General features: G+C 43.1%; 40 protein-coding genes and 1 pseudogene (1 of these 41 running past the window's edge). 22 read left to right on the top strand and 19 right to left on the bottom strand.

Annotated features, from left to right (window positions below; all coding sequences use genetic code 11):
- The 7 genes from DXD68_RS19725 to DXD68_RS19695 all read left to right on the top strand — a co-directional run.
- Nucleotides 1-1464: the 3' portion of a prolyl oligopeptidase family serine peptidase gene (locus DXD68_RS19725; RefSeq protein ID WP_122363205.1), read on the top strand. Its footprint begins 1224 nt before the window's first position; only the last 1464 of its 2688 coding nucleotides appear in the window; the start codon falls outside the window, past its left edge; the stop codon is at nucleotides 1462-1464.
- Nucleotides 1465-1536: 72 nt separating this feature from the next.
- Nucleotides 1537-1758, top strand: coding sequence for a hypothetical protein (locus DXD68_RS19720; protein WP_147383015.1), 222 nt, complete (start codon nucleotides 1537-1539; stop codon nucleotides 1756-1758).
- Nucleotides 1755-2087, top strand: coding sequence for a type II toxin-antitoxin system PemK/MazF family toxin (locus DXD68_RS19715; RefSeq protein ID WP_122363203.1), 333 nt, complete (start codon nucleotides 1755-1757; stop codon nucleotides 2085-2087). The genes DXD68_RS19720 and DXD68_RS19715 overlap by 4 nt, the downstream gene beginning before the upstream one ends.
- Before the next feature lie 48 nt (nucleotides 2088-2135).
- Nucleotides 2136-3752: a hypothetical protein gene (locus DXD68_RS19710; protein ID WP_122363202.1), complete on the top strand. Its 1617-nt coding sequence runs from the start codon at nucleotides 2136-2138 to the stop codon at nucleotides 3750-3752.
- Nucleotides 3753-3919: 167 nt separating this feature from the next.
- On the top strand, nucleotides 3920-5125 hold the full coding sequence (locus tag DXD68_RS19705) for a 6-bladed beta-propeller (protein WP_122363201.1): 1206 nt from the start codon (nucleotides 3920-3922) through the stop codon (nucleotides 5123-5125).
- Between the two features lie 5 nt (nucleotides 5126-5130).
- Nucleotides 5131-6444, top strand: coding sequence for a DUF4933 domain-containing protein (locus DXD68_RS19700; RefSeq protein ID WP_122363200.1), 1314 nt, complete (start codon nucleotides 5131-5133; stop codon nucleotides 6442-6444).
- 134 nt (nucleotides 6445-6578) lie between these two features.
- Nucleotides 6579-7889 (top strand): DUF4933 domain-containing protein, encoded by a 1311-nt coding sequence (locus tag DXD68_RS19695; protein WP_122363199.1) that lies wholly within the window; start codon nucleotides 6579-6581, stop codon nucleotides 7887-7889.
- 41 nt (nucleotides 7890-7930) lie between these two features.
- On the opposite strand, the gene DXD68_RS19690 is transcribed toward DXD68_RS19695, so the two are convergent.
- On the bottom strand, nucleotides 7931-8749 hold the full coding sequence (locus tag DXD68_RS19690) for a response regulator (RefSeq protein WP_122363275.1): 819 nt from the start codon (nucleotides 8747-8749) through the stop codon (nucleotides 7931-7933).
- Nucleotides 8750-8952: 203 nt separating this feature from the next.
- Between DXD68_RS19690 and DXD68_RS19685 the strand changes: the two genes are divergently transcribed.
- Together DXD68_RS19685 and DXD68_RS19680 are read left to right on the top strand one after the other, a co-directional pair.
- The gene (locus DXD68_RS19685; protein WP_122363198.1) at nucleotides 8953-11352 is read left to right on the top strand and encodes an ABC transporter permease; all 2400 of its coding nucleotides are present in this window, start codon (nucleotides 8953-8955) and stop codon (nucleotides 11350-11352) included.
- Nucleotides 11353-11371: 19 nt separating this feature from the next.
- The gene (locus tag DXD68_RS19680) at nucleotides 11372-13780 is read left to right on the top strand and encodes an ABC transporter permease (protein ID WP_199715773.1); all 2409 of its coding nucleotides are present in this window, start codon (nucleotides 11372-11374) and stop codon (nucleotides 13778-13780) included.
- 229 nt (nucleotides 13781-14009) lie between these two features.
- Here the strand turns inward: DXD68_RS19680 and fsa are convergent, their stop codons facing one another.
- The gene (fsa, locus tag DXD68_RS19675; RefSeq protein WP_122363197.1) at nucleotides 14010-14666 is read right to left on the bottom strand and encodes a fructose-6-phosphate aldolase; all 657 of its coding nucleotides are present in this window, start codon (nucleotides 14664-14666) and stop codon (nucleotides 14010-14012) included.
- Nucleotides 14667-15084: 418 nt separating this feature from the next.
- Here fsa and DXD68_RS19670 point away from each other — a divergent pair, with 418 nt between their 5' ends.
- The 4 genes from DXD68_RS19670 to DXD68_RS19655 all read left to right on the top strand — a co-directional run bounded on the left by DXD68_RS19670 (nucleotide 15085) and on the right by DXD68_RS19655 (nucleotide 21896).
- Nucleotides 15085-15606, top strand: coding sequence for an RNA polymerase sigma-70 factor (locus DXD68_RS19670; protein WP_122363196.1), 522 nt, complete (start codon nucleotides 15085-15087; stop codon nucleotides 15604-15606).
- 53 nt (nucleotides 15607-15659) lie between these two features.
- The gene (locus DXD68_RS19665) at nucleotides 15660-16832 is read left to right on the top strand and encodes a FecR family protein (protein WP_122363195.1); all 1173 of its coding nucleotides are present in this window, start codon (nucleotides 15660-15662) and stop codon (nucleotides 16830-16832) included.
- A 275-nt stretch (nucleotides 16833-17107) separates the two neighbouring features.
- The gene (locus DXD68_RS19660; RefSeq protein ID WP_233577247.1) at nucleotides 17108-20218 is read left to right on the top strand and encodes a TonB-dependent receptor; all 3111 of its coding nucleotides are present in this window, start codon (nucleotides 17108-17110) and stop codon (nucleotides 20216-20218) included.
- Between the two features lie 25 nt (nucleotides 20219-20243).
- Nucleotides 20244-21896 (top strand): RagB/SusD family nutrient uptake outer membrane protein, encoded by a 1653-nt coding sequence (locus DXD68_RS19655; protein WP_122363193.1) that lies wholly within the window; start codon nucleotides 20244-20246, stop codon nucleotides 21894-21896.
- Nucleotides 21897-21955: 59 nt separating this feature from the next.
- On the opposite strand, the gene DXD68_RS19650 is transcribed toward DXD68_RS19655, so the two are convergent.
- From DXD68_RS19650 to DXD68_RS19640, 3 genes are read right to left on the bottom strand one after another with little or no spacing between them, the layout of a single operon-like run.
- Nucleotides 21956-23221, bottom strand: a complete 1266-nt coding sequence (locus tag DXD68_RS19650; RefSeq protein ID WP_122363192.1) for an LVIVD repeat-containing protein — start codon at nucleotides 23219-23221, stop codon at nucleotides 21956-21958.
- Between the two features lie 39 nt (nucleotides 23222-23260).
- A complete protein-coding gene (locus tag DXD68_RS19645; protein WP_233577246.1) occupies nucleotides 23261-24535 on the bottom strand; it encodes an outer membrane beta-barrel protein in 1275 nt (424 codons plus the stop codon).
- The gene (locus DXD68_RS19640) at nucleotides 24519-25067 is read right to left on the bottom strand and encodes an RNA polymerase sigma factor (protein ID WP_122363191.1); all 549 of its coding nucleotides are present in this window, start codon (nucleotides 25065-25067) and stop codon (nucleotides 24519-24521) included. Before DXD68_RS19640 ends, DXD68_RS19645 begins: the two co-directional genes overlap by 17 nt.
- A gap of 192 nt (nucleotides 25068-25259) precedes the next feature.
- On the opposite strand from DXD68_RS19640, the gene DXD68_RS19635 reads away from it, so the two are divergent.
- A complete protein-coding gene (locus DXD68_RS19635; protein WP_122363190.1) occupies nucleotides 25260-26084 on the top strand; it encodes a hypothetical protein in 825 nt (274 codons plus the stop codon).
- A gap of 1 nt (nucleotide 26085) precedes the next feature.
- Here the strand turns inward: DXD68_RS19635 and DXD68_RS19630 are convergent, their stop codons facing one another.
- The gene (locus DXD68_RS19630; RefSeq protein ID WP_122363189.1) at nucleotides 26086-26829 is read right to left on the bottom strand and encodes an SDR family NAD(P)-dependent oxidoreductase; all 744 of its coding nucleotides are present in this window, start codon (nucleotides 26827-26829) and stop codon (nucleotides 26086-26088) included.
- Between the two features lie 115 nt (nucleotides 26830-26944).
- Here DXD68_RS19630 and DXD68_RS19625 point away from each other — a divergent pair, with 115 nt between their 5' ends.
- From DXD68_RS19625 to DXD68_RS19595, 7 genes are all read left to right on the top strand, one after another.
- Nucleotides 26945-27832, top strand: a complete 888-nt coding sequence (locus tag DXD68_RS19625) for an AraC family transcriptional regulator (protein WP_122363188.1) — start codon at nucleotides 26945-26947, stop codon at nucleotides 27830-27832.
- 63 nt (nucleotides 27833-27895) lie between these two features.
- Nucleotides 27896-28930, top strand: coding sequence for an endonuclease/exonuclease/phosphatase family protein (locus DXD68_RS19620; protein WP_122363187.1), 1035 nt, complete (start codon nucleotides 27896-27898; stop codon nucleotides 28928-28930).
- Nucleotides 28931-29457: 527 nt separating this feature from the next.
- Nucleotides 29458-32523 (top strand): SusC/RagA family TonB-linked outer membrane protein, encoded by a 3066-nt coding sequence (locus tag DXD68_RS19615; RefSeq protein ID WP_122363186.1) that lies wholly within the window; start codon nucleotides 29458-29460, stop codon nucleotides 32521-32523.
- Between the two features lie 22 nt (nucleotides 32524-32545).
- Entirely contained in the window at nucleotides 32546-34201 is a 1656-nt protein-coding gene (locus DXD68_RS19610) for a RagB/SusD family nutrient uptake outer membrane protein (protein ID WP_158585913.1), read from the top strand.
- Nucleotides 34202-34266: 65 nt separating this feature from the next.
- On the top strand, nucleotides 34267-36057 hold the full coding sequence (locus DXD68_RS19605; RefSeq protein WP_122363184.1) for an aryl-sulfate sulfotransferase: 1791 nt from the start codon (nucleotides 34267-34269) through the stop codon (nucleotides 36055-36057).
- Between the two features lie 24 nt (nucleotides 36058-36081).
- The gene (locus tag DXD68_RS19600) at nucleotides 36082-37260 is read left to right on the top strand and encodes a glycosidase (RefSeq protein ID WP_122363183.1); all 1179 of its coding nucleotides are present in this window, start codon (nucleotides 36082-36084) and stop codon (nucleotides 37258-37260) included.
- A gap of 42 nt (nucleotides 37261-37302) precedes the next feature.
- The gene (locus DXD68_RS19595) at nucleotides 37303-38202 is read left to right on the top strand and encodes an endonuclease/exonuclease/phosphatase family protein (protein WP_122363182.1); all 900 of its coding nucleotides are present in this window, start codon (nucleotides 37303-37305) and stop codon (nucleotides 38200-38202) included.
- On the opposite strand, the gene DXD68_RS19590 is transcribed toward DXD68_RS19595, so the two are convergent.
- Nucleotides 38174-39196, bottom strand: coding sequence for a DUF4249 domain-containing protein (locus DXD68_RS19590; protein WP_122363181.1), 1023 nt, complete (start codon nucleotides 39194-39196; stop codon nucleotides 38174-38176). The two genes, DXD68_RS19595 and DXD68_RS19590, sit on opposite strands and share 29 nt — an antisense overlap.
- A gap of 4 nt (nucleotides 39197-39200) precedes the next feature.
- Nucleotides 39201-41948, bottom strand: a complete 2748-nt coding sequence (locus tag DXD68_RS19585) for a TonB-dependent receptor (RefSeq protein WP_122363180.1) — start codon at nucleotides 41946-41948, stop codon at nucleotides 39201-39203.
- 198 nt (nucleotides 41949-42146) lie between these two features.
- On the opposite strand from DXD68_RS19585, the gene DXD68_RS19580 reads away from it, so the two are divergent.
- Nucleotides 42147-42590 carry a cold-shock protein gene (locus DXD68_RS19580; protein WP_122363179.1) on the top strand — a complete coding sequence of 148 codons (444 nt, stop codon included), beginning with the start codon at nucleotides 42147-42149 and terminating at the stop codon, nucleotides 42588-42590.
- Nucleotides 42591-42598: 8 nt separating this feature from the next.
- On the opposite strand, the gene DXD68_RS19575 is transcribed toward DXD68_RS19580, so the two are convergent.
- The 11 genes and pseudogenes from DXD68_RS19575 to DXD68_RS24585 all read right to left on the bottom strand — a co-directional run.
- Complete coding sequence (locus DXD68_RS19575; RefSeq protein WP_122363178.1) at nucleotides 42599-43645, bottom strand: DUF4249 domain-containing protein; 1047 nt, start codon at nucleotides 43643-43645, stop codon at nucleotides 42599-42601.
- 5 nt (nucleotides 43646-43650) lie between these two features.
- A complete protein-coding gene (locus tag DXD68_RS19570; RefSeq protein WP_122363177.1) occupies nucleotides 43651-46347 on the bottom strand; it encodes a TonB-dependent receptor in 2697 nt (898 codons plus the stop codon).
- A gap of 7 nt (nucleotides 46348-46354) precedes the next feature.
- Nucleotides 46355-47200 (bottom strand): FecR family protein, encoded by an 846-nt coding sequence (locus DXD68_RS19565; RefSeq protein WP_122363176.1) that lies wholly within the window; start codon nucleotides 47198-47200, stop codon nucleotides 46355-46357.
- 5 nt (nucleotides 47201-47205) lie between these two features.
- Nucleotides 47206-47952 carry a porin family protein gene (locus DXD68_RS19560; protein ID WP_122363175.1) on the bottom strand — a complete coding sequence of 249 codons (747 nt, stop codon included), beginning with the start codon at nucleotides 47950-47952 and terminating at the stop codon, nucleotides 47206-47208.
- A gap of 50 nt (nucleotides 47953-48002) precedes the next feature.
- Nucleotides 48003-48809, bottom strand: a complete 807-nt coding sequence (locus DXD68_RS19555) for a porin family protein (protein WP_233577245.1) — start codon at nucleotides 48807-48809, stop codon at nucleotides 48003-48005.
- Nucleotides 48810-48914: 105 nt separating this feature from the next.
- Nucleotides 48915-49433 carry an RNA polymerase sigma-70 factor gene (locus DXD68_RS19550; protein WP_122363173.1) on the bottom strand — a complete coding sequence of 173 codons (519 nt, stop codon included), beginning with the start codon at nucleotides 49431-49433 and terminating at the stop codon, nucleotides 48915-48917.
- Nucleotides 49434-49582: 149 nt separating this feature from the next.
- Nucleotides 49583-50638, bottom strand: coding sequence for a tryptophan--tRNA ligase (gene trpS / locus DXD68_RS19545; RefSeq protein ID WP_122363172.1), 1056 nt, complete (start codon nucleotides 50636-50638; stop codon nucleotides 49583-49585).
- A gap of 45 nt (nucleotides 50639-50683) precedes the next feature.
- Nucleotides 50684-52129 carry a sulfatase-like hydrolase/transferase gene (locus DXD68_RS19540; protein ID WP_122363171.1) on the bottom strand — a complete coding sequence of 482 codons (1446 nt, stop codon included), beginning with the start codon at nucleotides 52127-52129 and terminating at the stop codon, nucleotides 50684-50686.
- 209 nt (nucleotides 52130-52338) lie between these two features.
- Nucleotides 52339-54888: a glycosyl hydrolase family 95 catalytic domain-containing protein gene (locus tag DXD68_RS19535; RefSeq protein ID WP_410510733.1), complete on the bottom strand. Its 2550-nt coding sequence runs from the start codon at nucleotides 54886-54888 to the stop codon at nucleotides 52339-52341.
- A gap of 92 nt (nucleotides 54889-54980) precedes the next feature.
- Nucleotides 54981-57209: an alpha-L-fucosidase gene (locus DXD68_RS19530; protein WP_122363169.1), complete on the bottom strand. Its 2229-nt coding sequence runs from the start codon at nucleotides 57207-57209 to the stop codon at nucleotides 54981-54983.
- A 198-nt stretch (nucleotides 57210-57407) separates the two neighbouring features.
- Nucleotides 57408-57671, bottom strand: a pseudogene (locus DXD68_RS24585) (arylsulfatase); the annotation flags it as partial.

The raw sequence follows: 57671 nt of genomic DNA, 5'->3' as shown, positions 1-57671 counted from the left end.
AATATGCGCCTTTCTCCGAAAGGAACTTATGCCTACTGGTACTGTGTGCAAGACAGTTCCTGGTATACGTATTCGATGGAAAACGGAAAAGAATACCGCCTCACCACTCCCGCTACATTTGCAGCATGGGATGAAGACAACGATGTTCCGGACTATCCATCTCCGCACGGCCTTGCTGGATGGACAACCGATGATCGCAATATCTTGCTATATGACCGTTACGATATCTGGAAATTCGATCCTTCGGCACAAGTGCCGGCAATCAACCTTACCGTCAACGGACGGAAAGAGCAATTGTCTTACCGTTTGATACAATTGGATAAAGAACAAAAATTTATCGATACGAAAAAGCCGCAGTTATTACTGGCTTTCAACGAAAAAACAAAAGGTTCGGGCTATTACCATGTAACCCTTTCAGCACCAGCTGCACCTAAGACATTACTGGCCGGTAACTTTATGCTGAAAACTCCGGTCAAGGCTAAAAATGCAGATGCGGTAATTTACACGTCAGAGACATTCGAACAATACCCGGATGTACGGTTATCCGATCTGAGCTTCAAGAAGTCTGTCCAACTGACACATGGAGGAGAACAACAGGAACAACTGAACTGGGGTACGGCAGAACTCGTTTCCTGGATTTCATTGGATGGTGTTCCACTGGAAGGCGTTGTCTATAAACCGGCTGATTTCGATCCGGCAAAGAAATATCCGGTAATCGTCAATTTCTACGAACGTAATTCGGAAACGCTTTACGCCTATCATATGCCGGAACCTCATCGTTCCACAATCGATTATCATTTCTATACCAGTAACGGGTACATCATCTTCAATCCGGATGTACGTTATGTAGACGGTTATCCGGGAGAAAGCTGTTTCAACTGTGTTATGCCGGGAATCACGTCATTGATTGCCAAAGGCTATGTTAATGAAAAAGGAATCGGTGCACAGGGACATAGCTGGGGAGGATACCAGGTCGCTTACCTGGCTACCCGCACGAACCTGTTCTCAGCCATAGAGTCAGGTGCTCCCGTTGTGAATATGTTCAGTGCATACGGCGGAATACGCTGGGGATCAGGTCTGAACCGTTCTTTCCAGTATGAACACGGACAGAGTCGTATTGGTGGAACTTTATGGAATGCTCCGCTGCAATATATGGAGAATTCACCTTTGTTTACCATGGATAAGGTAGAAACTCCTATCCTGATCATGCATAATGACAATGATGGCCATGTGCCCTGGTATCAGGGAATCGAATATTTTGTAGCCTTGAAGCGCCTGCAAAAACCGGTTTGGTTGCTGAATTATACCGGTGAAATCCATTGGCCGATGCGATTGGCAAACCGTATCGACTTCCAGAAACGTATGTTCCAGTTCTTCCAGCATTACCTGAACAAGCAGCCGATGCCGCAATGGATGAGCGAAGGTATCCCTGCCGTCGATCAGGAGTTTAAATTAGGATACTAATAAATGCAAGTCTTTTATATTACAAAGATATAATGATTCAGAAATTCTTTATATCTTTGTAATTATAGATATATGAACGAAATGAAAGCAACTGGAAACATATTAAGTATACGGGTAGATATTCCCCAATCGGAATTTTCTATATTTGAGTTTCTGGCCCAAAAGATGGGATGGAAAATTCGTTCTGAAAAGGAAGACACAGAAAAAAAAGAACTGGAAGAAGAAAAAAAACAGTTTTTTGCTAACTCAAAACGATCGATGGCAAAACAGATCGAAAAATATTTATCAGAATGAAAATTCATCAAAGAGATATTGTAGAAGTTAATTATCTTTTCCCTGATGGGACAACTAAACCCCACATGGCTATCGTTATTTCAAATGATGAACTTCAGGAAACTGAAGATTTTTTCTATATTGCAATGATTTCTTCTAAGAATTATAATCCCCAATATACGTATTCTTTAGACAACGATATGTTAACGAAACCCTTATTAAAAAAGAGTTATGTCATATGTCAGTTGATCGGAGGATATACAGAACGAGATGTCGTAAGGATATGTAGTCGCATAAAAAATAGTGCATTTCAAGAAGTTATAGAAAAAATTAAACATACTATATTTTAACTGCACATTTACCCTTCGCTTTTTTGCTTCAAATAACCGAAATATATCATGAGAAAGAACTTTCTGCCGTTCATTATCATACTATTTTTCTCTGCTTGCACAGGCAGAGATACAAACTATTGGTTAGAACAGGCAGAAAGTTATCTGAACATGAAACCGGACAGTACATTGATCTTATTGCATAAGATCAAAAATCCTGATCGCCTCGCCGACTATCCGAAGGCAAAATACAACCTGTATCACACTGTTGCTGAAATACAGAAAGGAAGTAAAAACCGTACAGACTCTCTGATATCGGAAACTATTGATATTTTCATTGCCAATAATGATTCCATCAACACTTCCAAAGCTTGTTTTTGGGCAGGACTTATTAATATGCAGGCAAATGACTATACGCGTGCCGACTCATTTTTTGTCCGGGGTATTCCATTTGCTCCCAATGCCTCATTACGAACCAGGTTATATGAATATAGCGGCATTTCTTGCCTGAATAATAATAAACCGGAACAGGCATTGCAACAACATGTACGATCTTTACAAGATACGGCTCTCATTTCAACACCGGAGAAGGCTAGTGTATTGGCAGAGATCGGACAGGCTTACCGATACACCGGACAAACGGACAGTGCTCTTATTTATTACCGGAAAGCGATCGATAAATCCCTGGAAGCCAACTCAAACGAACAAACAGCCTTTTTTTACGAAAAGATAAGTGATATAGAGAAAGAAAAAGGGGATATTAAAAATGCTACCGCCGCCCTGAAATCTGCCATAGAATTTAGCAACAGACGTACGAGCTACCCATACCATATGCTCGCACAGGCACAAATATACATAGCTGCCGGAGAAACAGACTCTGCCGGAATGTATCTGAAAAATGCCATACAAAGCACCAATCCTTATATCGCCACCCGTGCTTACCAGCTACAAGCCAACCTATATGAACAAGGTAATAAAAGCGAACAGACATACTATACCTGGAAAAATTATTCACAAAGCTTCAATAACATCTCCGGTGAAGTCCATTCTGAAATAATGAAACAACGGTATCAGGAAGAACTATTGAAAAATGAAAATAATGAGTTGAAACTCAAAAAGAAACAACAAGACATTTACCTCCTCTCCTTATGCCTGATATTGATCACAGCTTGTACCCTTTGGTATATTATCTATAGCCGTTTACGGAAAAAGAAAATAATCAGTGAACAGCAGCTCAAAGAACAGAAATTGAAAAATCAGGTTGCCCAGCTTGAAAGAGAACGGGAATTGATATCCCTGCGTGAAAGGGCTACAGCTTTACGTGAACAACTGTTCCGTCGTCTTTCTGCTTCTCAAAAGATTCCATCCCTTGCCGGCAAAACAAAAGAGAATACGGAAGACAGTAAATCGAGATTGACTGCAGATGAAATAGATGAACTGATCCAAACCGTCAATGAAATATGGTCGGGTTTTGCCGAACGCCTGAAAACAACTTACCCTCTGCTTAGAACAAAAGATATCGCTTTCTGCTGTTTACTGAAAAGCGGTATCAGCACAAAAGACCTGGCATCCATCTATTATATCACACCTTCCGCGATCAGTCAGAAAAAGGCACGAATGAAACGGGAAAAATTCGGAATAGAAGATGAAGACCGAACACTGGATGAGATTTTGAATGCTTTCTAACAGAAGAGAACAAAAATGTCAATGCTTTTCATCTACGACAAAATAGTAAATACCTATTTATCAAGAAGATAAGACCAGGTATAGCTTTTAAAATGTCAACACGCTTTCTCCTCTTTTATCAATATTAAAGGATATATTTGCCCAACATCATTCAAAAAAACAACATTATGGAGAAGTTTGGAAATCTTATTATCAGTTCACTTTGTCTGTTATTAGCCGGATCCTGTCAAAACAGTAATCACACGTCATTCAGCAATGGACTGGATAATTCGCCTGTTGTCGGTACCTTTGTACAAGTCGGAGACGATCAGGTTCTTTCATGCGATCAGAAATTATTGACAGATTCCATACGCTTACCTCTCAGTTTCCTGACAGAGAAGGCAGAAATCATTCATCTGGACAATCGTGATGAAGCATTGGTCAGCGACAGTCGTCTGCTTATTTCCGATAATTACATACTGATATGGAATAAGAAACAGAACCCGTTCAAACTCTTCGACCGGAAAGGCAAATTCCTTACTACAATCGGAGCTTACGGACAAGGTCCCAATGAATATCTGAATGTATATGATGCCCAGCTGGATGAAAAGAACAACCGTATCTACATCCTACCCTGGCAAAGTGCTCAGATATTGGTTTATGACCTGGAAGGTACCCCTTTACCTCCCATCCCTCTTTGCCTGAGAGCACCGAAAGGAACCTTTCACGTGAATACGCAGGAATCTACCGTTGCCGTCGTCTTACTCCCTTTCCCTGGAACACCGGCTGTAGCCTGGACACAGGATTTTCAGGGCAACAGAATCAATTTTATAGAGCCCGGACATCTCCAGGCACCACAGGATTACAGCAATGAAGTGACCACATACAATAATATAGACGGTATTTTCGATGTCAATATCCTTTGCATCATCCCTACACGTGAAGACAGTCTGTACCACTACGATTTCCAAAGCAACCGTTTACGCCCCTGCTTCACTCTGAATTTCCATGAGGATCCTATCCCCTGGCATGGTTATGTTGAGCTTCCCAATCATTATATGGGAGATGCCTCTTACCCGGTGCAAGAATCAGCCAACAATTTTGTTTCTTCACCTCCCAGATATTACCTTGTTGATAAAAAGACCGGAAAAGGAGCTTTCTTCCGTTTGTATAACGACTTTTTAGGTGATACAGAAGTAGACTGGCCCATCTATTCTTTCTGTAACGGTTACTTTTACAAAAACATGGAACCGGCAAATCTGAAAAACATGCTGGAAAAAGCATTAAAATCCAACCGGTTGACGGAAGAGAAGAAACAAGAGCTGACTGTATTGGCAGAATCCCTTCATGAGAACGATAATAACATTGTCATATTGGCGAAATTAAAACATTGATACAAATGAAAAACATCTCATACGGTCTATTCTTCATTTTGTTGATTCTCATCTCCGGTTGTAAACAAAAGGGTGAGGATAATAGCTCTTCATCTGCAGAAAAGAGTTCGCATCAGCCGACCGGTCCTCAATATACAGCCAACTACGACCGGACAAAACCGACTGAGACAATAGATGTCGAATCAACGATATCGACATCTTCTGAAGTGCGATTAAGCGAAGTGGCTTCCTCTATTGAATATTTCCAGGTAGGTGACGATAAATATCCGGTAACCGATGTGATCGCCGTCGATGGAGGTTTCATCGCACTGAACAAGCCGAAGTTGTATCTTTACCGACAAGGAAAGAAACGGAAACGGGTAGGGTTAAAGACAAAATACAGCGATTGGAAAGATTCTAATTCCCCCGGGAATAGCCTGTTTTATGACAAAACAACAACTAAGCTATACGTACAATTAAAAAAACTGAATCCGGAAACCGGGTATTCAGACAAGTTCATTGTAGAGCTACCTCCTCTGGACAGCGTGTTAGCCAGGACACATTATTTATATGCGGATTCATTGCCCAACCGTTATTTCCTGCAAAACTGGGGAGAAATATTCACGCCGGAAATGTATATCCGAAGGTTCAATTATCCGGGAACCGGTTTCGATTACGGGGTAACCACATTCAATCTTAAAAATGATACTCTTTGTCATTTTTACGCGGGAATTGACTCAATCGGGACAATCAAGGATGATAACTTTTATAACTTTACAGGGCTTTACAGCACATCTTATTTATATGATAACAAGCCGACTTTTTCCGCTACCTATTGCGACACAGTCTACCGTCTGTCGGATCACCGGACGATTACTCCGGTCTATAATATCCATTTAGGGAAATACAAAGCATCAGCCAACTATGTTATCAATAAAGGAGATAAACGAAACAAAGTATGGATAAACGAACTGAGAGAGAACCCGAAAGGCGTATTCCTGAAAGTTCACCGGGAGGGTAAAAGCAATAAATCCGGCTGGCTGGATAATAAAGACAAAGAAAACCGGGATTTCCCATCCGAAGATTATCTGATGGTTTATCTGAAAAATAAACGTCAGACCAAAGCATTACCGTTGACAAGCCAGGGTATAACAAACGATTTGGACGACGGCCTGCCTTTCTGGCCCGACGGACAGACAGACGAGTACATGTACATGATCCGGTCTGCTAAAGACTTGAAACAACAGGTCAAACTGACGGGCTCCCCTAAACAGAACATATTAAAGAATTTCCTCAGTGATCTACCGGACAATCAGAACGTGATGATAGTAGTAAAATAGTAATAATTTAGCATAAGCTTCTTTATTTCCCTCTATTACTATTTTTTCGTAAATATATGATTATTTCGTATTCGAATGATTGCTTTAGAAATAAATAATATATACTTTTGAAGCGATCAATAATAAACGATACCATGAAAAAGCATCTTACTATCCTCTGTCTGGCAGGCATCAGTATTTTATGTTGTTGCAAAGGCAACAGTGAGAAAAAGCTCCGTCCGGTTACACCGCCTAAATATGAAGGGAAAGTCGACTACTCCGTTGCTCCGATCAGCATAGACCTGGAGGAAGCGATCAATAAGGATAAAGAGCCCCTGAAATTGAGTCAGATTGCTTCTGAAATCGAATATTACATTGTCGGTGACGGAAATTACACGATTACACAAGCTATTGCCATACCGGACAGTAATGCATTCCTCACGTTCAACAATCCTCGCCTTTACTACCGGAAAAAGGGAAAGCCGAGCAAACGCTACGGATTTAAAGCCCTGGCATACAAATGGAACAATGACATGAACGGACATAACCTGTTTTATGATAAGAAAACATCCCGCATGTATTGTGCAATGAGTGGTAAAGATATTGAAACCCGTGGAACCGACAAACCTTATCATCCGCAGATTGTCGAACTGCCTCCACTGGATACGATGCTGACTATCAACAGATACGTTTTTCCGGAAACGATAGAAAAGAAATATACCATCAACTTGCAGAGCGACAAGCTGCTGGGCTTCTCTTCCTCCGGATATATGTTAAGCCATTATGAAGCATCGAGCGGTCTCCCAAACTGTCTGTTGACTTTCAGCCTAGAAGGGGAAACACTCGGTAAATTCAAGTTGAAGGAGCCTTCCTCCCTTCCAAGAACGGAAACAGACAATATCCCATTCTTCCAGACCTCCTACTGGAATGAAGCGCAGGACAAGATGACTTTCATGATCCCTTTTTGTGATACGGTCTATCAGTTAAGTGATCCGCAGACAGTTGTCCCGTTATACGATATTCATTTTGGAGAAGCCGGCGTTCTGTCAGACTATGCGGCAGAAACAGGTGTAAAAGACGGGAAAATGTGGTTACGCACATTATATGAAAATCCTAAAGGATTGTTTATGGGTGTATATCAGAAAAAAGGGCCGAAGTTGGTCAACTGGCTAGGCTGGGAATATGAATATAAACCGACACTGAGCTATCAGGCTGTTTATCTGAAAGAAGAGGGTAAAACGTTTGTACTTCCGCGCAGAGGCCAAGGTTTTGTCGACGACCTGAACGAAGGACTTACTTTTTGGCCGGACGGACAAACAGACGATTGCCTCTATATGATCCGCACCTTGACGGAAATGCGCATGAATGTGGTCCGGACCGGTTCTCCCAAACAACAAAAACTACTGGAGTTACTTGATAACCCCAAAATACAGGAAAATCAGTACGTAATGATTGTCGTAAGATAATAACAGGCAAAGTTTTGCCATTACAGTGAAAAACCGTCCGGTCAGTAAGATAGGTTGTACTTCCTCATCTTGTTGTAAAGTGTTTGCCGGCTTATATTCAGTTGTTGTGCGCAAAGGGTGAGGTTTCCTTTCTTATCAGCCAGCACTTCACTGATAAACTGCTTCTCCATCTCCTCCAATGTGACCGGATGGGAAGCCGTGACAGACGGATCTTCCAAATAGAAATCATCACTATCCAGCAAAGAAGCATTCGAAAGAAGTACGGCTCGTTCTATGGTTTGCTGCAAAAGAGACAGATCGCCGCTGAGGATGACAGCTGATAATTTCCGCAACGCATCGGGAGTGATAGCGGGGAAAGGCTTGGCATATGCCGTTGCATATTTTCGCAAAAGGGAGTTGACAAGCAAAGTAACGACGGAATCAGTTTCTTCCGAGAGAAATTCGGATTCCTTTCGAGAGGGATTTTGTTTTCTTTCGGAACGAACTTTCCAGGCAGCAACCAAAGTGGAGAGTAGTTTATCATTATCCCAGGGTTTCACGATAAAATCCGTCGCCCCTTTTTTCAGTGAAGCGACAGCCAGTTCGATATCACCGAAAGCAGTGATCAAGACGACTTCAGGTGGTTCAGGACGCTCACGAATACGGTCCAACCAGAACAACCCTTCTCCTCCGCTCTGCTTTCCTGTCCCGAAGTTCATATCCAGTAACACCACATCGACATCATTATCCCGTAGCAAGGCCGGCAATAAAGTCGGCACAGAAGCACAGACAACCGTCTTAAACTCACGCGAAAGAATAACCCGCAACGTTTTAAGCACTGCCTCATTATCGTCTACTACTATAATCTTACCGTTTATCATACCGACAAAGATACATTTAACCTTCAAATATGTAAAAGTTACCGGATAATACTTTTGCCGGCTACGATCCATTGTCAAATATTTAGACAATTTTACCGTGAACTCTGATTATTTCCGTTTATTCCTTGCCCCGCAAAAAGAAAGGGAATAGATTTGAAATGCCATTCTGAAAGGAACAGCATGAAATACACAATATAAAATCTATGAAAGCAGTCGCATTAAAACTTGTATTTCGCAGTTGGTGGCGGAATAAGACATTCTCCATCATTTCTATTGCCAGCCTGGCGATAGGCATTGCCTGTACGAACCTGTTAACCGTCTTTACCATTCACGAGTATGGCATAGAAAACGGGAATCCCAATAAAGAACGTATTTGGATGCTTAACCAGGATTCGCCGATGGCATCCGGAGAAAAGATACAGTATGCCGACAGATCTATCCCGCCCATACTTAAAGAGAAGTACACGGAAGTAGAAAGCATCCTGCAAATGGCAGCAGAATCACCTAAATATATTTCTATCGATCATGTCAAGTATGCACCAATCCACCTTCTATCCGTAGATTCATCCCTACCGGATTTTTTCTCTTACAAAGTGTTGAACGGAAACCTGAAAGAGGCATTAACGCAACCGAATAAGTTAGCCCTCACGGAACAGACAGCCCGGAAACTTTTCGGGAAAACCAATCCGATCGGTAAAATCATTTATTTCAATCTTCCGGATAAAGCCACTAGTACAGAAAGCAGTACAAACAATGAATATGCTTATCAGGTGGCAGCCGTCATAGCCGACAGGGAACAGTCTTTTCTGAATGTGGAAGCTATCACTAAACTATCCGATTCTTTTTATGGTGGTCCCTGTTTGTTACTCATGAACAAAGCCATCGACAGGGAAACTTTTGAAGCCCAATTAAAGAAAGATAAAATTCCTACTTTACAAGGAGATATAGGGAACTATTATCTGCAAACTTTACAGGAAAGCTATTTCCAAACGTCAGAACAACAGACACTACGTTTCATCAATTACCGGCAGCCGACATTACTCTATGTGGGGTTAATTTCTGCCATCCTGATCCTATTGATCGCCTGTTTCAATTATATCAATCTCAACTTCTCCCGCCTGCTTCAACAAGTGCGGATGATTCATACGCAAAAGCTGATGGGTGCCAGCCGGCAGGAGATCAACCGGCAGCTTTTCCTGGATACGTTCCTGACAGTCATCATTGCCTTCTTTTGTTCTTTACTGATTACACATGACTTGCTTCCGGTATTCAACTCGATAGTAAACAGCCGGTTACACACTTCCTTCTTCTTCAACTGGCAGACATTACCCGTTATCTGCGGCTTTATCCTATTATTATCCATTGTTCCGGCGGCCTATATGGGACGGAAAATATCCGGATTATCCGGTGCCGGCTACCGTGAGTTTTTTACCGGAAACAAGAAAAGAAAGATCGTGACTTCTTTATCCATAGTACAATACGTTATCTCCATCGGACTCATCATCGCGACATTGACGGTAAACGACCAGCTCCATTTTATCCGCCAGGGAGGCGATAACTACAAGAACCTGATCGAGATAGGCGACTGGATGGAAGACGGTTCGTACATACGTCCTTTTGCCCGCGAACTGAAAAAACACCCGGAAATAACCCAGGTATCGATTGCCGGAGGTTCTATCCTGAACAGCTGGATACAACAGGTTGTCCTTACCGATGAAAACGGCAACGAAAAATACACCTCGCAAATCAACTATTTCGGTGAATCCGATTTTCTGGATGCATTGCAACTGAAATTGAAAAGAGGACTTCCTCCCGACAAGGCGGTAGAGAAATATGCACGTCCGGTCTACGTCAACGAAAAATTTGTCGAGCTATTGGTCACAAAAGGCGAAGACCCCATCGGTAAACCGTTAAATTCCATCGACAAAGATCTCAACAAAAGCTATACCGATACTGACAACCTGCCGGTCTCCACCATTGCCGGTATTGTCGATAATCTATATACCAATACACTCGAACAGGAAGTGAACCCGTTCACCATCCAGATCAACAACAGTCCGGACAATGCCTTCAATTATATCTACATACGCCTCAACGGAAATCAGGAAAAGGCTCTCGCCACCGTACGGGAAGTATGGAACAAGGTTAATCCGGGCCAATATTTCACCTATCGGGATGTGTACAGAACTTTCCTGCAACGGAATGAGAAAACAACCGAACTCTCCCGGCTATTGTTGATGTATTCCGTTATCAGTATCTTCCTGACTTGCTTCGGCCTGTTCGGAATGGCACTCTATGCAACCGAACAGCGTACCAAAGAGATCGGCGTACGGAAAGTGAACGGAGCAACCAGCCCGCAGATCATGCTGTTGCTCAACCGTCAGTTTATCACCTGGATAGGTTCCGCTTTCATCATTGCCATCCCTATCACCTGGTTACTCTTGAACCGTTGGCTGGAAAATTTTGTCTACCGTACGGATATAAGTCTCGGCATCTATCTGATAAGCGGGCTTTTTGTCCTGTTCATCACCTTATTGACGGTCTGTTGGCACAGCTACAAGGCGGCCTCGGCCAATCCGGTGAAAGTATTAAGAAGTGAATAAACTAAATATCAATCAGAATATGAAAGCAGTTGCATTTAAACTCGTCCTGCGAAGCTGGTGGCGAAACAAGACCTTCTCCATCATTTCCATCATCAGTCTGGCAATCGGCATTGCCTGTACGAATATGCTGGCTGCTTTTGTCATCCATGAATACAACCTGGAAGCGGATAATCCGAACCGCAGTCATATCTACATGATGGACCAGGATTCCCCTTTGCAACCGGGCGAGCGGGTTTGCTTCACTGTCGGCAGTATTCCTGTCGAAATAAAGGAGAAATATCCGGAAGTAATCGACTATCTGCGATTAAATAATATCGGAATGGATTATATAAAGGTAGACAACAACCATTTCGACCCTATCACAATTGTGACAACAGATTCGTCTTTTCCCCGTTTCTTCCCTTACAAAGTAGTAACGGGAGATTTGAACGAAGCACTGACACAACCGAACAAGATTGCGCTGACAGAAGCCTGTGCCCAAAAATACTTTGGCAGCAAGAACCCAATCGGCCAAATAATCACCACAGGCCAGAACAGCACGACCACGATACACAAAGAAGACGGCACCATTGAAACGGAAGCCAACGAAACGAGCTATCAGATTGCAGCCGTCCTCCAATCGCACGACCAGTCTTACCTCAAATTCGAAGCATTAACCGGAAACGGAGGTACAACCAACGGCGGATTATGCCTCCTGATGACCACCCGCCCCATCGACACAGACAAGTTTGCCGAACAGATAAATAAAGACGGACTGCATACGTTTGTCCCGGATGGGAAATACCAGTTTTATACCTTACAGGAAAGCTATTTCCGAAAATACACGCAGGAGGGTTTCACATTCCTCAACAGCCGCCAAAAGACATTGCTTTATGTGGGAATGATTTCAGCCGTTCTAATCCTGCTGATCGCCTGCTTCAATTATATCAATCTCAATTTCTCCCGCCTATTGCAACAGGTGCGGATGATTCATACCGAGAAACTGATGGGTGCGACGAAAAAGGATATCAACCAACAGCTATTCCTCGATACATTCCTGACCGTTATTACGGCCTTCCTCTTATCACTGTTGATTACGCACGACTTAACTCCGGTATTCAACTCTATCGTCTCCGGAAATATACATATCTCCTTCTTCTTCAACAAGCAGGCCTTTCCGGTTATTATCCTGTTTATCTTCCTCTTATCCATGATTCCTTCCATTTATATAAGCCGGAAGATAAGTAAGTTGTCCGCCTCCGGCTACCGTGAGTTTTTCACTGGAAATAAAAGAAGAAAGATTGTTACCGCTCTTTCCATCGCACAATATACCGTATCCATCGGATTGATCATCGCGACGTTCACGGTAAACAGCCAGCTTCGTTTTACACAAAAAGGCGGAGAAGGTTATCGCGACTTGATAGAGGTAGGCAACTGGGGAACAGACAATTCTTACTTACCGGCATTTGTGCACGAAATCAAAAAGTTACCCGGAGTAGAAAATGTTACACTCAGCGGCGGTCCTTTACTAAACATGGGACTTACTACCGTGAATGTCAAGAATCCCGACGGCAGCGAAAGCATTTATATGAAAGCGCAGTATATGGGAGGACGTGACTTTCTGAAAACATTCAAAATCAATCTTATAGAGGGAATAGAACCGGATAGGGCACTCGTACAATATCAAACTCCGATTTACATCACCCAAAAATATGCAGACCTTCAGGTTCCTCCCGGAGAAGACCCGGTTGGTCAGCTACTAAGCAAATACGACAAGGATAATGAACAATATGGAAAGAGCAGTGATTCTCCCCAACCGGTTATTGCCGGCATTACCGAAAATATATTTGCCAATTCGCTTGAAGAAGATGTTTTCCCCAGCATTATTTACATTGGCCAGGATGACGACAAAAGATATTCCTTTGCAGAAATCAAAGTGGGGAAAGAACGTCAGCAAATCATCGCTGCCATCGGAAAGATATGGGAAGAGATGAATCCGGGACAACACTTCACTTACCAGGATGTCTTTAAGGAGTTTATGCAACGCAACAGCCGGACAACCGAGCTGGCGGAATTAATGATCATGTATTCGCTGATCAGTATCTTCCTGACTTGTTTCGGCCTGTTCGGTATGGCTCTATACGCCACGGAACAGCGCAAGAAAGAAATTGGTATACGGAAAGTGAACGGAGCCAGTACGCTAAAGGTCATGTACCTGTTAAACAAACAGTTTGTTGGCTGGATCGGAATAGCTTTCGTTATAGCCATTCCTATTAGCTGGCTTTTTCTTAATCGCTGGCTGGAAAACTTTGTATATCATACCGATATATCGGTCTTCCATTTTCTATTGAGTGGGATTATCGTCCTATTCATCACGTTATTGACCGTCAGTTGGCATACCTACAAGGCTGCCTCCGGCAATCCGGTGGATTCGCTGAAAGCGGAGTAAGTACTGACCACCGGCTACGCGCAACTCACGTCTCAAAGCTCCAAGAATCTGATTGTAAACAACTTACGCAACACCACCAATCAGAGTGCTTAAATCTCGTTTTAAACGAGCGAAAATTCATTTTAAACGAAGCTAAAGTCCGTTTTAAACGAAAAAAAACTCGTTTTAAACGAAATTCGGGTTCGTTTAAAACGAGTTTTTAGGGAATATTGAAAAAACATCCTCTCTATTATCCGTTCACTTTCTTATAATCAGCCAGGAAAGTAGCCAGACCACTATCGGTAAGCGGGTGTTTCAACAAACCTTTGATTGCTGACAACGGGCAGGTTGCTACATCGGCTCCTGCCTCGATGCACTGGATAATATGCTGTGTACTACGGATGGAAGCAGCAAGAACCTGAGTTTCGTATGCATAATATGAAAACATGTCGACAATACCTTTCACCAGTTCGATACCGTCACTCGATATATCATCCAAACGTCCTACGAACGGTGAAACATAAGTAGCTCCGGCCTTTGCAGCCAAAAGAGCCTGCCCGCGGGAAAAGACCAATGTACAATTAGTGCGGATTCCCTCGTCGGAAAAATGTTTGATCGCCTTGATCCCGGCTTCTATGCAAGGAACTTTCACCACAATATGCGGATTCAAAGCTGCAAGTTCTTTGCCTTCTTTGATCATCCCTTCAAAATCGGTCGATATCACTTCTGCGCTCACATCCCCATCCACGATCTCGCAGATCTTCAGATAATGTGCCCGCTGGTTTTCTACTCCCTTTATCCCCTCTTTAGCCATCAGGGACGGATTGGTCGTCACACCATCCAATACACCCAAATCATTCGCTTCCCGAATCTGATCCAGGTTCGCCGTGTCAATAAAAAATTTCATATCTTATGTCTTTTTAATGTCTCTATTAGAATAACATATCCTCTATGATATAGTTTATTTTCAGGCAGTTTATTTGTCAATAAAAAAGGAATATACTCGTATTCACTGCAGATATAAAAGACACTTTCATGCAAATCTATTTGCATTAGTCCTATAAGAACTACAGCTCAGCAAATGCAAATATAGTCTATTTTTGAAATAATAGGTTAAATGAGATGAAATAATACCATTATATTCCATTTGTTACGTTAAACTATGTATGTAAACATGAGATTATATTTGGAATAATCTTTCCTGATATCCGGATATGTAACTGATTATCAATAGTTATGTATTTATAAAAAAACATGAGTTCTTATAGAACTAATATAAAAACAAATATATTCAATAACTATTATCCGGGAACAAATAACCTCCTATGTTAAAATCGGACGAACAGATTTTCGAAAAATTATTCCGGGAATATTATTCTCACTTGTGTAATTACGCAGGCAAATATATTATTGATTCTCAGATACGGGAAGATATTGTTCAGACATTTTTCATCTCCATTTGGGAAAAAAGGAATCTATCCGTCACCGTTGAAACATTCCTGCCGTACGCCTACCGTTCGATAAAAAACAGTTGTATCAATTATTACAAAGCTGAAATCGTTAAAGAGGACTTTTTGGCTACTCTAACAGAAGAGTGGAAAGAACAATTCAGTGAAGAAGATGATTTCATCTATCAAAAAGAAGTACAGCAGGCTTTGCTGAAACTGCCAGCCAAATGCCGTGAGATATTTCTACTGAAATGTGTTACAGGTCTGCGATATAAAGAAATTGCAGAAGTTTCGAACATATCGATAAATACGGTTAAATATCATATAGGAGAAGCTTTCCGGATCATGCGCGAAGAGTTGAAACACCTGCCATTTTTATTTTTTCTGATTTTTTTCTGATTTTACCTACCCATTTTTTCTTTCCCGATTGTAAATATATAAAAAGGAAGAAAATGACATCTGAAAAAATATATCAAATAATTCTATCGTCCCTGGCTGATGAGGCCACGGAAGAAGAACGCCGTATCTTCACAGATTGGCTGAATGCCTCTGATGAAAATAAAGCAGAATATGAAAAAATAAAACACTTATACAAAAGATGTTCTTATACTCCAAAAGAAAAAATATTCAATACAGATCAAGCCTGGCAACAAGTCCGGACACAAACGATCAATAAAAAGAAAGTATTTAATATCCCTGTATTGATCCGCTATGCAGCAATGGTTGCAGTTGTTGTATCAATCGGTTTGCTGTTTTTTACCAATCATCCCCAGACACCAGCCATCAGCGAAGTAAATATGGAAGAATTCGACCAACCGACCCTACTTTTAGAAAATGGAGAAAAAATAGCCCTAACGGAAGAATCATTCTCGATGGAAGAAAAACATGTAGTGATTAAAAACGATGCTAAAAACGAACTGGTCTACGAATCGCAGAAGGATACAGGGATAATTACTACAAAAAATAATCATTTGGTTATTCCAAAAGGGAAAACATATCAGTTATTGTTGGCAGACGGCACTCGCATATGGTTAAATTCCGAAACTGAACTAACTTACCCAGTGCGATTTTCTGGTGACAAAAGAGAAGTGACTCTCATCGGAGAAGCTTATTTTCACGTTGCTCCCAACAAAGAAAAACCATTTATCGTACATGCAAATGGAATGGATGTAAGAGTACTGGGTACCTCTTTCAACGTATCCTGCTATTCGTCCGACAACACTTTTACGACAACTCTGATAGAAGGTTCCGTCGCTGTAAAAACTGATAAAAACAAAACAGAAACAATCGCTCCGTCTGAACAATTCACATACGATAAAAGAAATGCACAGACTTCTACTCAAATAGTAAATACAGAGCTTTTTACATCATGGATGAACGGAGAATATATATTTAAAGATACAACATTGGAAGAAATTGTCAGAAAGCTCCAGCGTTGGTATGACTTTTCCGTCCGGTATGAAGATGAAAGTCTGAAAAACAACCGTTATTCGCTTACTGCTGATAGAAATACGAATCTTGACCAATTACTGGAAGTGATCAGCTATACTTCTACGGTCAAACTTGAGAGAATAGGCCACATTATTAACATTAAAAGGATAAAGGAGGAAGAGAAAATGAAGTAATAGTACCATGAAAATCAACAGAGGCAGTATGGATCAGATACTACCTCCGCAACAGATCAAAAAACAAAAATCATTTTTAGTTGTAACCTGTTAATTACAAATTTATGGAAAAAAAAGCATCGGAAGACATTTGTCTGGCACAAAAAGTCTTAAAACGATCATTGTTTATTATTTTACTTAACTGCTTCCTGTTAGCAGTTTCATTCAATGCTTTCGCATTTGAATCCGTTTTTATACAAAATTACACCTTGAATCTATCTTTCAAAAATGCAAGGATGGAACAAATTCTGGATGCAATCTCGGAACAATCCGGAATCAAGATTGCTTACAGTACTGCTGAATTAGCCACAAGCAAAAGTGTGTCCGTAAACATCAAAACTTCTGACATAAAAGAAGCATTATTGGCTGTACTTGGTGACGGTTACACATTCAAGCAGATCGACAATTACATTGCTATTGCAAAAAAAACGAAAGAAGAAATGCAATCGGCCATCGCCAGTCAGGCAGATGACAGATCCTGGACAATCCAAGGTCAGGTATTGGAAAATTCAGAACCACCTTTCCCTTTGGCAGGCGTTAATATTTCCATCAAAGGCACTAAACTGGGAACGATCAGTGACCAGAATGGATATTTCTCCGTCAAAGCGAAACGAGGAGATGTACTTATCTTCAATTTCTTAGGATTTAAAGAATATGAATATGTTGTATCACGTGCAATCAGTAACCTGAGTGTCTCTTTAAGTGAAGATGTTGAAACATTAGATGAAATTGTCGTTACCGGTTTCTCAGAAGAAAAGAAATTAAATACCATTTCATCCGTTGCATCCCTGGATATTGATAAAAACCTGTCGACAAAGCCGATCACCTCACTTTCTCAGTCATTACAAGGAGGCATTACAGGTTTGAGTGTTACACAAAGTTCAGGTCTGCCGGGTGCCGATGCGGCAACCATTAAAATTCGCGGTATATCTTCTTTGACTTCAGACAGTGATCCGTTGGTGTTGGTAGATGGTATCCCTATGGATATGAATAATCTGGACCCTAATACGATCGAAAGCGTCACCGTTTTAAAGGACGCGGCGGCGGCAGCCATCTACGGAGCACGTGCTGCAAATGGGGTAATCGTAGTAAAAACAAAACGTGGTACTCCCGGTAAGGTAAATGTTTCCTATAACGGCTATTTCGGTATTCAGAAAGCCACTTATTTACCTGAATTCATCGACGGAGCCGGATACATGGAAATGTTGAATGCAGCCAATATCAATATCGGAGGCGATCCTATTTATTCACAGGAGGATATCGATAATACCCGCAAAGGTGTAGATCCTGTTAAATATCCGAATGTAGACTGGGCCGATTTTCTATTTAAAGACGGTTCCGTACAAAGCCATTCCGTATCTGTATCAGGAGGTAGTAACCTGGCACGTTTCGCTTTAACTGCCAATTACCTGCAAAATGAAGGTTTAATTGAAAAAGCAAAATCCGACCGTATCAATATACGTGCCAATACATCCGTCAGCCTACTCGATAACCTGTCTGTCAACATGGACTTCAACTCATATCGTACTAACCGACAGGAGCCGATGTACCGGGACGGAAATTATACATCTTCCATTATCGGATACATGTATGGAACGCCTCCCAATACGGTAGCTCGTTATCCAATGAAAGAAGGAAGCGATATCGTTTTCTACGGAAACCGCCCGGAACAGCGTAACCCGGCAGCATTAATAGACCGTGGTGGAGAATTCAAAGCTCTTGAAGATAATGTCAGCATCAATATTGCTCCACGCTGGGAAGTCATCCCTAATTTAGTTTTAAAAGGACAATATTCATATCGCGTAAGTAGTGGTGCCACCAACCGCCAACGGGCAGCTTACAACTTCTTCGATTATACTTCCGGAGCTTTACTGGAAACCTGGAGTTCTATCAATTCTGCCAGTAAAGATCGTTCCAGTTATTATTATATAGGTGCTACAGCTGAATATACATTAGAAAAAAACAAACACCGCTTATTTGCCATAGGCGGATACAATCAGGAATTAACAAATGACGGAGACTGGGACCAATGGTCTATGGTGTCTGTATTTGCCAAAGCTAATTATACATTCGACCGGAGGTTTCTGCTGGAAGGAACTGTTCGTCGCGATGGCTCTTCCCGTTTCGGTCCAGGCAACAAATTCGGAATATTCCCTTCCGTGGCTGCTGGATGGAATGTACACGAAGAGAAATTTATGAAAAAAGCCAAATGGTTGAATGAGTTTAAGCTGAGAGCTTCCTACGGTTTATTGGGTAATGAAAATATCGGTTTATACAAATACCAGGCATTGATAAATTCGTCAAACGGAAATGAAACGACTTATGGAAACCCGGATATTACATGGGAAAAAGTGAATATGCTGAATGTAGGAGCTGATATACGAATATTGAAAGATCTCAGTCTGACATTCGATTATTATAATAAGATCACAACAGACCTGATCATTGAACCGCCCATTTCATATATCGGAGGTATTGAAAAAGTACCGATGAACTCAGGTCAATTAAGAAACCGTGGTTGGGAATTAGATCTTAATTACAACAAACAGTTAACTAAAGATTTCGGTTTCAACATTCACGGTGGCTTATCACAAAATAAAAACAAGATCGAAGAACTGCTAGGAGGTCCTTATGACAATAGTAATACTATAAATACCGTTGGCCACGCACTAAATAGTTTTTATGTCTATCCGACATCAGGATTATTACAAGAAAGCGACTTTACCAAAGATGACAATGGTAATTGGATACCTAAAGAAGGAGTAATAATTTATGACGGACAACAGCCGGGAGATATACATTATATAGATACGAACAAAGATGGTAAAATAACGACTGAAGACCGTGTCATTCGTGGGGACGAACAACCTAAACTAAATTATTTCGCGAACCTGACACTCAACTATAAAAAGTGGTCATTAGAAGTCTTATTTCAGGGTGTTTCCGGTGTAGATGCTTATTATTCAGAGCCATATTCATTCGGATTAAGTACTTCTTCCGACGGACAGACACCTCTTGCCGTACAAACGGATTATTGGACACCGGATAATACCGATGCCCGCTATCCCCGTATTGCCCCGAACTCTACTTATGGAAATAATAACCATCGTTCAGATTTCTGGCATTTCGATGCAAGTTACTGCCGCGTAAAATATATTCAGCTAGGATACTTGTTCGATCAAATGGGATTAAAGAAAATTGGCATATCCAACATTCGTGTATATGTCAATGCCCAAAATCCTTTCACTTTTGCGAAAGAGAAGTTGGTAGACCCGGAGAGCCGTGGCCAGAAAAGTTCGTATCCATTGGTTAAAACCTATTCTATGGGAGTTAGTCTGAATTTCTAATAATAAACCTAATAAATAAAAGATCATGAAAATAAATAATAAAATAGCGACATGGGTATTTACTTCGTTGTTACTCCTATTTTGCAGTTGTTCTGATTTTCTGACAAGAGATCATCCTACAGGGGTTACAGACGATGAATTCTGGAAAACCATGAACGAATGTGAGAGTGCATTAGGTCAGTGTAAAGCATGGCCGAACGGATCTTACTTTACAAGTAATACTGTCACCAATGTCGCATGGATTCATATGGAAGGTATGACGGATAATCAATATTTCCGGTCTAATTTTCAAACGGAAGTAGTCAATCTCGCCAATGGTTCCGCAACCCCAACAACCGGAGGATATATAAGTAAACTATGGGACAAATATTACGAATATATTCGTCGCTGCAACCGTTTTCTTGAGCATGTCGGTGATGCTTATTTCACACTGGAATATGAACGTGAAAGAATGATTGCGGATGTTCGTGTATGGCGTGCCTGGTATCATATGCAATTACTTTTATGGTACGGTCGCCATGACGGTATACCTATCCTTGAGAAGTCGTTAACTCCAAACGAAAATTTTATAGCCCGTAATAGTGTACAGGAATGTCTCGACTTTTTGAACAAAGAATTCGACGCAGTGATTAGTATTACCGATGACAATGTATGCCCTTTTATTTGGGATGAAGGACGCCGCGCCCGCATGTCCCGATCATCAGCTCTTGCTTTGAAAATGGATCTGAATTTACAATTCAAACAATACGATATTGCAAAGGCTGCTGCTAAACAACTGATCGACTCAGGTGTATTTGAATTATATTATACAGAATCTACAGATAATGCTCCGGAGAAAAACTATCGTGATTTATTCAACTATGTAGGAAAACAGAATAAAGAGCGTATCATTTTCACCTCAAACGGTCTGAATCAATATTGGTTCCGTTGTATCAGCATGTCTTTAGGGGGGCAGGGAACCTGCGGTGTTTTAAAATCATTCGTTGACGAATTTGAGACAATAGACGGAAAAACAATCCAGTCATTGCCGGCCAACGAACGTACTGAATACGAAAAAAATCCGCTCTTCAAGCAACGTGATCCCCGCTTACATGCTACAGTGATGATGCCCGGAGATAGCACATCTTTTGCCAATTACACCTACACTCCGTTTGATGTGAACAGTAGTGATTACTACACAAAAACAGGAGCCCCGGCTTCCGGTTATATGTTGAAAAAGTTTGCCAGCGAACAAGACCGTGCCAGTGGACGCGGTAGTCTGGACTTCATGTTATACCGTTATGCAGAAGTATTATTGACGTATGTCGAATGTCTGGTTGAAAGTGGAGATTGGCAAAATCCGGAGGTAGAAAAATACATCAATATGATCCGTAACCGTGCCGGAATGCCCAACATGGACAAAACGATTTATAATACGCAAGAAAAAGTTCGTGAGTTATATCGCCGTGAACGTCGTGTAGAGTTAGGTTTCGAAGGCAAACGTTACGATGACATCCGCCGTTGGGATATCGGAGCTAAAACAATGTCAGGCCCTATCCAAGGTGCATGGAATCCAAATAGTAATGCATTCGTTACTATCGAGGAACGCAACTGTACATTCCCCAAAAATGATTCCTGGCCTCTCCCTCAGGCAGAAGTTACTTCCAATCCGAACATCAGCCAACCGACAGGCTGGTAAAAATAAAAGCGGAAACCCTGTTAGAGGGTTTCCGCTTTCTTTCTTCATTTCTACTCTTTTCACTTCTTCACCGCCAGCTTACTCAGCAACCTGATCTCTTTCAAATTGGAATAATCATACTGGTAAATACCGTCTTCAGCCATCATCATCAAGACATTGTCGTGTGGAATCACATCATAGCCCTCCATACCCGAGTAATGGGCCAGGCGGTTAGCCATCAGGGTTTGCGGATCGGCTGCATCATAAATCTTCAGACCATCGTCACACAGGAAAAGTGTACCGTTGTCGATCCCCAACCCTTTGGGTTTTGTCATTGTATACGCAACGATCGGCTGCGGACTTTTTACATTGCTGACATCCAAAATGATCAGCTCGTTGGAGTTCTGTCCGCAATTATTGCCGGAATGAACCGTCACATAAGCAATATCATCTTCCACTACTACCGGATCACAACCATATATATGAGCCATAGCAGACTGGTATTCAGGCTTTACCGGATCTTCAACAGAATAGATCAGCATTCCGGTAGGCGTTCCCATGAACATATAGTCCTTATAACTGAAAATAGTCTCGACATTCCAGCCGACCGGAACAGTTTCTGCAGCAACCACCGGTTCCGCGCCGGAAAGATCGAAGATATCCATCTGATTATTCAATACGACATACAGATAATCCTTATAAAGTCCAAAACGGGACATCGAACCGTTCACACCTGTAGAAGAACTGCCACTGCTATTTCCGGGGCTTGTCGCCATATCATTACAATAGAGTTCATCTTTATAATATTCATAGGTTTTCGTCACCTTTTCCTGCGTCCAGCCAACAACAATCCCCTTAGCCCCTCCGGCCTCAGAAAAAACTTCAGAATCGATTATGCCTTCTTCAATCGGCGGATAACTCTGAGGAAACACATTTTCCAGCCGGCTCTTCAACGCCGGTACTGCCGGATTACTGATATCAAACCATACCAGGTCGACATACGAATCGGCATACAACAAATCATTACGGATAGCCAGGTCGGCATTTCCCAACAATTCAATAAAACCGACCACAGCCGGTGACGAAGGATTCCGGTTATCGATAATATGGATTCCCTTTCCAGGCTCCGACATATACAGATAACCGTCATAGAAACAGATCTTTCCCTGCTGCGTAATTTCTTCCGGTTGCGTAGTTACTTTCACAGAGGAACGAAAGATATCGGACGACATGTATACAGGCTTATTCACGGTATAAGTAACTGTCTCCCTTACTTTCATATCATCGTTACATCCGCACAGCAGACAGATCAACAACACACAAAACCAACTCACTCGTTTTTTCATATTCAATAAATTTAGAGGATTAATATGCTAATTTTTTATTTAAAAATCAAAACGGACACCGGCACCGAGTCCGACAATCACAGAATGTTCCGTGCGGATACTCACCGGCTGATCATTATCAAAGTAATGGGAAATACGTGGTTCGAAATAAAAATTCCAATCCTTGTAAAAACGATAGGAAACACCGGCAGAAACATTCAACGACCACTGCAAACCGCTTATGCCTCTTTTGTCTACCAGGTTATTCATCTCCATCTGCCAAAAACGTGACTCCGTCTGTTTCGCCCTCAACCCTTTTTCCATCATGACACCACCTGTCAGATAGATTTTCCAGCGTGAATTTTGCCAAAGAGATACCACCAGATTGACCGGGATACCCAGATAATGAAGTTCCAGATGCGACTTATACTGAACCTCATCCCATTTGGACAGATTAGAAGCCAGATAAGTATATACCAGTCCGGTTTCCAAACCAATATACCGGTTAAAATCCCGGCGAATCGTCAGTCCGAAAGATAAAGGAAGCGCCACATCCACATTACTATATTCTGAAGGAGATAATACCCCTGAAGCATTAAGTGCAGCAGGCCGGGCTGGTGAAGAGTAAATTATACCTCCGTCAGAGACATTATTACTAGGATCCTGCACCATATCATAATCAGTCCCCAAGCCTAACGAGACATGCCCTCCGGTTCCGAATCCGGCATTTACAGACCATTTTCCTGCCACTTTCTTATTCTTACCGGCAGAAGAATATGCGTGTTTTTCCGACTTATAGCTGTACAAATCCGGGGAAGCCGCTTTCTTTCTGTCTTCAGCCGGCTGAACTGTTTTTTCCGGTTCTTCTGTATTCACAACATCTGCTGCATTCACCATATCCTCAGTACCTTCAGATACTTCCGGTATCTCTTTTTCCTGCATCTGAGGGGACTTCTCCGGAATAACGGCAGCAATTAGTTTCTTCGCCGGAACAGGTCGCTCCACTGGTAAAACTGTTTTTTCCGTATCATCTTGCGGAGTTGCCGGATGTACCTCCTCTTCATCATAAGTGACAGCCACCGGTAATTCCGGACCTCCATCGGGAGCTTCTCCTGCCCGAAAAGGCGAAAACAAAAACAAGATTGCAATAACAGCGGCAGCCACAGAACTTCCCGCCCACCACAGCCATGTCTGTCTGCGGGGCTTCATACGAGGCTCGATTTCTTCCCAGCAAAAGTCATCCACAGGTAACCGGTGGTCTTCCAGTTTCCGCTTCATGAATTCGCTGAAATCATCCAATTGTTCCCTATGATCCGTATCACTGCGCATTTTCATGCTTGATTAATGATTGAACACTTTTCTGTAACACTTTCCGCGCCCGAATAAACTGCGTCCGCGAGGTTACTTCACTTATATGCAGCATTTCTGCTATTTCACTATGAGAATATCCTTCTATAGCATAGAGGTTGAATACCGTCCGATAACCATTTGGCAAACGGGCAATACAAGCGTGCAGGTCATCGGCTGACAAACGTTCTAAAGCCGATACATCCACCTCATCCGCCAGCTCCCCGCAGTCATCGAAATTAACACTTAACCGGATCGCATCATTTTTTCTCAGATATTCAAGAGCTGTTGTGACGAACACCCTGCGAACCCAACCGGGAAACGCACCGCTTCCCGCATAGCTCCCTATTTTTGTGAATATCTTGATAAAACCATCCTGCAACAAGTCGCGGGCTGTTTCCCTGTTATTGACATATCGCATGCACACACTCATCATGGCAGGAGCATACAGCTCGTATAACTCCTTACGAGCCCATGACTCCCCGCGTTTGCATCCGGCAATTAACAGTTGTTCGTCCATAGGTAATATTACTCTCTATCTCTATGATGAAAATGGTCCTTCCAATGTTGCAAGCAGACAGAGAATTTTGAAAATATTTTTTACAAGACTTAAATATAAGCCATTTTCCACTATTTTAAGTAAAATCAAGAAGAATAAATAGCTTATTTTAAGCAAATAATCTATCTTAGCGACAATAAAATGATGTTGTGTATGAAGCGGGGATATTTTATAATAATAGCACTATTGACGTGTGTATCGTACGGGCATGCGCAGTCAGTATTTGACTTTGTTTTGAATCGTGAAGGGAAAATTACAGCCGTCCCTAAGTTTAGAACGCTCGATTTCAATATTCCGGAGTACTCTTACAAAACTTATACTCCTTCCAGACTCACCGAATTGGAGAAGAAACTCAGGGAGTTCACCCCCGATTTTCCTCAAATCCAGGACGAGCGTCCGATGGATATGCAAGTGTTGTCTCTTGCTTACCGTCCTTTCTTTAATGTGTTTGCTCCGATGATACGGCGTGTATCGCCGATGGCATTCGATTTCCAGGAGTTTTCATTCACTCCAATCAGCGAGACCACCGGTGTGCTGACAGTCGGTGAACAATATACCTGGCCCGGTGCAGGAGGTCTGACCCAGATCAGTTCATCGTTGGTATGGCAGCAGGATCGCTGGACATTGACAGGAGGAGCCTTTGCCGGACGCTATTTCACACCATTCAATCCCAGCCCCGACTTTATGGGGGGATTCAATGCGACTGCCAGTTATGAGGCAACCGATTGGCTGACTCTCAGAAGTTGGGCACAATATACCTTTTACGAGAAAAAAGAACGAAACAATCCGCAAATGTTGCTGAATCCGTTTTATAATCATACGAGCGTAGGTGGTGCTTTCGAATTCAAAGTGAAAGATGATATCGGCATCGGTATCGGTGTAAACTTCGAATACAATCCGTGGAACAAGCGGATGGATCCCCAGTTCCTCATCTACCCTGCATTAAAAAACAAAAATATAAGAATCGGGTTCAATTGATTTATTCTTCGTAGATCATCTTTTTTGTCATTCCCCCGTCGATAACGATGTTCTGCCCGTTGATGAAATCATTTTCAGGGGCAGCCAGGAAAAGACAGGCGCTTGCAATGTCGGAAGGACGGCCTACACGGCCGGAAGGATGTTGTTTGTGGTCGGTCGGTTTCAACAAACGGTAGTCTTCGTTTTGTATCCAACCGGGACTGATACAGTTTACTGTAATATTATAATCACTGAACGAAAGCGCCAAGGCATGCGTCAGGGAAACAATTCCACCTTTGGAAGCGGCATATCCCTCCGAGCCCGGTTCACTCTGCAGATAACGGGAAGAAGCAATATTGATGATCCGTCCGTAACGTTTCTTTCCTTCCTCATTGTTCCGGTGAATAGCCAGTGCACGTGAAGTTATAAACACCGGCCGCAGGTTTGTTGATAGTATCCTGTCGAACTGTTCAATACTTGTATCGACCAATGGGGAAAACTCACTGATCCCCACATTGTTAACAATCACATCCACATCTCCCCACATGTTGATAAGTCTGTTGATAACTTCTTGAAGAGCTACCGAATCACTGGCATCGGTTTGAAAATACTGAACAAAAGTAGGCAATAAATCACAAAGACGCAAGGCTGCCTTCTCATCCGTATCACAAAAAGCGACCCGCGCTCCCACATTACAAAATGCAGTAACAATAGCAGCACCAATACCCTTAGCACCACCCGTGACAAATACTCTCTTACCGTCCATACTCTGTTTTGTGTCTGATTATCTGCCGCAAAGATAACAAAAGACTCTTGTAAAACTGTTGTAACAGGAATAAATAAAAACTTTGATTATATTTGCAAACAGAAATATAAAAAGTATGATTGGAACCGAATTATTTAAAGAAGTATCTCCGTTATCTTCGAAAGACTGTTTCATCGTAATAGAGCGCCTTAAATCAACATTCAATTTTCCCATTCATGTACATCCTGAATATGAATTGAATTTTATTGAACATGCGAAAGGAGCCCAACGTATTGTAGGAGACTCCGTTGAAACGATCAGTGACGACGAACTAGTATTAGTAACTAACCCGACATTGGAACATGCCTGGGTCAATCACGAATGCAAATCACAAGCTATCCATGAAATAACCATCCAGTTCCACCGCTCGTCCCTTCCGGAAGAGCTGTTGGAAAGGAACCAGTTTCAAAGTATAAAAACCCTCTTCGAACGTGCTCAGAAAGGGGTTGCTTTCGGCACACAGGCTATAGACAAAGTACGTCCGTTACTGAAAACCATCACCTGCGAGACAGATGGTTTCTACTCAGTCATGAAACTGCTTATGATTTTGCATGAATTGTCTTTATCGGAAGATATCCGGGAACTGGCCAGTCATTCTTTCATTCGTCAGGAAAGAGCTCATGATGAAGATTTACGTATTCGAAAAGTAATCGACTACCTGAATAAAAACTATGACAAACAAGTACGCCTGTCTGATGTAGCTGAACTGATCAATATGAGTGAACCTTCTTTCTGCCGGTATATCAAACAACGTACTTCCAAAAGCTTTGTCGATTTCCTGACAGATATACGCCTGGGATTTGCCATCCGGGCTCTTATCGATTCACCGCAATCGGTCGCAGAGATCGGATACGCATGCGGCTTCAATAACCTGTCAAATTTTAATCGTATATTCAAAAAGAAAAAAGGAATGCCGCCGACAGAGTTCAGAGAGAACTATAGAAAAAAGAAGGTGATTGTTTAGTTCCGCTTAAAAAATTGGCTAATTTCGCAGGACTAAAAAAATCTCATAAAAAACACAGCTATCATGAAAAATGGGTTATTTACAACACTATTGTTGTTAATTATCATCAGTTGTTCTGCTTGTCAGAAAACTGAAACATTCAAAGTCCTCCAATTTAATATCTGGCAGGAAGGGACCGTAGTAGAAAATGGGTTTGATGCAGTAGCCGATGAAATTGTCCGCAGCGACGCAGACTTTGTGACGTTGAGCGAAGTCAGAAACTATCACAATACCCGCTTTTGTGACAGAATCGTTGAAGCCCTGAAGAAACGCGGACAAACTTATTATTCTTTCTATACGGAAGATTCCGGTTTATTAAGCCGCTATCCGATTAGCGACAGTAGTACGGTTTACCCTTTAAATGATGACAGAGGCAGCATCTACCGTTTAGTCACAAAGAAAGGTAATCAGGAATTTGCCGTTTACACAGCACACCTTGATTATCGTAACTGTGCTTATTATGATGCCCGCGGATACGACGGTAATAACTGGGATAAAATAGAACCGGTCAGCAACCTGGATTCTTTATTGATCCTGAATCGTGCATCCGTCAGAGATGACGCTATTGCCCGCTTTGTAAATGAAGCAGAAAAAGACAAAGCTGCCGGACGTATTGTTATTCTTGGAGGCGATTTTAATGAGCCTTCACACCTGGACTGGACAGAAGCGACCAAAGATATGCGTGACCATTACGGTCTTGTCGTTCCCTGGGATGTATCCGTTATGCTCGAAAAAGCCGGCTTCAAAGATTCTTATCGCGAAAAATATCCCGATCCGGTTACCCATCCGGGATTTACCTGTCCGGCAGACTGTCCGGATATCGCATTGAAAAAACTGGTCTGGTCACCTGAAGCGGACGATCGGGATCGTATCGACTTCATTATGTATACACCTCACAACGGGTTGAGTCTGACAGATGTAACGATTATCGGACCTAAGGGGGATATCCTTCGCGGAGAACGTGTTACAGAAGAAACAGCCGATCCGATCATTCTTCCGGCAGGAATCTGGCCAACCGACCATAAAGCAGTTTTAGCAACATTCCAATTAGTCAAATAACAGAATTATTAATCTGTTAACAGAATTCAGCCTCCTCATCTGATATGCATATATCAAATGGGGAGATTTCATTTTTGACAAAGTTTCATCAGTCAAACAATATTTCTATCCATTTGATACGTTAAAAAACATTACCCGCAGAGGTAATTCTATTTACACGGTATACTAATTCCAATTTCATGCTACACTAATATCATTTTGACAATTCTATTTTTGTAAATGGGAATGATAATCAATGAGAAAGTCTTCCATCACAAAGTGCCCAAAATTAACACATGTTATAAAACACAATACAAATTTATCACAAACTAATAAGATTTTGACATTCCACTCACTTCAATCGCCCCCTCTGATGAAATATTATCATACTATTTTCGACGAAAAAGACTCTCTATAGAGCTTGTATACCTCTCAATAATTGATCAAGATTCATTATATGTCGCAAAAATTCTACTTGATTTCCCCTCCTCCGACACCTTACCTTTGCATCAGATGAAAATACACAAATTAATCTTTAAACAAACATTATGAACAGAAAACTAGCTTTCTCATTATTGCTAGGTGCTTTCACACTCTCAAGTTGGGCACAACAAGCAATGACCGTAAAAGGTACGGTAAAAGACTCGGAGAACAATCCGGTCATCGGAGCAACAGTTGTTATTAAAGGAACCACACAAGGTACAACAACCGATATTGATGGTAACTACTCTATCAGTGTGTCCCCTGGGCAAGTTCTTGAATTCTCTTTTGTCGGTATGCAAGCTTCTACTGTAGCTGTTAACAACCAGAATGTCATTAATGTTACAATGGCAGAAGGCGAACAACTGGATGAAGTTGTAGTTATCGGTTACGGTACAGTAAAGAAAAAAGATTTAACAGGTGCTGTAGCCTCTGTTTCAGGAAAAGAGTTACAGGCAGGTTTGGCACGTAATGCCTCTTCCGCATTACAGGGACGTATTGCAGGTGTAACAGTTTCCGCCGCGAATGGTCAACCGGGTGAAGGAATGAACATCAATATCCGCGGTGTCAATTCTTTGAGCAAATCTTCTCCATTATATGTAATTGACGGTGTATATGGTGATATCAATATGGTAGAACCATCCGACATCCAGTCAATCGATGTATTGAAAGACGCATCTGCAGCTGCTATTTACGGTTCACGTGCTGCAAACGGTGTTGTATTGATCACGACAAAAGGCGGACACAAGGAAATGCCGACCCGCGTAGATGTAAATGCTTATACCGGTGTACAGAAAATGATGCGCAAAATAGATGTACTCGACGGAAATCAATTCCGCGATTACTGCAAATTGAATAACATAGCACAAGACCAGCCGTTACTTACCGGTTGGAACGGAAAAGGAACTGACTGGCAGGATGAATTATATCGCACGGCTGCTGTAAACAAAGTATCAATGAATATCTCAGGCGGTAACAAAACATCTACGTTCAATGTTTCTGCCAGTTACTTGAATCAGGAAGGTATCGTAAAGACTACCGGTTATGAAGCCTGGAACTTACGTGCTAAAAATGACTTCTCATTCTTCAACAACCACCTTCGTGTAGGTAGCACGATCATGATGAAAATATGGGATCAGGATTATGACGATATCAGCTTTAACTCTGCATTACGTGCGGTTCCGGTTATGTCGGTATATGATGACGGCACCAACGAAAGCAATCAGGATTATAGAGGGCATTGGGGTACTGTTCCAGCTTGGGCACGCCAGATTGACAACCCAGTCGGTTATGTAGAAGCTTACGATCGTCAAAAACATGGTATAGACCTGTTGGTCAATGCTTTCGCTGAAGTCGACTTAGGATTGAAAGGCCTGAAATATAAATTTAATGTCGGTATAGACAAAACAACACGAAGAAGCTATGACTTCATTGAACCATATTATTTCAGTTCTTCCAGCAAAAACATGGATAACAGTTTAGCAGAAGGTACTACATGGGGTGACAGATGGCTACTTGAAAATACATTGCATTACGATAATACATTCGGAAAACATACTGTCTCCGGATTGTTAGGTTACTCTGCTCAAAAAGATAACTCCCGTGGTTTCAATGCAAAACGTACCGGTATGCCTGACGGAATCAGAGTGATTGGAGCCGGTTTGGCAAGTTCCAGTACAGCCGGTGGTAGTCAAACAACCAGTACATTGGTTTCTTTATTCGCCCGTGCAATGTATAGCTACGATTCACGTTACATAATTTCAGCCTCTATTCGCCGGGATGGTTCTTCCCGTTTTGTCGACGGTCACCGTTACGGTACTTTCCCATCGGCATCAGTAGGCTGGAATATCATGAACGAACCGTTCTTCGAGTCAGCAAAGAATACTGTAAACGAATTAAAGCTACGTGCCAGCTACGGTGTTTTAGGTAACATAAACGGTATCGACGAATATCAGACACAAAGTACTATTAAAGACGGCTTCAACTATGTACAAGGAGGAAACTGGTGGGTAGGCCAAATCACTAATTCAGAATGGGTAACTCCGCCGGAAACAACCTGGGAAAAAACAAAGACAACCAATATCGGTGTGGATGCATCATTCCTGAACAGCCGTTTTAGTGTAACTGCCGATTACTTTATTCAGAAAACAGATGGCCTGTTGATGAGTGTTAATCAAGCACCCAGCGGTGGTATGAGCAGCGCACCCGTTATGAACGCAGCTTTACTTGAAAATAAAGGTTTTGAACTTTCATTAAACCACCGTAACACAGTAGGCGAATTCTATTATTCAGTAGGTCTGAACCTTTCTCACATCAAAAATAACCTGAAAGAGATCCAAACTGTTACAAAACAGGAAATTTCAGGTTTCAACCCAAATGGCGGAGGTACAATTACCTGGGCTAAGGAAGGTAAGCCTATCGGGTCATTCTACCTGATCAAAACAGACGGAATTTTCCAGAGTGAAGAAGAAATCCGCAACTATACCAATGCGGAAGGTACAATTATCCAGCCGAAGGCTAAACCGGGCGATATTAAATTTATCGATTATAACGGTGACGGACAGATCAACGCCAGCGACCAGCAGTATTGTGGAAATCCGTTCCCAAAATTGAATATGGGTTTAAGCCTTACCGGAGCTTATAAAGGCATTGACCTTAGCTTGTTCTTTGATGGAACTTTTGGTAACAAAGTATTTAACTCCATGCGTTACGGAACTTCTTATATGCAAAACGGTACAACCAACGTTTCTACAGATGTATTAAACGAGTGGCGTGAAGATAACCGTAATACTGATATGCCACGTTACACTGCAGACGATGAAAACAAGAACAACCAGGCTATCTCCGATCGTTGGTTGGAAAACGGCTCTTTCTTCCGTCTGAAAACATTGGAACTGGGCTATACACTGCCGAAAATGTGGACAGAAAAGATCAAATTGCAGAATGTACGTATTTACACAGCAATGGAAAACCTCTTTATGGCAACGAAGTACAAAGGCTATAATCCTGACCTGGGCTCAAATGGCGGAGCAGGTACAGACAGTGAAGATACCAGTGTTATGAGCCGTGGTTGTGACCATGGTCGTTATCCGACCCCCCGTACGTTCACTTTTGGTTTGCAAGTTAATTTCTAACGATTAAAAAGAGATGTATTTTATGAAAACAACTAAGATAAAAAATTATTTATTGGCATTGGCTGCAAGTTCTGTTCTATGCTCATGCAACGAATCCAACTTTTTGAATGAAGTCAATCCTAACCGTCCCACAGACGCTACATACTGGCAGAGTGCTGATGACCTGGATGCCGCTATAGCAACTGTTTATAACCGAGTTCGCGCCAGTGTCTATGGCTATTACGGAGCATACAACTGTTTTCAGGCCCCTAACAATAGTTTAGCTGACGATATCTATACAACTGTCGGTGAAGAAAAGTTCACATGGGATTATGTTATATTCAATAACTCACCGGAAACAGACGGTAACCCTTGGGATTATTTATACACTGCAATACAACGCTCCAATGTACTCTTGAAAAATACAGGAGAAGACTGCCCCGTAAAAGATGAAATAAAGAATCCTATCCGTGGTGAAGCTTACTTCTTCAGAGGATTTAATTACTATCTGTTAGCGATTAACTATGGCAAGGCTATCATCCGTACGGAACCGGTCATTTCCACATTGGATATAGCAAAAGAAATGTCTTCTGCAGAAGAAGTTTGGGCACAGGCTGAAAACGATCTGAAAAAAGCGATCGAATTATTACCCGAAAGCCGTCCCGCTACTGAAAACGGACGTGTAACCAAAGGGGCTGCTATTGCTTTCCTTGGAAAGAGTTATCTGTTCCAGAAGAAATATGCAGATGCAAAAACAGAATTAGGAAAACTGATGCAGGCTCCTTATTCATACGATTTGATGGAAGATTATGCTGACAACTTCCGCGATGATACTGAATTTAATAAAGAATCTATCTTTGAATTGAACTACGACCAGTTCGGTGACGAATCCGGACGTTGGAACAGCGGTGAAGGTACAGATGCCAACATGGGTAATGTATTGGCCAACTTCTTTGGTCCGGACCTGCCTGCCAGTGGTGGTTGGTACAAAATGCAGCCTTCTGCAGCATTAGTAGATGAGTTCATAGCAGAAGAACGTCCTGCAGGATCTGATTCACGTTGGGACAAACGTATGTATACTACAATGTATTTCAAATATTCTGATTATAATGATACAAAAGCTGATGAAACATGGTACAATGATGTTGATTTCGACCCTATGTGGCAAGTTGCTTTAGGTAAAAAATTACTTGGAGGCAAACCTGATTATCCTACTATCGACGGAAAAGAAGGCCGTTTCCTTTTGAAAAAATACAGTGCATGGTGGAGTAAAAGTGGTTGCAGTTTCTATGGAGGTGAAACCACCTGGAGTTCCCGTAAAATGAACTATCGTGTTATGCGTTTTGCTGAAGTATTGCTAATGTATGCAGAAGCATGTGCTCAAACAAATGATATCGCAGGTGCTAATGCTGCACTGAAGCGGGTTCGTGACCGTGCCGGTCTAGCAGAAAAGACATTTGGAAGCCAGGCTGACTTGATGAAAGAAATTCAGCACCAGAATATGCTAGAATTAGTAGAAGAAAGTACACGTTGGTATTATCTGAAACATTGGTTCAATAACGATGAACTGAAAGCGTTCCTGGTTGACCAAAAAACACAGGGAGGCGCCAGCTTCACTGCTAAATACCGTTGGCTGCCTGTTCCTTTCCAGGAAATGAACAACAACAGTCTTTGTACTCAGACTGAAGGTTGGGAATAAATAATTAATAATACAAAAAAGGGAGAGAGTAAACCCTCTCCCTTTTTTCTTAAATCACCACTCCTATGAAACTCACTAAATACTTATTTACAGCTATAGTAATGCTCACTTGTCTTTCAGGATGTGACGAGGAAGAAACGATTATCAATACTAGTGGAGAGACTTCAAAAATACAAACATTTATTGAAGAGGGCAGTTTGTTAAAAGACATTGCCCACAATGATAACAATTACACGCTTACTTTTGAAACCGGGAGTATAGATATCCCAACCGACATCGTAGAGTCGGTCAACGAAAACTACGAGAAATGGAACACCGTTCTGACATTTAACAACAAGCAAGAAATTTCGATTCCTACTTTAGGGAAAAATATAAATAATGCGATTCAGACAGTCAAACTGAACCCATCCGGATATAATCCTTTGGCGGCTAATATATTTGCTGCCTTTCCGGTAAAAGGCCGTGCCAAAATTATCGTTCACGGTAAAGAAGGCAGCCACGGTACCATTGAATATCTTTTCAGTAATTATGGAGAAAACCAGAATCTGACCATTTTGGGATTATATCCGGATTATGAAAATACGATTAGCATTGTTATGACAGATAAAAACGGGAATGAACGCGCCCGCACACAGACGACAATAAAAACAAGCCCGTTGAATATCACAGCACTTCCAAGTTATATTAAAGTTAAGAAGGCTTTAATCGATAAAATGGAGCCGGGAATGGTCTTACTGAATGACCCGGGAGCAAGTGAAGCCGATACTTCATGCCCTTACATGCTGGATGCTGACGGAGAGATTCGTTGGGTATTGGACTGGCGCACCTCTCCGGATCTGTTACACATCGGAGCCCAATGCGGATTACACCGGTTGGAGAATGGTAATTATCTAGTTGGAGATGCAAACAATTACCAGGTAGCCGAAGTCAATATTCTGGGTGAAGTGGTCAGAAAATGGGATTTAAAAGCATTAGGATATAACTTTCATCATGAAGCGGTCATAGGAGAAAACGGCAAATTGTTAGTAGCCGTTACAAAAATGGATGCCACCTTAAATACAGGCCAGTCACGTATCTATGACCACGTTATTGAGATAAGCCCGAATGAAGGTACAATTACTCAGGCATGGGATCTGGCACAAATACTGGATTCAGCTCGTTATGCAGCAACAGATCCATCTTTGCCGGGAGCATCTTTCGGACAGACACAAGGTAACTGGGCGCATCACAATGCTGTACAATATTGGGGCGATGATATATTCGCATCTGCCCGCTTTCAGGGTGTTTTTAAATACCATAGAAATGGTGAATTAGCATGGATCATCAGTCCGCATAAAAACTGGCGTCCAGAATATAACAAGTATTTATTAAAGCCTTTAGATAAAAACGGTAATGAAATAACAGATCCACAAGTCATAAGCGGAGAAAAAAGCAGTCCGGATTTTGACTGGCCCTGGGGACAACATACACCTGTCATTATGCCGAATGGCCATATACTTGTTTTCGACAATGGTTACGCCCGCAATTATATATCAAAAGTATTCACCGAGCCTGGCCAATACAGTCGTATTGTCGAATATGAAGTTGACGAAACGAACAAGACAGTCAGACAGGTTTGGTCGTACGGAAGTGAACGGGAGGATTGTTATGCCGCTGCCATGTCGTCCGTACAATATTTACCGGAAACAAATCATGTTCTTTTCTGCCCGGGTATGGGAAACAAATTAAGCAATGGTACATATGGAGGACATATTATAGAAATTGATCCGCAAACAAATGAAATAGTTTTCGAGATGGAAATATGTACTAATTTCCATCGGGGTACTCGCCTTAGCCTTTACCCGGAAGGTATGTAACAGTCGAATGAAATTATATAAGCCATGAAAATTAGTTTTCAAAATAGAATTGAAGTTCTGCGTAATAAGCAGAAAGCTCTGTTGGAAAGGGAAAATCTGCTCGTAGTTGAAGATAATGGAATAATAACCCGCTATGCTTACCCAGTTGTAACAGCGAATCATATCCCATTAGAATGGAGATATGACCTAAATCCGGATACCAACCTATACTGTCTGGAGCGTATCGGGGTAAATGCCTGTATGAACTCCGGGGCGATAAAGTGGAAGGATAAGTATCTATTGATGGTCCGTGTAGAAGGTTGGGACCGTAAATCATTCTTTGCCATTGCCGAGAGTCCGAATGGGGTGGACAACTTCCGGTTCTGGGAACGGCCGGTCAACCTGCCGGACATAGACCCGGAGGAGACAAACGTATATGACATGCGCCTGACCGCCCACGAAGACGGTTGGATATACGGTATCTTTTGCAGCGAGCGCCATGATCCGGCTGCCGCTCCGGGTGACTTGTCATCAGCCGTGGCAAAAGCCGGAATTGTCCGCACAAAAGACTTGATTGACTGGGAAAGGCTACCGGACCTGAAATCAAAAAGCCAGCAGCGCAATGTAGTCCTTCATCCGGAATTTGTCGACGGGAAATATGCCCTCTACACTCGCCCGCAAGACGGCTTTATCGATGCCGGAAGCGGAGGCGGCATAGGCTGGAGCCTGATCGATGATATAACGAATGCATCTATTCTCTCTGAACAAATTATAGATAAACGCCACTATCATACTATCAAAGAGGTCAAGAATGGGGAAGGACCGCATCCTATCAAGACTCCGGCGGGCTGGTTGCATCTGGCCCACGGAGTCAGGGGATGTGCTGCCGGCTTGCGTTATGTGCTTTATCTGTACATGACGTCACTGGAAGATCCGACCAAAGTTATTGCACAGCCCGGAGGCTATTTCATGGCACCTGTCGGCGAAGAACGTACGGGGGATGTCTCCAACGTATTATTCTCCAACGGCTGGATTGCCGATGAAGACGGCAAGGTATTCATCTATTATGCATCTAGTGACACGCGGATGCATGTGGCAGTTTCAAATATACAGGTATTAGTCGATTATTGTTTGAATACCCCGCCCGATGGCCTCCGGTCTGCTGCTTCTGTAGCGCGGATCAATGAGTTGATTGACAAAAACAAACAATATAAGAGGGAATAAAACGTTCATACTTTATAAAGAAAGAATAAAACATACATTACCATGAAAATCTTCAAAGCGATCAGCCTGTTTTTCTTACTATTCACATTCTCTTTCAAGGGAATCGCCCAGGATACGAATCAGCAAACACTCAAAGTCATTTCTTACAATATCTGGAATGGATTTGAAAAGGATGCTGCTCGGAGAGCGCGTTTCGTCGATTGGATGAATGAGCAGAAACCGCAGATTGTGGCTTTGGAAGAACTCGTGGGATTTACAGAAAAAGACTTGTCGGAACTGGCAGCCTCTTACGGCCATCCGTATGTAGCCATCGTAAAGGAGGAAGGATATCCGGTAGGACTTACTTCCCGTCAACCGATCCGGGTGATCAAAAAGCAGGTCGAAGGCTTCTGGCACGGTATGTTGCATGCACAGACCTACGAGCTGGATATCATCGTTACCCACCTCAGCCCGTTCGAATGGGAATACCGGTTGAAAGAAGCGACTGCCATCACACAATATATTCGGGAAAACGAACTCAACGAGTGCCTGGTGATGGGTGATTTTAATGCTTATTCTCCTTTCGATGCCGACGAGGTTGAAACGCATACCGAGCTCAGAAAGAATATGCTGGGATGGGATAAGAAACACCCGGAATATGGAAATATGCGTGGTGAACAGTTCGATTACTCCGTCTTATCCCAATTCCTCTCCATCGGTTTTGCCGATCCTGTCAAGATGTTCGCCCCTGCCAACAAACGAATGTCATATCCCGCTGCCACTCTCTACGAATGGCAATGGGGCGATCCGCGTCTGAAAATGCTCGGTGAGCGCCTGGATTATATTCTGGTTTCTCCTTCCCTGGCTCCCCGATGCGTCCATGCATCCGTCCATAATGGAAAAGACCTGGAAGGAATTTCGGATCATTATCCGGTCAGTTTAATTTTTGAATTGCAACCGTAAGACTGTCCACACACACAGCTCCCAATATCCCGACGCCACCCTTGATATTATTGAACGCCCGGACCGGTTCTGCCAGTCCGACATCGGCCAGGTCATTATTCAAAGAACCTTCATACAAAGATATCAAAGCGGATAAATATCGATAATAAGGTTCAGATATGGCATATAGATACACTCTTGCGGAATCCGGCAGATCACTAGAGTCTCCATAATAATATGCATATGAACTTTCCTCCAAGGTCATTGTGTATTCTTTTCCATTTATCTGTTCATCCGAAAAAGGGCGACCATTATAACCCGATAACCAATCATTCCCCATCACCTTATCCAAAATAGAGATTTTATTTCCGAATAACGGCTCGGAAGCATAGTCGATATAAGCACGTTCCCACCTGTATTCTCCATTATAAACAGGAGGCTTAGTCCACCATTCTTCGTCATCATATTCCGGTATAGGTCTGGCTATCTGAAAATTGATCATATAGCAATTGACAGCATCAGGATCATCCTTGAAGGTCACCTTAAAGCGATTTTTTGTATCTTTGGAAGCATAGGGGTCATGCGCCTTAATTTTTTCTGCAGAAAAACTGAGCAGTGAAGGCCGGTCCGGAACGATCTCCTCGGCGACAACATCTTTAAAACCGTCTTTCGATGCTTCGATTCGGATCTTATCGCCTGAAACCGGATGATAAGAAGAAACATAATTACCTATAGAATAATATTCCGTTTCTTCTACATCCCAACTCATTGTTTCTACCAGACGGTCATTCACATATAAATCCACCTGGGCATCTTTAATAACGACATTCGGATTTTCATCCGTATAGAACCAGGTACGTGATAAAGAGGCTTTCAACTGTTCTCCCTGAGAGGCCACACTATTCAATACCAGCTTTGACTCCGGACGCAAATGCTCCAAATCAACCACTTTCGTACAGGAAGATGCCAACAGAACAAAATTCAGTAAGAAAAAATACTTTATACTCATTTTCATAACATCAGAATTTATATGTATAAGAAATAGATGGTATAATAGGCATTATACCAACAGTTTTAAATACCGGAACATATTTATATCCGTATGTACTATTCGAATCTTTCACTTCTTTATCGCTCTTATAGATCATGAACGGATTCATGCGTGAGTAGACATTGTAAATACTGATTGTCCAAATTCCCATACGCCCTTTCTTCTTCGGACGATAGATTTTCAATCCTAGGTCGAGACGGTGATAAGCCGGCAGCTGGTAATTATTGCGCCCTTCATAATAATCTATAGAGTTGTACAATAGATCATTTCCATATCCTCCCGTATAATCAAAACGTCCTCCTGTTTCCTGTTCTTCATAATTCTCAAGCGATAGTGTGACATGATTTCCTGAAGCATACGACCAGGCTGCAGATATTTCCACTTTCGGAGATATTTTATGCATTACTACAATATTCAGTTTATGCCGGTTATCGAAACGTGCCGGATAGCGTTCCCCCAGATTCAATTCATCAAACTTACGGTCGGCCCAGGAAAGACCATAACCGATCCATCCTGTCGTGCGCCCGGTTTCCTTGCGTACCATAAATTCAGTACCATAAGCACGTCCGTCGCCGGCAGTCAACTTATCTTCCCAATTCAGATAAGAAGGGGTAAAAGTATGTCCGTCACGATATTCCAGCAAATTATCCATTGTCTTATAATATCCTTCAACAGAAAAGCTGTAGGTTTTATTGAGATCATAATAAAAACCGGCAGAAACCTGATCACTGACTAACGGTTTCAATTTCCGTGTTACCGGCATCCAGGCATCAGTAGGCAAGCTGATGAAACTGTTACTGATCAAGTGTACATACTGGTTCATTCGTGAATAAGAAGCCTTGAAACTTAAATTGTCAGCCAGTAGCCAACGAAGAGACACACGGGGTTCAAGTCCGGTATATGTCTTTCCCTGCACATTGAATAGGCTGAAGCGCACCCCGGCATTTATGCGGACAGACGGTAACAAAGTCCAGTCATCTTCAGCAAAGACTCCGGCCTCATGTCCCCATAACAAATCGTTGGCGTACTCTTTATTAATTTCGGAAATAAAGCCTTGGCTTTTATCAAAGGAAGACGAATGATTGTATTCCGGGCGAAAACGATGTACCAGATAATCTCCTCCAAAACGGATATGATGTGAATGAACCGGTAGATAATCAAAAGAGGTACGTACTCCCAAGTCCATAATGCCGGTATTGGTAGTGTTTTCACTAAACCTTTCATAATAGTCGCTATCACCTTCTTTTCCTTCAAGATCATGATCAGTACTCCTCAATTTGGAATGATAGCGGGTAAAGACACCGGAAAACTTTCCGAACAAACGATTGTTGAACACATAGGTCCAACCGGTTGTTGCCATTATATTTCCCCAACGTAAGGAAACATCCGTATCATAATTATAACTGTCTTCCGGATGAGAGCTTGAAGGAAAATCGGAGCTTCCTCCCTTCAGCACGTCATTCCCGTTATACAAGCTGAAATACATACGGCTACGATCGTTAAATATATGATTCACTTTCAGGTTCAGATCATGAAAGGCATAACGTGCACGGGTACGGATGCCATTTTTCTTCGTAATCTTGTTAGCTATGGCAAGACCCGGAGCCGACAATACATCGAGCCAGGTACGGCGCAGAGATATATTAAAAGAGGTACGGTCTTTCACAATAGGTCCCTCGAAATTCAGATTACCGGAGATCAGGCCTAATGTGGCGCTCCCATGATATTCCTTCATATTCCCCTCTTTCATATGCACATCCACCACTGAAGAAAGCCTTCCGCCATAACGCGAAGGGAATCCCGATTTGAAGAAGTCCATGCCGCTGATGGCTTCCGGATTGAAAGCCGAGAAAATACCACCGATATGATTGATCTGATACACCGGATTACCGTCGATCAGAAACAGGTTCTCATCCACATTTCCGCCACGTACATACATACCGGCTGTTCCCTCCGTCCCTGACGATACACCGGGAGTCAACTGCAATGTCTTGATAATATCTGCCTCACCGAACATCACAGGTGTAGAGCGGATTGTCTGCTGGTTAATTTCCAACGCTCCCATCTGGGTACTTAATACAGACTGCTTACTGGTACTTTGTCCGGTCACAACCACCTCCTGCAAAGATGCTGAAGGTTCCAGTTCAATAGTCAGCACAGTGTCGCGTTCGAGACCAGTCAGATTATACAACCGACCGGTATAACCGATATAAGAGGCACGGATCGTAATATCCCCGCCGGGCAAGATCAGGCTAAAAAAACCGAAATTATTGGATGCCGTTCCTACACGGCTTCCGGATTCATAAACCGAGGCCCCGATCAGAGATTCGGCGGACCGTTTGTCTCGCACAAAACCACTGACCGTTACCTGCTTGGGTTTACGCTTCAGAACAACTATCCTTCCTGTCATCTTATACACCACCGGTAGATTGGCAAACAAACGTGTCAGACAATTCTCCAGTGCCTCATCATCCGCACGGAACGTAGTTTTCGGAAGCCCACTCAACAAAGACGATTCATAGGAAAAAGTTACTCCGGCCTGCTTCTGGATCTCATCCAGGATCTCCCGGACAGAAGCCTTCTGCATGTTCAACGTAACCTTCCGTGTTTCATCCACACCGTTTGTCTGGGCCTGAAGACCTGACAGAACGAAAATCATCATCATTACTACCAAGGTAACACGGGCAAACTGTTTTGCAGGGTATACTCTATTCATCTTGTTATTTGTTGATATCTACTAAATAGACAGTTTTTTTGTAAATACCCCTACTCATCCCCTCTTTTTTTCGTATCTTTGTGGAAGAGTTAGAGATAAATCATTATAGCACAGTTCTCCTTATTTATTTTAAGCAGGTCTCTCCTTTAATTATACTCCCGCTCCATTTTAGTATTCATCTTATAAAACAAAAGTTATATGGCTAGATCAATGACAGTTGATAAACGTGAAAATGAAAAAAAAAGACTCGCTAAACGAGCAGAAAAACAGAAAAAGAAAGAAGAAAAGAAATTAGCTCCCAAGGCTACCAGCTTTGAAGACATGATCGCCTATGTCGATGAAAACGGTGTGATCACCTCGACACCACCGGAAGAAAACACAAAAAAAGAGGAAATTAACCAGGAAGAGATTATGATATCGGTACCTAAAAAGGAAAAAGAAGAACCTGTCGTTCTCAAAGGGAAAGTAGACTTTTTCAATACTTCGAAAGGTTTTGGCTTTATCAAAGAACAGATAAGAGGTGACAGATACTTCTTCCATGTGAACAGCTTGCTTTCAAAAGTAGAGGAAGGCGATACCGTTACCTTCGACCTGGAACGTGGCCTGAAAGGCATGAATGCCATCAACATCACTTTGGAATAACTCTACTGCTACCACCACTCGTACGAAAGATCACCGAAAGGCATCGTTATGCGGCGAGTGGCAATCCGGTAGCCCGTTACAATACCAAATCCGCCGGCTACGTTCGAATACGTTTCAGTCGGTTCCAGCAAACCGTCCACATACGCATCTCCCAGTGAAATAGAGAAGTTACGGATCACTTTCAAATAATTGTGATAGGATTCCGAAACAGACATCAGATGGATATCATAATGTACTATCGCAGTTACCGTGTCCGTTTGCAGCGAACTCACAGGATAAAACGAGCTTGTCACCGTATATTCTTCTCCATCAAACATATCATCAGAGAATACACCCCGGCAATAAATGCCGTCGTTGATCTCTAAAGATGGGATTCCCGGCTGAAAGACAGGGTCGTCATATATCAGAGTGAAAGGGAAAGGATACGGAGCATCGAATTGATCACCGGAATCCTGCAGCGGTCTTCCGAAATTGTCGCAAAACGAACTTTCCCACATAATCTGATCTCCTTTATGATATTCGATCAGACGTTCTACTATCAACCGGTAATAATTTCGTTCAGAAGGCTTATCTTTAAATGTCACGTATAAGCGGAAATCGTATGATCCGGACGTTATAAAACGCCCTGTATCGATGGAAGCTATTTCCGTCTCCGCAGGAATAAACGTTTCTCCCCTCACCGGATCGAATCCCGGTGCCTCCGCTTCAAGTCTCACCTTATCACCGGTCTGCACATAACATCCCGGCAATTTGAACTGTCCCTTATATTCAAGGCTATCAGCCGGATTATCCGAGCGCGACATGGCTCCGCGAAACTGATCGTTCACGTATACATTGATCTTTACTCCTGTTTCCGGCAAATCATATTCGGGGACACTATCCATCAGAAACCAACTCTTCGACAGAAAAGCTGCAACTTCCTGATCAGGTGTTATGGAAGCGTTGAGCACCAGCACCGGAGAGACCGTATCGATCTTCAGTTCCACATCACGCGTACAAGCCATGCAGAACAGGAGCGACAACAGCGACAGCAGGGTAAACAATTCCTTTTTCATAACACTTAGAATTTATATGTATAGGAAACAGACGGTAAAAATAAGAAAAGAATGGATTGTTCCAAAAAGACTTCCTTCTTTCCTGTGTCATAATCCGTACGGTATTTTGTCCGGACTGAAAAGGGATTCGGATGACCATACGCATTACAAAGGCTCAAGTTCCAGACCCCCAATCGTCCTTTCTTTTTGTAACGATAGAAATTCAGTCCCAGATCAAGACGATGATAAGGGGATAGCTGGTAGTTATTACGTGAACTGGCGGCATAACCGATGTTATCATCCCCGATGATGAGAGACCCATTCTGCATATATCCATTATTCGTCTGTCCCCCACCTCCGTGGTAGAGTTGATCCTGGATCGTGATATGATTGCCGGAAGCAAACATCCAGGCAGCGGTCAACTCCACTTTACGCGACAGTTTATAAGTTGCCACCAAATCGATCTTATGACGGTTATCGTACTTGGATGGGAAACGGCGCCCTTTATTCACACTCTCGTCCGGAAAACGGCGATCGGACCACGACAGCGTATAACCGATCCAACCGGAAAGGCGGCCGGCTTTCTTCTGCGCCATAAACTCCACACCATACGCACGGCCATATCCAACGCCTACCCGCTCTTCCCAACGGGAATAATCCGTACCGACAGGAATGCGGTCTTTATAGTCGATCAGATGATTCATCCGCTTATAATATCCTTCTATGGAAAAATTATATTGCCTGTTCAATGTATAATAAAGGCCGGCTGTATATTGATGGGCATTCATCGGACGGATATTACGGGTAACAGGCACCCAGATATCCGTTGGCTGGCTGATATACGAGTTGGAAAGCAAATGGATATACTGGTTCATCTTGGTATAGGATAATTTGGCAGACAAACGACGGGCCAGCAAATAACGGGCAGACAAGCGGGGCTGCATGGAAAAATAGGTCTCCCCCTGCACATGGAAAACAGTTGCCCGCAGACCGACACTGGCTGTCAGACGTTCCATCACATGCATTTCCTCTTCTGCAAACAAAGACACTTCATGCCCGTGGATCAGCGAATTGGCATAGACAGTATTGGTTTCCTGCGATTTGACGGAATCTTTATACCAGCTCTTCATCGTATTCTGTTCCGGACGAAAGTTATGGAACAGATAATCTCCTCCGAACTTCAGACGGTGTTTTTCATGCAACCGGTAATCGAAAGAGGCACGCAGGCTGAGATCTTCCATCGCCGAACGGTAATGGCTTTCCTGACGGAATAGCTCCCGGTCCGTGCGGTTGGCAGAAAGCGTATAGCCTTCCTTATCCTGCCGTATATGCGAACGATAACGCGTATAGCCTGCCGTAAACGTAGCAAAGAGCTTGTTACTGAAGACATGGCTGATCCCAGCCGAACCGATCAGATTGCCCCAACGCCACTGGAAGTCTTGCCCCACACGTTCTTCTACATCTTTTTCCTCCCCGTTCAGATAGCTGTCGCTCCCCATATAGAAACTCATATAGCCACGCGTCCGGTCACTAAAGGAATGGTTCACTTTCGCATTCATATCAAAAAAATGGTAGCCGCCCTTGATCTTTTTCTCCTCCCCGTCATTGACCGCTTTCAACAACGGCCAGGTAATCAGTTCCATCCAGGTACGCCTCACAGACACATTGAAAGAGGATTTCCCTTTTATAATAGGGCCTTCCAAATTGCCACGCAACGCCAGCAGACCGACCGACAAATTACCATGATATTCATACCGGTCTCCGTCATTGGTCCGTACGTCTACTACAGACGAAAGCCTTCCCCCGTATTCGGCAGGAAAGCTTCCTTTATAAAATGTGGCATTTTTAACGGCGTCGGGATTGAAGGCGGAGAAGAAACCGAGCAGGTGGTTGGTGTGATACACCGGATTGCCATCCAGTAAAAAAAGGTTTCCGTCTGCATCACCTCCCCGGACATAGAGCCCGGTCATCCCTTCGGTCCCTACTGCAACGCCGGGAAGTCGTTGCAGGGTTTTCACCACATCTGTTTCTCCCAGCAGGGCAGGCATCGATTTGATGCGTTGCGCCGGGACATCCACGACCCCGGTCCGCGTGCTCAAGACTTCCGATCGGGGATTCAGTCCCTCCACGACCACCTCGCCCAATGCCTTTGTCGAGTGTAAAGGTATATCGATCAACGTATCACAAGTCAGATCGAAGGTTATCTCCTTCACTTCGAATCCGACAAAAGAGGCGCGCAGAATAACTTTTCCGGGAGGGAGCGTGATACTGTAAAAACCGTAATTATTGGTGGTCGTCCCACTCTTGGTCACACGCTCAATGACCGTGGCATTGATCAGACTCTCATACGAAACCGAATCGCGGACAAAGCCGCTGATCGTATACAACCGGGGCTTCCGCTTCAGGATCACGATCTGCCCTGTCAGCCGGTAGGTAACGGGCAAGGCGAAGAACAAGCGTTTCAGACAATAAGAAAGCGATTCGTCGTGCGCCTTAAAAGACATTTTGGGAAATTCGTCCAGCAAAGAAGATTCGTAAGAGAAAAAAACACCGGTCTGCTTTTCCAACTCCTGCAGGATCTCCAGTAAAGGGACCTGGCGCTTATCCATCGTAACCGTGGGTGTCGGTTCTACCGGCAGCTCAACAACAGCAGCCCTTTCTCCGGCTTTTACCTGAGAAAAAAGCATAAGAATCCCTGTCAGCAATATCCATATACGTCCCATAGGTTACTTATTTGGGGGATTCAGGGGCCAGGCGGGTATCGAGCGTCTGGTTAATAACCAATAAAACATCTTCCAGCGGAAGATCATTGAAAGTGGCCGTCAGCTTCAGATTCGGGTTTTCAGATTTATTAATTACTTTCACCTGATAATATTCGTTCAGATCGCCGATCACCTTTTCCAACGGGGTGTCATTGAATCGTAACTGTCGGGTTTTCCACGACAGCGTATTGAGATCTTCTTCCTCAACGACAGTGATTCCTTTACTTTCCATAGAGTATGATGCCGACATGCCGGCGGTTAATATCACTTTATCCGTTTCATTGCCGGTAGTACCGAAACTTACTTTACCGGTCATCACATTCACGTCAGTCCCTTCCGGTTGCTCATTTATCTGAAAACTGGTGCCCAGTACGGTGACTTCCGTCCGTTCAGTATAGACAGAAAAGGGGCGTGCTTCATTCCTCGTCACCTGGAAAAAGGCTTTTCCTTTCATCTCCACCACACGCCGCTCCTTTCCGTAAGATCTCGCATCATATCGAATGGAGGAATTTCCAGCCATCGAAATCAGAGTACTGTCAGGTAGGTAAACATCTTTTAGCTGTCCCGGGGTAGTCGTTACCGCTACCCATTCGGGGGAATTACGATCTGTTATATAATAAGTACTGAAACCAATGAGCAGTAATAAGACTGAAGCTGCAGCCATCCAGTAGCGGCGGAAAGAGACCGTACGGCGTACCTGATACCTGGAGGCAAACTGCTGCCAGGCTTTATCCGTATCCAAATGTCCTTCCTCGTAGTGTTTCGCTACGAAACGGATGCGTTCTTCCAGTTTATTTTCCTGCTCGTTGTTCATATATATTATTTTCCTAATTTAAATTTATAACCGACTGAGAGCGACAGGGTGTTGTAGTTGGAACCTATGCTTCGAACGGTATAGGAACTACCTAAAGAGCCATAGCTTTGTTTATAATTAGGACCTTCATCTCCTAATGAAAGTTCATATCCAACATTGACTACCCAATTCTGCACTTCGATACCAAACGAAGTTGTCAATCCCCAATCAAACGAATTCATATCTCTAAAAGGGTTGTTATCATGATTATACCCATGTTCTATATCACCATAACTATTTGCCCCTGCATAACTCATTTTTGTTTCCGGAGTTGGAATTGTGTATCCCCATGCTCCCCAACTCCAACTTTGAGAAATGGCAAGACCCGCATACATACCAACCCCCAAGTGCATGCGAACATTCTTCACTTTCCACGAAAAATCGGCCATCACCGGTAATTGCAAAAAGTGTTGCTTGAGACTTCCATTTTCAACCCTCAACTCAACCGCCTCCTCCGACGACCATTGGTTATACAAGCCATCTATATCATATCCTCGATTAGTATAAAACAAACCCGTTTTCAACCCAATCCATTCCGGTTTAAATTGATAGCCTATGCTCGCTCCCACTTTCAGACCCGGTTTCCAGGTTCCGTAGCCAACACGTTGAACGGCCGTCATACCTGCTTCCGGTGTCAAACTCCAACGGGATTGTGCACTCGCCATTCCGCCAATCATCCACACACTCAACATCATCAAAATAAGCTTTCTCATCTTCTTTATTCTTTAAATATAAACTTTAGCTATCTGCTTGCTTTTATTCTCTAGAATCTATACCCTACTGTAAAACTTACGGTATGATATTTTATACTTATATCATCATATCTATATTCTTTGTCCAGTCCCATGTCGTAAGAGACATTCAACGTAAAGCGTTTTACCTCAACACCGGCATTCAGCATAAGTCCCCAGTCAAAACGTTTGCGGAAATCACTTCCCTTGAACGTCCCCCAAGAGTCGGAATTCGTCAGATATCCTTTATCGGAGATTTCTCTATCCGTATATTTCGTCTTCCCTGAAATTCCATATGCCAGATATGGACCGACAGCCACATGCAACTTGACATCTTTGCCAATTTTCCAGTTAAAACGGGCCAGAATCGGTAATTGCAGATAATCTCTGCGAAAACTACTTTCCGACAAACTGATACCTTCTACCTTCATATCCATAGGGAACAATCCGCCATAGTCATTGAGAAAACCACCGCCCCCCATGTAACCGCCATAATATCCCCAATCATCAGAGCCACCATAACCCAAATATTCCGGAGCGAAATAAAGATAACGGTTCTGTTCCTTGCCGTCTTTATCAATCACTTTACCATAGGCCGTTCCGAAAGATGATTTCCCTGTTCCCCGCTGTACATAATACAGGCCGGATTGGATTGAAAACAATCCTGAACCAAACGTATAACTAACGGCTGCACCGGCTTTAAAACCAATAGCGGCAGGCGAATTTTTATACTTCGTCACATTCATTCCGGCCTCAGGAGTTACAGACCATTGTGCACTAACATTCGTCACACACATCAACATCATCATCAACAACACACAAGAAATAATCTTCTTCATCATCATTACTCTCTTTCTTAGTGAAACAAAATATGTAATACCTTTTGTCTCTAAGACAGAGCTGCCGGGAAAAACCCCTACTCCGATTCAATATTTTTTATTCGGTCACGCCAGACCGAACAGAAAGTTATAGATACGCACAGCCGTTTCACGCAAAGCTTTCAGAGCTTTACCCATCTGATTCTCAACTGTCTTTATTGAAATATTCAGTTCTTCGGCGATCTCCTGATATTTCAGTCCGTCGCGTTTGGAAAGTAAAAAGATTTTTTTGCGTTCGGGCGGTAAGCCGTCAATAGCCGTCCACAGGCGGGCATCTCTTTCGGCATTGTACATCTGCTCTTCTTCGGAAGAGTCTTCCAGATCCGGGAACTCATCGGTTGTCTGCTGATCGACCGGCTGTGTCACCAGCGACAGCGAACGATTGCGCACCGCCTGATACATATAGGATTTTAGATTTTCAATCAATGCACCATTGATATTCTTATCCCATACATCGGCAAAGGCTTGCTGTACAATATCCTCCGCATCATCTACCCGTTCTGTAAAACGGAGTGCAAACAGACACAGGGGCTTATACAACTCCCTGAAATATGTCTCAAACTCTCCGTTGGAAATGGCTGCCATACGTTTGTTATCTGTAACTATTCCCCGCAAAGTAAAGCAGTTTTCCCGACAATCAGATAAAAATTCAACTTCTTTATCACATATTTAATAAAAAGAAAGAGGTCGTCCCTTTCGAAACGACCTCTTTTTCTATCTTTCTGTAAACAATATCAATACGGACGGAAACCGATAATCTCACGCACTTCTGCCAAAGTTTTGGCTGCGCTGGCGCTGGCTTTTTCAGCTCCCATACGGGCTACCTTCTCCATGTACTCTTCGTTGGCACGAATATCCAGGATACGTTCACGGATCGGGGCGCAGAAATTGTTGATGTCTTCGGCTAACTGCTTTTTCATATCGCCGTAACGGATTTCACAAGTATTGTACTTTTCGTTGAAGTAATCGTATGTATCTTTTGTCGATACGATATCCATCATGGCGAACAGGTTGGCGATCGGTTCCGGCTTCACGCTGTTCGGTTCCGTAGGACCGGCATCGGTTACCGCTTTCATTACCTTTTTCTTGATCGCTTTCTCATCGTCGATCAGGTAGATCGCATTCCCTTCACTCTTACCCATCTTACCCGAACCATCCAGACCCGGCACTTTTACAGCCTTCTCTGTCAGGTGGAAAGAAGCAGGTTCCGGAAAGAAATCCACTTCATAGGTCGAATTGAAGCGACGGGCGAAACGACGCGCCATCTCCATATTCTGTTCCTGGTCTTTTCCTACCGGCACTTTCAGAGCCTTGTGGATAATGATATCGGCAGCCATCAACGTCGGATAAGTCAGCAAACCGGCATTCACGCTATGTTTGTTTCCTTCATTAAAAATTTCCCGTTCAACGTCACCTTCTTCGGTATTCACACGGTCGATATGCAGTTGTTGACGCGCTTTATCCTTGAATGAAGTCGTACGCATCAATTCACCGATACCGGCATTCATATTGAGGTAGAGATACAGTTCGGCCACTTCGCGAACGTCACTCTGTATATAGATGGTAGCCTTCTCCGGATCGATGCCGCAAGCCAGATACTCAGCCAAAATCGTCTTTGCACTTTCGCGGATGTTTGCCGGACGCGGATGCGTAGTCAAGGAGTGCCAGTCTGCAATAAAGAAAAAGCAATTATACTCATTCTGCATTTGCAGAAAACTCTTTACTGCTCCGAAGTAATTCCCCAGATGCAAATTACCTGTTGGCCTGATGCCACTTACTACTGTTTCCATTTCTAAATTCTTTATTTTATTCAAACAGTCGCAAAGATAGTAATTTTAGAATACAAATCCGTTCCAAAAAGCCGAATTGTCTTTCGTTTCTACTTGCTCCAAAGACATTTGCTTACGCAGTTTTTGGATGATCTTGCCGTATTTTTTCTCTCCTGCCAAATTATTCATCTCCCAGGGATCGTTCTTCAGGTTGAACAACTGGGTCGTACGTACGCCTTTTACATTATATTCGCACAACTTCCATTCACCGTCGGATACGGCACGCTGGTTGTCCATATAACTGTAATACAGGTAATCCCGCACCGGCTTATCCTCATTTATCGCAGGAACAAGGCTCACACCGTCCACCGAAGAAGGAATATCCGTACCGACCATCTCGCACACGGTCGGGAAAACATCGATCAGATAACAAAGCTTATCGCTGATCTTTCCCTGGGTATTACTTCCCGCACTCTTGATCATCAAAGGGATACGCACGCTATGTTCGTACACGTTTTGTTTTCCCATCAGACCGTGTTGTCCGACAGCCAACCCGTTATCGCCGGCAAAGATAATGATCGTATTTTCGTATTCGCCGGTTTCTTTCAAAGCCTTGATGATATCGCCTACACGACGGTCTACATGCGTAATCATCGCATAGTATTCCGTGATATGCTTTTTAATTTCGTCCGGCACACGCGGAATGGCAGCCAACACCTCGTCGCGGATCACCAGCTCGCCGTTGTCGAACGGATGCTTATCCATATAGTTCGGAGGCAACTGGATATTATCCCGGTCGTACTGACGCATATATTCGTCGGGCATCGTACGCGGATCGTGCGGTGACATATAGGCTACGGAAAGGAAGAACGGCTTGCCGGCATCTTTTTGCTTTTCAATATATTCGACGGCATCTTCCGTAAAGATATCCACCGAATGCTTACCGGAATACATATATTCCCCCACTTCATAAGTCACCTCATTGCTCTTTCCCCAATTCTTAACGACCGGACGTTTCTTGCCATAATTGCCATCCGCGTTGTAATCGTAGAGGGGGACATTCCAGTGGTCATACATTCCACCGAAATAAATGCCTTTTGCATCATTGAAACAACGGTTCATTGCCGCATATCCGTTATGCCATTTACCGGTATGGAAAGCGTTATATCCCGCCTGTTGCAAAGCCTCGCCAATCAATGTATGATCATCGGGCACAGTCGCACCCTGCTTTTCCAGCGTATACAGATATTTACCCGTCATCAGCATGGCACGGCTCGGCATACTGACAGCGCCGGAAGTTCCACCCATAATATGAGCATTGGAAAAGACGGTACTTTCAGCAGCCAGCTTATCCAGATTCGGTGTATGTACCTCTTCCACACCCAGGAAATTCATGGCAGAACCACGCATATCGTCAGCCAATATAAGGATAACGTTCGGATTTTTGTCTGCGGCCAGCAAACTCGTTACCGACAGCATGGCAGTACTTAATAAGGTTAATTTCTTATTCATAAAAATTTTGTTTATTAATTTGCTTTTTTATCACCTGATTATTCTTTACGGGAATAGCATTGCTGAAAGTGTTTCATCCCAATGAAACAAGTGTTTCTCCTAGATGAAACAACTGTTTCACTAGGGTGAAACACTTTTTATCTTGCAAGCAGTTCATGCCCATGCAGGCATTGGTAAAAAATGCGTCCCCCAGGATCTTGCCGACTGTCTCAAGGAGTAACCGGATTCACCCGGTAGCTATTTCCGGCAACCGTAGCAAAGGTTGTTTCGAAGTATTCTTTCCCGTTGGAAGTAACCGGAGAAGAAGTTGCAACCTCTTTACCGCCCTCTTTGACCGTGACAGGAACCGAAGTTCTCAACCGGCACTCGTTACCGCTTCCGGAAAGGATTGTCGCTTCCGACAAACGACCTTGTTTCCAGTTCATGGCTACTTCAAAATTACCACGTGCTTTCAGACCCGATACGGTCCCTTCGCTCCATACATCCGGGAGGGCAGGCAACAGCTGTACGAAACCGGCATGGCTTTGCAGCAGCATTTCGACAACACCTGCCGCATAGCCGAAGTTTCCGTCGATCTGGAAAGGAGGACAGGCATCCAGCATGTTACTATATAAACCACCGCCATTTCTTTTCTTCGGTCCGAACTGAACCGGATTAAATAAATTCTTAATGATCGTATACGCATGATTACCGTCCAGCAAACGTGCCCAGCAATTGATCTTCCATCCCATCGACCAGCCGGTAGCAGCATCACCTCGCAAATTCAAGGTCTGTTCTACAGCTTTAAACAGCTCTGGAGTTCCGTCGGGAGTGATTTGATCGCCGGGATAGAATCCGTACAAATGAGACAGATGACGGTGTTGCGGATCTTGCTCCTTAAAATCATACATCCATTCCTGCAATTGTCCCCGGCTACCAATCTGATAAGGAAGCAATCGGGCTAATTTACTTTCAAGTTCAGCCCTCAATTCCGTATCCACCCCAAACATTTCAGACATTTTGATCGTACGTTCAAATGTTTCACGTATGATCGCCATATCCATTGTCGGTCCCATGCTCAAAGCGGTTGTTTCTCCGTCGGGCGTTACAAACCAATTCTCCGGAGAAACACCGACAGGAGTAACCAGATGTCCTTCGCCATCGTCGATCAGCCAGTCGGCATAAAATTCGGCAGCCCCTTTAGTAAGAGGATAAGCCGTATTCTTCAAAAACTCTTTGTCACCCGAATAAAGGTAATGTTCCCATAAATGACTGCAAAGCCATCCCTGTACCATCGGCCAAAAAGAAGCGGAAGGGACATTATCGTTCGGAACTGATTCACGCCAAAGAGATGTGTTATGATGAGCGACCCAACCCCGTCTACCGTACATATTACGGGCAGTTTCAGCGCCGGTTTCAGATAATTCCTTTATCATTTTGAAAAGAGGTTCCTGGCATTCCGGTAAGTTTGCGGTCTCTGCCATCCAGTAGTTCATTTCGAGATTGATATTCTGCGTATAGCCACAGTTCCAGGGTGGAACGATCTCTTTATTCCAGATTCCCTGTAAATTTAACGGCTGACCGCCCGGACGTGAGCCGCTGATCATCAGATAACGTCCGTACTGGAACAATAGGGCAGCCAAAGCCGGATCCGCTTTCTCATCAAAACGGATTATCCGTTCGTCGGTAGGCAAAGCCAGTTGCTCCGGATCTGATTTCAGATCGAGTTTTACACGATCGAACAGATTACGGTAATCAGTAAGATGTCTCTTCTTTAGTTCTTTATAAGTATATGCAGTTGCCTTATCGAGGATAGCAGCGGCTTTTGCAGCCGGATCTACACCTTCCAGGCTGGGACTTTTATCATATCCGTTATAGCTCGTAGCCAGACTCATGACAAAATACACTTCGTCTGTTTGACTGATATGTATGCCTGAATCGGTGATTTCGCAGGTTCCCCCTGAAGGCAATATTGGTTTGAGCTGTGCTTCAAACAACATTCCTTTATTATCTATCTCATCTCCGTATAATACACGTTTATCGAATTTCCGGTTACCTTTTTCATCATACAATTCAGGATGCTTGTGCTGGTCGCCCCAATTTTCCATCTGTTCAAAAGTACGGCGTTCCACATAGCCGGGAGCTTTTCCCTGCACAATCAGACGATCGTCTTTACTTTTCTGCACGGCAGTAGGATGCTCCGATGTAAAATCAAGCGTAATATCGATTCCTTCCGGATTATCGCTTTTCAGGCAAACGACAATCACATTTTCCGGGTTCGAAGCAAAAACCTCACGTTCATAACGAATGCCGTTCTGAACATATTTCGTGCTTGCTATTGCATCCGATATATTCAAATCACGTTTGTATTCACTGACTTCCCCGGTTTTGTTATTCTGAATATGAAGATCAGCAAATGGTTGATAATACTGATGCAAACGTCCCAACCAGTTTTTACATACCAGATCGGTTGCTTCTTTGTATCTTTCTTTCCGCATCAGTCCGACCACTTTGTCAAACATCTCCGGAGTAACTTTTATATCTTTGAAAATCACTGAAGGTTCACCGCTATAAAGGGTATTTTCATTCAATTGCAATTGTTCCGAATCGACTCCTCCAAACACCATTGCACCCGCATGGCCGTTACCGATAGGGAGCGCTTCGTTCCAGTTTCCTGCCGGTTTGTCATACCATAAAGTTAATGGTTTCTCCTTTGGTGTTTTCGCACACGCAAGGAGTAGAAACAAACACATAAAATAAGATAATACTCGCATAATCATGGATTTAGAATTAGATTATAAAAAAACAATGTCTCCGGAAGACAAAAGTAATTGTTTTCCGGAGACATCAAAAGTTTTTTTATCTTTTTCAATCAGAGCAGGTCAAATTCTGCAATGGCTACCACCTTACCGCCTGCAGCTATTTCCGTTGCTTCCACACGGACATAACGGGCAGATACCGGTTTCTTGAAATAATGATAGCGTTTGCTCGGGTCATTGATCAGGTTGCCGAACTCGAAGCGTTCCACCTCTTTCCAGGTTTTTCCGTCGTTGCTGACCTTAATAACGCCTTTCGCCATCATACCATCCGAGTTTCGGGTTTGAGGTGTATAGGCAAAGCCATTCAGAGTCTGTGGGGAACCGAGGTCGACTGCCAGGTAAAGAGGCAATGTACCTTCTTCCGATTGCCAGTATGTTTCCGCTTTAGCATCGAAGGCAGCTGTTGCCGGGCGACGTTTAGTTTCACTGCTTGCTCCGACCAGCTTCCAGTCTTTCTTGGCAAGTCCGAGACGTTCACTGTGTACAGCTCCTTTTTCACCTTTCAGGATAGCGACCGCTTTCAACTCACCACGATTCACTTGGATCGGTTCTTTATATTCAGTGGAAGTTGCACCCGGCTCCGTACCGTCAGTCGTATAATAAATAGTATATCCGACATTCAGGTTTCCTGCCGCATTCTGTCCATGAGGATTCCAGCCAAAGTCCTGTAATTTAGGTTCTATCGTTACCAGTCCGTTCACATCCTGTTTAAAACTCAACTGAGGTGGACGGGATGTATAATAATGGGCGGAAACATGGCTGAGGGCTGGTGTCAGACGAGATTCCAACAAACGGAAACGAAGTTTACCGGTCGTCACTTCCGGAAAGCGGAGGATACGTTTGTAACCGATATTGGTAGAAACCGTTATTTCTTTCCATGCTCCGTCGATCCAGGCATCTACAGCAAATTTCTCTACCCGCTCACTATAGGTCGCAACTGCTTCCTGCAACATGATACGGTTTATTGTAACGGGTGAAGGGGTTGTAATAACAAACTCCTTGTTTGCATCGTCCAGTAATAAATAAGTATCTTCCTTGCCGTCGAGCAGTTGTTTCGGTCCCTGTGCGCCGTTCAGCAGATCAGTTCCGTAAGTTTCCCGAATACGTTTTCCAGTCTCTACCAACGCTTTGACATCCGCCGGCGAGAATTTACCGTCGCGGTTGGGAGGAATATTCAACAGGAAAGTGGAGTTACCTCCGACGGCACGTTCATAAATATCGAATACGTCATCGGCACTTCTGACTTTCTGGTGCGTATCATCGCGGTAGAACCAGCCTTCACGGATGGACGTATTGGTTTCTGCCTGCTGGTAATGCAGGAATTTTCCCTCATATAACTTTTCACGGGCACCGAGCACCGGATCTGTCATATCGGCAAAATGACTCATCGTATCCGGATTTGCCTGATAAGGAATAACATTCCATTCTGTCGGGCGGGTTCCTCCGGCTTCGTTTCCACACCAGCGAACGCCTTCGCGACCAAAAATAACGGCTTTCGGAGCGAGTGTATGGATCAGTTCTTTCCAGGCATGGTAATTGTACGTCTGACCGCCTTTCCGTTTCGGGTGGGCACCGTCAAACCAAACTTCGTGTATGGGTCCGTATTCGGTCAGCACTTCAAACAGTTGGTTCAGGAAATACTCGTTGTAGTCATCCACCACAAATTCAAACTTTGTCTTATTGGCAAATGGTCTGCCGGGCACTTCCCGAGGGATTGTCCGCTTGGTGTATTTACTCAGATTTCCGTATAATCCGTCCGGACTTTCAATCTGGAACAGGTCGGCGGGAGAGAGATAAACTCCCAGTTTCAGCCCATATTTCTGACAGGAAGCAGACAGTTCTTTCAGGATATCTCCCTTGCCTCCTTCAAAGCCGGACGACATAATACCGTGTTTCGTATAACGGCTCTGCCATAAGACAAACCCGTCATGGTGCTTCACTGTTATGATCACCATCTTCATCCCGGCAGCTTTCATTGCTTCACACCACTGATCGGTATCCAACTCCTTCAAATCGAACACCTTCGGATCTTCCATGCCGTTCCCCCACTCCATCCGGGTAAACGTATTCGGCCCAAAATGGATAAAAGCAATAAATTCATTCCGCAAAGCATCCAACTGATTCGGAGTCGGCACGACATGCGCTGCCTTCTCAATAATCACTTCATGGCTATCGCCGGGTTCGATCTTGATCGTGTTTTGGAAAGCTATTCCTTTATCCTGCCCGTGTATCGGAACGGAAAGGAGCGCTGCCCCCAATAAAATAAAAACAGACTTTTTCATGGCTTATTATGATTTGAAATTAATAAGTGTTCTTTATTTATTTCGTTTAAATGTTCAAAAATACAGTATTAACGGCTGCAAGAAAAAGATTTAAGGGAAAATCTACGCAAACGTTTGCGGAAAGTCCAAAGGGATATAAAAAATCCCGGATAACAAAAACGTTACCCGGGATACATACTTATCGCTGATTATTATAACTTATTCCATCCAACTCAACTGCTTCCAGACTTCCGGTCCGTCGTTCTTCTGCGGAGCACCCGGAGTACTGCGCCCCTCCTTCACATATTTGATCATCAGGTCTTTCAATTCTTTTACTACTTCAGGGTGTTCGGCATATACATTATTTTTTTCTGCCGGATCGGTCTTCATGTTGTAAAGCTGAACTGAAGGTAATGTTTTGATCATCTCATCATCTTTTTTCGGTTTCGGGAAACTCCAACCACCGGAACTCGGTGATAATAA

Source organism: Parabacteroides sp. TM07-1AC, assembly GCF_003480915.1.
Taxonomy (GTDB): domain Bacteria; phylum Bacteroidota; class Bacteroidia; order Bacteroidales; family Tannerellaceae; genus Parabacteroides; species Parabacteroides chongii.
The sequence above is the reverse complement of the archived record's forward strand: the minus strand, read 5'-3'. Positions and strand labels throughout refer to the sequence as shown.

Coding starts and splice junctions, on each gene's coding strand:
- DXD68_RS19720 (WP_147383015.1), top strand. CDS start 1,537: ATGAACGAAATGAAAGCAACTGGAAACATATTAAGTATACGGGTAGAT.
- DXD68_RS19715 (WP_122363203.1), top strand. CDS start 1,755: ATGAAAATTCATCAAAGAGATATTGTAGAAGTTAATTATCTTTTCCCT.
- DXD68_RS19710 (WP_122363202.1), top strand. CDS start 2,136: ATGAGAAAGAACTTTCTGCCGTTCATTATCATACTATTTTTCTCTGCT.
- DXD68_RS19705 (WP_122363201.1), top strand. CDS start 3,920: ATGGAGAAGTTTGGAAATCTTATTATCAGTTCACTTTGTCTGTTATTA.
- DXD68_RS19700 (WP_122363200.1), top strand. CDS start 5,131: ATGAAAAACATCTCATACGGTCTATTCTTCATTTTGTTGATTCTCATC.
- DXD68_RS19695 (WP_122363199.1), top strand. CDS start 6,579: ATGAAAAAGCATCTTACTATCCTCTGTCTGGCAGGCATCAGTATTTTA.
- DXD68_RS19690 (WP_122363275.1), bottom strand. CDS start 8,749: ATGATAAACGGTAAGATTATAGTAGTAGACGATAATGAGGCAGTGCTT.
- DXD68_RS19685 (WP_122363198.1), top strand. CDS start 8,953: ATGAAAGCAGTCGCATTAAAACTTGTATTTCGCAGTTGGTGGCGGAAT.
- DXD68_RS19680 (WP_199715773.1), top strand. CDS start 11,372: ATGAAAGCAGTTGCATTTAAACTCGTCCTGCGAAGCTGGTGGCGAAAC.
- fsa (WP_122363197.1), bottom strand. CDS start 14,666: ATGAAATTTTTTATTGACACGGCGAACCTGGATCAGATTCGGGAAGCG.
- DXD68_RS19670 (WP_122363196.1), top strand. CDS start 15,085: ATGTTAAAATCGGACGAACAGATTTTCGAAAAATTATTCCGGGAATAT.
- DXD68_RS19665 (WP_122363195.1), top strand. CDS start 15,660: ATGACATCTGAAAAAATATATCAAATAATTCTATCGTCCCTGGCTGAT.
- DXD68_RS19660 (WP_233577247.1), top strand. CDS start 17,108: ATGGAACAAATTCTGGATGCAATCTCGGAACAATCCGGAATCAAGATT.
- DXD68_RS19655 (WP_122363193.1), top strand. CDS start 20,244: ATGAAAATAAATAATAAAATAGCGACATGGGTATTTACTTCGTTGTTA.
- DXD68_RS19650 (WP_122363192.1), bottom strand. CDS start 23,221: ATGAAAAAACGAGTGAGTTGGTTTTGTGTGTTGTTGATCTGTCTGCTG.
- DXD68_RS19645 (WP_233577246.1), bottom strand. CDS start 24,535: ATGAAAATGCGCAGTGATACGGATCATAGGGAACAATTGGATGATTTC.
- DXD68_RS19640 (WP_122363191.1), bottom strand. CDS start 25,067: ATGGACGAACAACTGTTAATTGCCGGATGCAAACGCGGGGAGTCATGG.
- DXD68_RS19635 (WP_122363190.1), top strand. CDS start 25,260: ATGAAGCGGGGATATTTTATAATAATAGCACTATTGACGTGTGTATCG.
- DXD68_RS19630 (WP_122363189.1), bottom strand. CDS start 26,829: ATGGACGGTAAGAGAGTATTTGTCACGGGTGGTGCTAAGGGTATTGGT.
- DXD68_RS19625 (WP_122363188.1), top strand. CDS start 26,945: ATGATTGGAACCGAATTATTTAAAGAAGTATCTCCGTTATCTTCGAAA.
- DXD68_RS19620 (WP_122363187.1), top strand. CDS start 27,896: ATGAAAAATGGGTTATTTACAACACTATTGTTGTTAATTATCATCAGT.
- DXD68_RS19615 (WP_122363186.1), top strand. CDS start 29,458: ATGAACAGAAAACTAGCTTTCTCATTATTGCTAGGTGCTTTCACACTC.
- DXD68_RS19610 (WP_158585913.1), top strand. CDS start 32,546: ATGAAAACAACTAAGATAAAAAATTATTTATTGGCATTGGCTGCAAGT.
- DXD68_RS19605 (WP_122363184.1), top strand. CDS start 34,267: ATGAAACTCACTAAATACTTATTTACAGCTATAGTAATGCTCACTTGT.
- DXD68_RS19600 (WP_122363183.1), top strand. CDS start 36,082: ATGAAAATTAGTTTTCAAAATAGAATTGAAGTTCTGCGTAATAAGCAG.
- DXD68_RS19595 (WP_122363182.1), top strand. CDS start 37,303: ATGAAAATCTTCAAAGCGATCAGCCTGTTTTTCTTACTATTCACATTC.
- DXD68_RS19590 (WP_122363181.1), bottom strand. CDS start 39,196: ATGAAAATGAGTATAAAGTATTTTTTCTTACTGAATTTTGTTCTGTTG.
- DXD68_RS19585 (WP_122363180.1), bottom strand. CDS start 41,948: ATGAATAGAGTATACCCTGCAAAACAGTTTGCCCGTGTTACCTTGGTA.
- DXD68_RS19580 (WP_122363179.1), top strand. CDS start 42,147: ATGGCTAGATCAATGACAGTTGATAAACGTGAAAATGAAAAAAAAAGA.
- DXD68_RS19575 (WP_122363178.1), bottom strand. CDS start 43,645: ATGAAAAAGGAATTGTTTACCCTGCTGTCGCTGTTGTCGCTCCTGTTC.
- DXD68_RS19570 (WP_122363177.1), bottom strand. CDS start 46,347: ATGGGACGTATATGGATATTGCTGACAGGGATTCTTATGCTTTTTTCT.
- DXD68_RS19565 (WP_122363176.1), bottom strand. CDS start 47,200: ATGAACAACGAGCAGGAAAATAAACTGGAAGAACGCATCCGTTTCGTA.
- DXD68_RS19560 (WP_122363175.1), bottom strand. CDS start 47,952: ATGAGAAAGCTTATTTTGATGATGTTGAGTGTGTGGATGATTGGCGGA.
- DXD68_RS19555 (WP_233577245.1), bottom strand. CDS start 48,809: ATGAAGAAGATTATTTCTTGTGTGTTGTTGATGATGATGTTGATGTGT.
- DXD68_RS19550 (WP_122363173.1), bottom strand. CDS start 49,433: ATGGCAGCCATTTCCAACGGAGAGTTTGAGACATATTTCAGGGAGTTG.
- trpS (WP_122363172.1), bottom strand. CDS start 50,638: ATGGAAACAGTAGTAAGTGGCATCAGGCCAACAGGTAATTTGCATCTG.
- DXD68_RS19540 (WP_122363171.1), bottom strand. CDS start 52,129: ATGAATAAGAAATTAACCTTATTAAGTACTGCCATGCTGTCGGTAACG.
- DXD68_RS19535 (WP_410510733.1), bottom strand. CDS start 54,888: ATGATTATGCGAGTATTATCTTATTTTATGTGTTTGTTTCTACTCCTT.
- DXD68_RS19530 (WP_122363169.1), bottom strand. CDS start 57,209: ATGAAAAAGTCTGTTTTTATTTTATTGGGGGCAGCGCTCCTTTCCGTT.